The organism is Planotetraspora kaengkrachanensis (assembly GCF_016862895.1).
Taxonomy (GTDB): domain Bacteria; phylum Actinomycetota; class Actinomycetes; order Streptosporangiales; family Streptosporangiaceae; genus Planotetraspora; species Planotetraspora kaengkrachanensis.
On the sequence record NZ_BONV01000018.1, the window covers coordinates 167,498 to 214,752 of the forward strand.

43 protein-coding genes (1 of these 43 cut by a window edge) are annotated in these 47,255 nt (G+C 70.8%); 22 read left to right on the forward strand and 21 right to left on the reverse strand.

From position 1 onward, the window contains the following. From Pka01_RS21240 to Pka01_RS21260, 5 genes are all read left to right on the forward strand, one after another. Positions 1-811, forward strand: the 3' portion of a protein-coding gene (locus Pka01_RS21240; RefSeq protein WP_203884562.1) for an ABC transporter substrate-binding protein. 713 nt of this gene lie to the left of the window's left edge; only the last 811 of its 1,524 coding nucleotides appear in the window; the start codon falls outside the window, past its left edge; it ends in the stop codon at positions 809-811. A gap of 76 nt (positions 812-887) precedes the next feature. Next, positions 888-1,853 carry an ABC transporter permease gene (locus tag Pka01_RS21245; protein WP_203884563.1) on the forward strand — a complete coding sequence of 322 codons (966 nt, stop codon included), beginning with the start codon at positions 888-890 and terminating at the stop codon, positions 1,851-1,853. Continuing rightward, a complete protein-coding gene (locus Pka01_RS21250; protein WP_203884564.1) occupies positions 1,850-2,728 on the forward strand; it encodes an ABC transporter permease in 879 nt (292 codons plus the stop codon). The genes Pka01_RS21245 and Pka01_RS21250 overlap by 4 nt, the downstream gene beginning before the upstream one ends. Continuing rightward, complete coding sequence (locus tag Pka01_RS21255; protein WP_203884565.1) at positions 2,725-3,549, forward strand: ATP-binding cassette domain-containing protein; 825 nt, start codon at positions 2,725-2,727, stop codon at positions 3,547-3,549. The genes Pka01_RS21250 and Pka01_RS21255 overlap by 4 nt, the downstream gene beginning before the upstream one ends. Beyond that, complete coding sequence (locus Pka01_RS21260; RefSeq protein WP_203884566.1) at positions 3,546-4,340, forward strand: ABC transporter ATP-binding protein; 795 nt, start codon at positions 3,546-3,548, stop codon at positions 4,338-4,340. Before Pka01_RS21255 ends, Pka01_RS21260 begins: the two co-directional genes overlap by 4 nt. On the opposite strand, the gene Pka01_RS21265 is transcribed toward Pka01_RS21260, so the two are convergent. The 4 genes from Pka01_RS21265 to Pka01_RS21280 all read right to left on the reverse strand — a co-directional run bounded on the left by Pka01_RS21265 (position 4,337) and on the right by Pka01_RS21280 (position 7,396). Continuing rightward, positions 4,337-5,536, reverse strand: coding sequence for an amidohydrolase family protein (locus Pka01_RS21265; RefSeq protein WP_203884567.1), 1,200 nt, complete (start codon positions 5,534-5,536; stop codon positions 4,337-4,339). The genes Pka01_RS21260 and Pka01_RS21265 overlap by 4 nt on opposite strands. Positions 5,537-5,641: 105 nt before the next feature. Beyond that, positions 5,642-6,004, reverse strand: a complete 363-nt coding sequence (locus Pka01_RS21270) for a putative glycolipid-binding domain-containing protein (protein ID WP_239115172.1) — start codon at positions 6,002-6,004, stop codon at positions 5,642-5,644. Between the two features lie 41 nt (positions 6,005-6,045). Beyond that, positions 6,046-6,834: an SURF1 family cytochrome oxidase biogenesis protein gene (locus Pka01_RS21275; RefSeq protein ID WP_203884569.1), complete on the reverse strand. Its 789-nt coding sequence runs from the start codon at positions 6,832-6,834 to the stop codon at positions 6,046-6,048. A 97-nt stretch (positions 6,835-6,931) separates the two neighbouring features. Then, entirely contained in the window at positions 6,932-7,396 is a 465-nt protein-coding gene (locus tag Pka01_RS21280; RefSeq protein ID WP_203884570.1) for a winged helix-turn-helix transcriptional regulator, read from the reverse strand. A 222-nt stretch (positions 7,397-7,618) separates the two neighbouring features. Between Pka01_RS21280 and Pka01_RS21285 the strand changes: the two genes are divergently transcribed. Genes Pka01_RS21285 through Pka01_RS21295 form a run of 3 tightly spaced genes read left to right on the forward strand, consistent with a single transcriptional unit; the run spans position 7,619 to position 10,750 of the window. Next, the gene (locus Pka01_RS21285; RefSeq protein WP_203884571.1) at positions 7,619-8,209 is read left to right on the forward strand and encodes a TetR/AcrR family transcriptional regulator; all 591 of its coding nucleotides are present in this window, start codon (positions 7,619-7,621) and stop codon (positions 8,207-8,209) included. Between the two features lie 52 nt (positions 8,210-8,261). Beyond that, positions 8,262-9,248, forward strand: a complete 987-nt coding sequence (locus tag Pka01_RS21290; RefSeq protein ID WP_203884572.1) for an NAD(P)-dependent oxidoreductase — start codon at positions 8,262-8,264, stop codon at positions 9,246-9,248. A gap of 14 nt (positions 9,249-9,262) precedes the next feature. Beyond that, positions 9,263-10,750, forward strand: a complete 1,488-nt coding sequence (locus Pka01_RS21295; RefSeq protein ID WP_203884617.1) for a DUF7059 domain-containing protein — start codon at positions 9,263-9,265, stop codon at positions 10,748-10,750. Positions 10,751-11,023: 273 nt separating this feature from the next. Here the strand turns inward: Pka01_RS21295 and Pka01_RS21300 are convergent, their stop codons facing one another. From Pka01_RS21300 to Pka01_RS21310, 3 genes are all read right to left on the reverse strand, one after another. After that, the gene (locus tag Pka01_RS21300; protein WP_203884573.1) at positions 11,024-14,017 is read right to left on the reverse strand and encodes an AfsR/SARP family transcriptional regulator; all 2,994 of its coding nucleotides are present in this window, start codon (positions 14,015-14,017) and stop codon (positions 11,024-11,026) included. A 249-nt stretch (positions 14,018-14,266) separates the two neighbouring features. Beyond that, complete coding sequence (locus Pka01_RS21305) at positions 14,267-14,917, reverse strand: GNAT family N-acetyltransferase (RefSeq protein WP_203884574.1); 651 nt, start codon at positions 14,915-14,917, stop codon at positions 14,267-14,269. Positions 14,918-15,125: 208 nt separating this feature from the next. Beyond that, complete coding sequence (locus Pka01_RS21310) at positions 15,126-16,400, reverse strand: pyridoxal phosphate-dependent aminotransferase (protein ID WP_203884575.1); 1,275 nt, start codon at positions 16,398-16,400, stop codon at positions 15,126-15,128. Positions 16,401-16,494: 94 nt separating this feature from the next. On the opposite strand from Pka01_RS21310, the gene Pka01_RS21315 reads away from it, so the two are divergent. The 5 genes from Pka01_RS21315 (at position 16,495) to Pka01_RS40845 (ending at position 19,676) form a co-directional block, all read left to right on the forward strand. Continuing rightward, the gene (locus Pka01_RS21315; protein WP_203884576.1) at positions 16,495-17,481 is read left to right on the forward strand and encodes a LysR family transcriptional regulator; all 987 of its coding nucleotides are present in this window, start codon (positions 16,495-16,497) and stop codon (positions 17,479-17,481) included. A gap of 97 nt (positions 17,482-17,578) precedes the next feature. Next, on the forward strand, positions 17,579-18,337 hold the full coding sequence (locus tag Pka01_RS21320) for a beta-ketoacyl-ACP reductase (RefSeq protein WP_203884577.1): 759 nt from the start codon (positions 17,579-17,581) through the stop codon (positions 18,335-18,337). Continuing rightward, positions 18,334-19,344, forward strand: coding sequence for an LLM class flavin-dependent oxidoreductase (locus tag Pka01_RS21325; protein WP_275414486.1), 1,011 nt, complete (start codon positions 18,334-18,336; stop codon positions 19,342-19,344). Before Pka01_RS21320 ends, Pka01_RS21325 begins: the two co-directional genes overlap by 4 nt. A gap of 96 nt (positions 19,345-19,440) precedes the next feature. Beyond that, on the forward strand, positions 19,441-19,563 hold the full coding sequence (locus Pka01_RS41290) for a hypothetical protein (protein WP_275414487.1): 123 nt from the start codon (positions 19,441-19,443) through the stop codon (positions 19,561-19,563). A gap of 11 nt (positions 19,564-19,574) precedes the next feature. After that, the gene (locus Pka01_RS40845; RefSeq protein ID WP_308442261.1) at positions 19,575-19,676 is read left to right on the forward strand and encodes a helix-turn-helix domain-containing protein; all 102 of its coding nucleotides are present in this window, start codon (positions 19,575-19,577) and stop codon (positions 19,674-19,676) included. A 63-nt stretch (positions 19,677-19,739) separates the two neighbouring features. On the opposite strand, the gene Pka01_RS21335 is transcribed toward Pka01_RS40845, so the two are convergent. The 9 genes from Pka01_RS21335 to Pka01_RS21375 form a co-directional block, all read right to left on the reverse strand. Then, entirely contained in the window at positions 19,740-20,126 is a 387-nt protein-coding gene (locus Pka01_RS21335; protein ID WP_203884579.1) for an SCO5389 family protein, read from the reverse strand. A 123-nt stretch (positions 20,127-20,249) separates the two neighbouring features. Next, positions 20,250-21,182 carry an ATP-binding protein gene (locus Pka01_RS21340; RefSeq protein ID WP_203884580.1) on the reverse strand — a complete coding sequence of 311 codons (933 nt, stop codon included), beginning with the start codon at positions 21,180-21,182 and terminating at the stop codon, positions 20,250-20,252. A 92-nt stretch (positions 21,183-21,274) separates the two neighbouring features. Next, entirely contained in the window at positions 21,275-22,753 is a 1,479-nt protein-coding gene (locus tag Pka01_RS21345; RefSeq protein ID WP_203884581.1) for a serine/threonine-protein kinase, read from the reverse strand. 51 nt (positions 22,754-22,804) lie between these two features. After that, positions 22,805-23,197 (reverse strand): RrF2 family transcriptional regulator, encoded by a 393-nt coding sequence (locus Pka01_RS21350; RefSeq protein ID WP_203884582.1) that lies wholly within the window; start codon positions 23,195-23,197, stop codon positions 22,805-22,807. Positions 23,198-23,212: 15 nt separating this feature from the next. After that, on the reverse strand, positions 23,213-24,178 hold the full coding sequence (locus tag Pka01_RS21355; RefSeq protein WP_203884583.1) for a sulfate/molybdate ABC transporter ATP-binding protein: 966 nt from the start codon (positions 24,176-24,178) through the stop codon (positions 23,213-23,215). 2 nt (positions 24,179-24,180) lie between these two features. Continuing rightward, a complete protein-coding gene (locus Pka01_RS21360) occupies positions 24,181-24,963 on the reverse strand; it encodes a sulfate ABC transporter permease (protein WP_203884584.1) in 783 nt (260 codons plus the stop codon). Next, positions 24,956-25,816, reverse strand: a complete 861-nt coding sequence (cysT, locus tag Pka01_RS21365) for a sulfate ABC transporter permease subunit CysT (RefSeq protein WP_203884585.1) — start codon at positions 25,814-25,816, stop codon at positions 24,956-24,958. Before cysT ends, Pka01_RS21360 begins: the two co-directional genes overlap by 8 nt. 7 nt (positions 25,817-25,823) lie before the next feature. Further along, positions 25,824-26,831 (reverse strand): sulfate ABC transporter substrate-binding protein, encoded by a 1,008-nt coding sequence (locus Pka01_RS21370; RefSeq protein WP_203884586.1) that lies wholly within the window; start codon positions 26,829-26,831, stop codon positions 25,824-25,826. 134 nt (positions 26,832-26,965) lie between these two features. Then, the gene (locus tag Pka01_RS21375; RefSeq protein WP_203884587.1) at positions 26,966-28,315 is read right to left on the reverse strand and encodes an LCP family protein; all 1,350 of its coding nucleotides are present in this window, start codon (positions 28,313-28,315) and stop codon (positions 26,966-26,968) included. Positions 28,316-28,537: 222 nt separating this feature from the next. On the opposite strand from Pka01_RS21375, the gene Pka01_RS21380 reads away from it, so the two are divergent. Then, positions 28,538-29,542, forward strand: a complete 1,005-nt coding sequence (locus tag Pka01_RS21380) for a hypothetical protein (RefSeq protein ID WP_203884588.1) — start codon at positions 28,538-28,540, stop codon at positions 29,540-29,542. A 130-nt stretch (positions 29,543-29,672) separates the two neighbouring features. On the opposite strand, the gene Pka01_RS21385 is transcribed toward Pka01_RS21380, so the two are convergent. Beyond that, positions 29,673-31,079 carry an LCP family protein gene (locus tag Pka01_RS21385; RefSeq protein ID WP_203884589.1) on the reverse strand — a complete coding sequence of 469 codons (1,407 nt, stop codon included), beginning with the start codon at positions 31,077-31,079 and terminating at the stop codon, positions 29,673-29,675. Positions 31,080-31,780: 701 nt separating this feature from the next. On the opposite strand from Pka01_RS21385, the gene manA reads away from it, so the two are divergent. Then, positions 31,781-32,890, forward strand: a complete 1,110-nt coding sequence (gene manA / locus Pka01_RS21390) for a mannose-6-phosphate isomerase, class I (protein WP_203884590.1) — start codon at positions 31,781-31,783, stop codon at positions 32,888-32,890. A gap of 173 nt (positions 32,891-33,063) precedes the next feature. Further along, positions 33,064-34,119, forward strand: a complete 1,056-nt coding sequence (locus Pka01_RS21395) for a polysaccharide deacetylase family protein (RefSeq protein ID WP_203884591.1) — start codon at positions 33,064-33,066, stop codon at positions 34,117-34,119. A gap of 63 nt (positions 34,120-34,182) precedes the next feature. Here the strand turns inward: Pka01_RS21395 and Pka01_RS21400 are convergent, their stop codons facing one another. Then, complete coding sequence (locus Pka01_RS21400; RefSeq protein ID WP_203884592.1) at positions 34,183-34,863, reverse strand: hypothetical protein; 681 nt, start codon at positions 34,861-34,863, stop codon at positions 34,183-34,185. 187 nt (positions 34,864-35,050) lie between these two features. Here Pka01_RS21400 and Pka01_RS21405 point away from each other — a divergent pair, with 187 nt between their 5' ends. The 4 genes from Pka01_RS21405 (at position 35,051) to Pka01_RS21420 (ending at position 40,296) form a co-directional block, all read left to right on the forward strand. Continuing rightward, positions 35,051-35,860, forward strand: coding sequence for a CPBP family intramembrane glutamic endopeptidase (locus Pka01_RS21405; protein ID WP_239115174.1), 810 nt, complete (start codon positions 35,051-35,053; stop codon positions 35,858-35,860). Between the two features lie 64 nt (positions 35,861-35,924). After that, on the forward strand, positions 35,925-36,548 hold the full coding sequence (locus Pka01_RS21410) for an MFS transporter (protein ID WP_203884593.1): 624 nt from the start codon (positions 35,925-35,927) through the stop codon (positions 36,546-36,548). A 123-nt stretch (positions 36,549-36,671) separates the two neighbouring features. Next, entirely contained in the window at positions 36,672-37,406 is a 735-nt protein-coding gene (locus tag Pka01_RS21415; protein ID WP_203884594.1) for a YcnI family copper-binding membrane protein, read from the forward strand. Positions 37,407-37,713: 307 nt separating this feature from the next. Further along, entirely contained in the window at positions 37,714-40,296 is a 2,583-nt protein-coding gene (locus tag Pka01_RS21420; RefSeq protein WP_203884595.1) for a sensor histidine kinase, read from the forward strand. A gap of 1,151 nt (positions 40,297-41,447) precedes the next feature. On the opposite strand, the gene Pka01_RS21425 is transcribed toward Pka01_RS21420, so the two are convergent. Then, on the reverse strand, positions 41,448-42,161 hold the full coding sequence (locus tag Pka01_RS21425; protein WP_203884596.1) for a maleylpyruvate isomerase family mycothiol-dependent enzyme: 714 nt from the start codon (positions 42,159-42,161) through the stop codon (positions 41,448-41,450). A 55-nt stretch (positions 42,162-42,216) separates the two neighbouring features. Then, a complete protein-coding gene (locus Pka01_RS21430; RefSeq protein WP_203884597.1) occupies positions 42,217-43,236 on the reverse strand; it encodes a pirin family protein in 1,020 nt (339 codons plus the stop codon). 192 nt (positions 43,237-43,428) lie between these two features. Between Pka01_RS21430 and Pka01_RS21435 the strand changes: the two genes are divergently transcribed. Then, positions 43,429-44,853, forward strand: coding sequence for a dihydrolipoyl dehydrogenase family protein (locus Pka01_RS21435; protein ID WP_203884598.1), 1,425 nt, complete (start codon positions 43,429-43,431; stop codon positions 44,851-44,853). A 27-nt stretch (positions 44,854-44,880) separates the two neighbouring features. Here Pka01_RS21435 and Pka01_RS21440 read toward each other — a convergent pair whose 3' ends face one another. Continuing rightward, positions 44,881-45,510: a nucleoside/nucleotide kinase family protein gene (locus Pka01_RS21440; RefSeq protein WP_203884599.1), complete on the reverse strand. Its 630-nt coding sequence runs from the start codon at positions 45,508-45,510 to the stop codon at positions 44,881-44,883. 324 nt (positions 45,511-45,834) lie between these two features. Between Pka01_RS21440 and Pka01_RS21445 the strand changes: the two genes are divergently transcribed. Continuing rightward, a partial coding sequence (locus Pka01_RS21445) for a GAF domain-containing protein (protein ID WP_203884600.1) occupies positions 45,835-47,255 on the forward strand: 1,421 nt, incomplete at its 3' end.

Consider the following 47,255-nt stretch of genomic DNA (forward strand, 5'->3'; position numbering starts at 1 on the left):
CAACGCCCTGTTGACCGATGCCGTCGACGTCGTGACCAGCGAGCAGAGCCCCGACGCGCTGGCCCAGTTCGAAGGCGATCCGAAGTACAAGGTCAACAACGGTCACTCCACGACCAAGCTCCTGCTCGCGTTCAACGACCGCAAGGCGCCCTTCGACAAGCCGCTCGTGCGCAAGGCGATCACCTCGGCGATCGACGACAAGAAGCTGCTCAACTCCATCTGGGGCGACTACGGCACGCTGATCGGCTCGATGGTGCCTCCGACCGACCCGTGGTACGAGGACCTGACGAAGGTCAACCCGTACGACCCGGCGCTCGCGAAGCAGGAGCTGACCGAGGCGGGTTATCCCAACGGGTTCGAGTTCACCCTCGATACCCCCAACTACGACCCGCATCCCACGGCGGCGACCTTCATCAAGTCGGAGCTGGCCAAGGTCGGGATCACGGTGAAGATCAACATCATCACCGCGGACCAGTGGTACACGAAGGTCTACAAGAACCGCGATTTCGCCGCCACGATGCAGGAGCACGTGAACGACCGCGACGTCGTCTGGTACGGCGATCCCGACTTCTACTGGGGATACGACAACCCGCAGGTCACCCAGTGGGTGAAACAGGCGGAGGAGTCGGACACCGCCGAGGAGCAGACGGCGCTGCTCAAGAAGGTCAACGAGCAGATCGCGGCCGACGCGGCCAGCGACTGGCTCTACCTGTATCCCCAGATCGTCGTGGCGTCCTCGTCGCTGTCGGGCTACCCGCTCAACGGGCTCAACTCGCAGTTCTACGCCTACGGCATCAAGAAGAGCGCCTGATGGTCCCGCCCCGCCCGCCGTGCCGTACGGCGGGCCGGGGCCGGCCTTTCGCCACCCGCATCACGATCGGACCGACATGATCGCCTACCTGTTGCGCCGGACGGCGTTCCTCGTCGTCTCGTTGCTGCTGGCCGCGGTGGTGTTGTTCCTGCTGCTCAGGCTCCTTCCGGGGGATCCGGCGAACTCGCTGCTCTCCGTGGGCGCGACCCCGGACCAGATCGCCGCCGCCCGCCACCAGATCGGCACCGACCGCCCGCTGCCGGAGCAGTTCGTCTCCTGGGTGGGCCGGCTCGCGACCCTCGACCTGGGCGAGTCGTTCGTGAGCACGCTCCCGGTCGGCCCGGAGATCGCCGCACGGCTCGTCGTCACGGTTCCGCTCACCCTGCTGTCCTTCGTGCTCGCCGTCGTCGTGGCCGTGCCGGTGGGATTCGTCGCCGCGCACAAGGCGAACACGTGGTACGGCTCGGTCCTCAGCGGCGTGTCCCAGCTGGGGATCGCCGTCCCGGTCTTCTGGGTCGGCATGTTGCTGATCACCGTGTTCTCGATCTCGCTGCGGGTCATGCCCGCCGGGGGGTTCCCGCCGGACGACTGGGCCGACCCGGCGAAGGCGCTCACCTCGCTGACGTTGCCGGTCGTCACGATCGCCCTGGTCATGTCGGCCTCGCTGATCCGGTACGTGCGCTCGGCCACGCTGGACGTGCTCGGCAGCGACCATCTGCGGACGTCCCGGGCGCTCGGCTCCTCCTTCGCCCGCGCGATGTGGCGTCACGGACTGCGCAACGCGGTCGTGCCCGTCATCTCGATCCTGGGCATCGAGCTCGCGAGCACCTTCCTGGGCGCGGTCGTCGTGGAGAGCGTCTTCGCCCTCCCCGGGCTCGGCGGCATGCTGGTGAAGGGACTCGCCCAGCACGACTACCCGGTCATCCAGGGCATCCTGTTCGTCAGCACGCTCGTGGTGCTGGTCATCGGATTCGCCGCCGACCTCGTCCAGCGCCTCATCGACCCGAGGCTGCGCCACTCGCTCGCCAGGGACGTCCGATGAGCGCCGAGCAGGCCCTCATCGGCGCGCCGGACGAACAAGAGGCGCAGGCCGCGCCCCGCCACGTGTCCCGATCGGTGACGCTCACGATCGGCTGCGTGCTCGTCGGTGTGATCGTGCTCGTGGCGGTCGTCTCGCTGTTCTGGGTGCCGTTCGCTCCCGAGGACACCTCGGGACGGCGGCTCATGCCGCCCGGACTGCCGCACCTGCTCGGCACGGACAAGCTGGGACGCGACCTGCTGACCCAGCTCATGATCGGCGCACGGATCGCCCTCGCGGCGGGGGCGGGTTCGGTCGTGCTCGGCGGCGTGATCGGGGTCGCCGCCGGACTGGCGGCCGGGTTCGCCACCCGGTGGCTGGACGACGTCGTCTCCGCGCTCCTGGACATCCTCATCGCGTTTCCCACGCTGCTGCTGGCGATGCTCGTCGCCGCGACGCGGGCGGCATCCCTCACGTCGGCGATCGTCGCGATCGGGCTGGCCATGTCGGCGATCGTCGCCCGGCTCACGCGCGTGCTCGTCAAGCGCGTGCTCGCCCACGACTTCATCACGGCGGCGCGCACATCGGGGACGTCGTGGCCGCGCGTGGTCCTCGAACACGTGCTGCCGAACATCTGGCCAACGGTGTCGGTCAACCTCGCCCTCCAGTTCGGCCTGGCCGTACTGGCGGAGGCGAGCCTGTCGTATCTGGGGCTCGGTGCTCCGCCGCCCAACGCGTCCTGGGGCCGCATGCTGCAGGAGGCGCAGGCGAGCGTGTTCATCGCCCCGGTCGGGGTGATCGCCCCCGGCGTCCTCATCGTCGTGCTCGTGATCGGGGTGAACCTCGTCGCGGACGGCTTCCGGGACGTCGCCGATCCCACCAGGAGGAGGCGCCGATGAGCCTGCTCGAGGTCACCGGGCTGGGGGTGCGCTCGGCGGACGGCCGCGACCTGATCTCTGACCTGTCCTTCACGGTGGACGCGGGCAGCCGGTTCGGCCTGATCGGAGAGTCGGGGTCGGGCAAGTCGCTGACGGCGCTGGCGATCATGGGTCTCCTTCCGCCGGGGATGACCGCGTCGGGCAGCGTCGCCCTCGATGTCCCCGGCATGGGACGGACGGAGATCGTCGGCGCCCGGGAACGGCTGCTGAACCGTCTGCGAGGCCGGGCCGCGAGCGTGGTCTTCCAGGAGCCGCTCACGGCGCTCGATCCGCTGATGAGGATCGGCCACCAGGTCGCCGAGCCGCTCAGACGTGCTCAGGGGCTGCGCGGGCAGGCCCTGAGGGAGGCCGTCACGACCGCGCTCGAGGAGGTGCGGCTGGCCGAGCCGGACAGGATCGCGAGGGCGTACCCCCACGAGATCTCCGGCGGGCAGCGTCAGCGGGTGGCGATCGCCATGGCCCTCGCCTGCCGTCCTGCGCTGCTGATCGCCGACGAACCCACGACGGCGCTCGACGTGACCGTGCAGGCCGAGGTCCTCGCGCTGCTCGACGGCCTGGTCTCCGCCCGTTCGATGGCGCTGCTGTTCATCGGCCACGACCTGGCGGTCGTCTCGGGGATCACCGACCACGTCCTCATCCTCAAGGACGGCACCGCGGTGGAGTCCGGCGCCCTCCTCGACGTCGTCAACGCACCGCGGCACCCGTACGCCCGGGAACTCGTGAGCAGCGCCCGCGAACTGGACGCTGCGCTGAACGGGCTGGACGGGGGAGGGCGGTCATGAGCTCACCGATCATCGAGGCGCGCGAAGTGGGTTACGCCTACCGCCGTGCGGCGCCCGTCCTCACGGACGTGTCGATCGAGATCACGCAGGGCAGGGGCGTCGCCCTCGTGGGGGAGTCGGGCGCGGGCAAGACCACGCTGCTGCGCCTGCTGCTCGGGTTGGCGACGCCGACCACGGGGCGGATCCTCTTCGACGGCGACACGCTCGCCCTCGGCGACCGGCGGCGCATGCGGAGCTTCCGGCGCGACGTGCAGACGGTCTTCCAGGACCCCTACTCCTCGCTCGATCCGCGCCAGAGCGTCGCGAGGATCGTCTCCGAACCACTTCGCTCGCTCGGCCTGCTGCGGGATCTGCCGCGTCCCGGCAGGAGGGCGGCGGCCGGGGAGCGCGTCGCCGCGGCGCTGCGCGCGGTCGGGCTGCCGGAGGACGCGGCGGGCCGGTATCCCCATGAGTTCTCCGGCGGGCAGCGGCAGCGGGTCGCCATCGCCCGCGCCATCGTGAGCGAGCCGCGCGTCCTGCTGGCGGACGAGCCGGTGAGCGCGCTGGACGTGTCGACCCGGGTGCGCATCGTCGATCTGCTGGCCGAGTTGCGGGAGACCCGCGGCCTGACAGTCGTGATGGTCTCCCACGACCTCGCCGTGGTGGCGGCGTTGTGCCCGCAGGTGGCCGTGCTCGAGCGGGGACGTGTCGTGGAGCAGGGCGAGACCGCGGCCGTGCTCGGCTCACCCCGTCACGCCTATACGCGGCGGCTGGTCCGGAGCGTGCCCCGGCTTCCTCGCCCGCCCGCCTAGAGCTCCTCCATCCGCAGCCAGGCCCGGGACGGCAGAGGATGCCCGAACAGGCGCGCGGCGTTGCCGTACGCCACCCTGGCGACGTCGGCGGGCGGCAGCATGCCGAGGTTCTGCGCGACCGTCTGCTGGGTGTCCGGCCAGGTGGACTCGGCGCGGGGATAGCCGCTCTCCAGCAGGACGTGCTCCATGCCGACCGCGAGCCGCACGCCGCCGAGCGCGTTGTCGTCGAGGGTCCCGAAGAAGAAGTTGCGCCGGAGCACCTCGCTGGGCTTGAGGCCGCCCTCCCAGGTCGTCTCGGCCGCGACGGGGTGGTCGAGCGCGTAGTCGGCACGCTCGGACAACATCGGCAGCCAGCCGACGCCGCCCTCCGCGATCAGGATGCGCAGGTTGGGGAAGCGCAGCGGCACGCCGGACCACAGCCAGTCGGCGCAGGCGAACATCGCGCTCGCCGGGATCAGCGTCGTGATCGCCTCGATCGGGGTGTCCGGAGAGGGGACCGGCGCCCACGACGACCCGCCCGTGTGGAGGCAGACGACCGTCCCGGTCTCCTCACAGGCGGCGAAGAACGGGTCCCAGTGGCCGCTGTGGATCGACGGGAGCCTCAGCCGGGTGGGGAACTCGGGGAACACCACGGCCTTGAACCCGCGGGCGGCGTTGGCCTTGATCTCCTTGGCCGCGATCTCCGGGTCGGGCAGCCAGGGGAGCTGGAGCGCGATCATGCGCTCGGGATAGGTCCCGGCCCACACGTCCACGTGCCAGTCGTTCCACGCCTTGACCAGGGCCAGGCCGAGGTCCTTGTCGCGGGTCCTGGCGAACGGCATGCCCGCCTGGGTCGCCAGCATCCCGGGGAAGGACAAGGCCGCCCAGATACCGGCGCGGTCCATGTCGGCGATGCGCGCCTCGATGTCGTAGCAGCCAGGCCGCATGTCCTCGAAACGGACGGGGTCGAGGGTCCACTGCTCCTTGGGCAGGCCGGCGCCCACGTCGAGCCCCGCGCAGGGGTAGGTCGCCCCGCCGTACCGCCACACCTGGTGGCCGGCATCGGTCTCGACGACCTTGGGCGCGAGGTCCTTGTACTTGTCCGGCAGCCGGTCCTCGAACAAGTCGGCGGGCTCGATGAGATGATCATCAGCCGATATGATCACGTAACTCCGCCGCCTCGGCTCCGGGTCGGTGTCGGTTTGCGGCGTAGTCACAGTAGTAAACCGTAAGGCCATGGGATAACACCGAACAAGCTGCAAGGTCTCCGGTTGGTATCCGTTCGTTCACCCGGCGGCGTCTTCACGCCCGGGTCTCGTCTCTCACCGTACGGCACGGGCCGCCCCGGGGTAGTCGATCACCAGGCCGTCGGCGTCGTAGGGCAGGCCGGCGGCGAAACCGGCGCTCTCGTAGCGGACCGATCCCTGGTCGAGGTGGGTGTACCACCGGGGGTGGCGGATCACCTGGGGATGCGGCACCCGCACCCGGGCCATGATCGGCGCGACCCGGCCGCCCCCGTCCAGGAGGCCGCGCCGGAGCACCGGCGTCGGGTCGGTGAGAGGCGACCGGCCGAGATCGCAGTCAAGGGCCCCGTCAAGGTCGTCGTCGCAGCCCCGAGGCGGCCCGTCGAAGTCGACTTCCGCATGTTCGGCGCCTACGTCTTCCATCCAGACGAGGGAGCGCATCGGGCCTCCGAGGCTCGGGGAGATTGCTTCCGCGTCCAACCCTACGGAGTCGGGGCGCCCTCGCGCGCGGGATCCTCGGCGGCGGCGCGCAGGTCGTGCGCCTCGCGGCGCATCAGCAGCGCCCATCCGCCCACCGCCACGCCGATGAACAACCACCACTGGACGGCGTAGGCGAGGTTGAGCCCGCCGCCCTCGCTCACGTCGGGGCGAGGGACGGGGTCGGGCGCGGTCGCCGCCTGCGGCTGTTGCCCGGTCAGCTCGATGAACCCCCCGAACAGGGGATAAGGAAGAGTCTTGCCGATGTCGGCGGTGTTGATGAGCAGGACCTGGCCGGGCGGCAGGCCGCCGCGGTTCCTGATGCCGCTGGAGTCCTCGGTCTCGGTGGGCCTGAGCCGTCCCGTGACCGTGACGTCGCCGGTCGGGGGCGGCGGCACCTCCGGAGGCGCGTCGGCGGTCGCTCCCGCCTTGACCCAGCCGCGATTCACCAGGACGGTCCCCTGGGAGGTCACGAGAGGTGTGATCACGTAGAAGCCCAGGACGCTGTTCTGGGTGCGCCGTCTCACCACGAGCTCATGGGTGGCGTCGTAGCGCCCGTCGACGGTGACCGACCGGTACTTCACCGTGTTCGGCACGGTTCCGGCGCCCACGCGATCGAGGGTCGTCAGGGGCACCGAGGCGCTGCTCAGGTTGGCGGTGATCAGGTCGCCGGCTGCTGATTTCTCCTCGAATCGCCCGTACTGCCATCGGCCGAGGAAGACGAAGGCGGGGATGAGCACGAGCACGAGCAGGTGCAGCCCGAGCCATCGCGGCGTGAGGAGGAACCGGTACACGTGACCAGCGTAGGCAGCCCGCCGTGCGGTCCCGCCCTCAGCCCGGGCCGGGCCGCCGGGTAAAGCGCCTTTCCAGGCGGAGCGGAGCCGGTGATTACTAGGCCGAGCGGAGCCGGAGACCCGGGCCCGGCCGGGCGGTGGCCTCGCGGGCGCCGCCGACCTCGTGTCCGTCGGCGCACTCCAACTTGATCTCGATGGGTTCGCCGCAGTCGCGGTGGGTGATGACGACGGCCGGGCCTTCCGGATCGGCGACGTAACGGTCGCCCCACTGGGTCAGCGCGATCATGATCGGGTACAGGTCGAGCCCCTTCTGGGTGAGCCGGTACTCGTCGCGCTGCCGCTGACCGGGCTCCTGATAGGGCTCCTTGCGCAGCAGGCCCTCCGCCACGAGCCCGGCGAGCCGGGCGGAGAGCACCTGCCGGGGCGCGCCGGTGCCGGCCTGGAGGTCGGCGAACCGCCGTACACCGTTGAAGGCCTCGCGCAGGACCAGCAGCGTCCACTTCTCGCCGATGACGGCGAGCGTCCGCTCGATCGAGCAGTTGTCCACTCGAATGTGCCGCATGTCACGCATCGTAATTCCACTGCCTTCCCGACAGCCAAGTCTACTTTGGGGACTCAGATGACGGCCGTCTCATCCTGCGTCTCACAAGGCGGTTCGGGCGCGAACCGCGGGATGCCGGTGCGGTCCGACGGCTGCGACAATGACAGGGGCGTTGGCCGGGTGGAGATCCGGAACCTCTGCGACATTTGCAGAATAAGGTTCTGTTAGGTCACCATTGACCCTGTGAAGAGCGCGAAGCACGGCCGGGACGGCCGCACCAGGATCATCGAGGGTGCGCTGCGCAGGTTCAGCCAGGACGGTGTGTCCGCCACGACGCTCGCGAGCCTCCGCGAGGAGAGCGGCGTCAGCGTGGGAAGTTTCTACCACCACTTCGCGAGCAAGGAGCACGTCTTCGGAGTGCTGTACGCCGAGATCCTCCAGGCGTACCAGGAGGCCTTCATCGGTGAACTGACCCGTCACGACGACGCCCGGAGCGGGATCGAGGCCATTGTCGCGCTCCACATGTCGTGGTGCGGCGAGAATCCGGAACGGGCGCGGCTGCTGATCAGCGAGCGGCCGCCCCGGCGCGAGGAGCCGGGCGGCGCGGAGGTCAACGACGGGCGGCGGGCCTTCTTCCGCCAGGTCGCCGACTGGTGGCGGCCGCACATGAAGGAGGGGCTCCTCCAGCCGGTCCACCCGACGATGTGTTACGTCCTGTGGCTCGGGCCGGCCCAGGAGATGTGCCGTCTGTGGTTCGCGGGGGCCCACCAGCCCACGGAGGAGGAGATCCGCGGGCTCGGCGAGGCGGCCTGGAACAGCCTCCGGATGCCGTGAGGACCGGACCACCTCGACATAGTTCCTGGTGGGACCGGATATCGTCGCGATTGTGGCAGTAGGACATGATCTCGGACGGCCCAGGGCTCTCGTCCTGGCCGAACTTCCCGAGCGTGCCCGCGCCAGCCTGCGGGAGATCGCCCACATCGTCGAGGAGTCCGAGGGGGTCGCCCGGCCGGTGCGCGGGTTCTCCGGTGAGGACCTGGCCGACCTGATCGTGGCGTCGGAGTCGACGATCCTGGTCGTCTCGGGGGACGAGGTGACGGCGCCCGTCCTGGACCTTCCGCTGACCGTCGTCGCCTGTGTCGGGACCGCGGAGGGAGTGGATCTGCGCCTGGCCGAGCGGCGCGGCATCCCCGTGTTGTGGGCCCCGGAGCGCGACGCGGACGCGGTGGCCGAGCTCACCATCGGCCTGCTGTTCGCCGTGACCAGGAACATCGCCGCGGCCGACCGCGAGATCCGCAGCGGCGAGGTCTTCAGAGGCGGGGTGTCGCCCGGTCACCGCCTGCGCGGCCGGCGCATGGCGGGCTGCACGTTCGGCATCGTCGGCCTCGGCCGGGTCGGCCGGGCCGTGCGATGGCGGGCGGAGGGGCTGGGGATGCGCGTGATCGCGACCGATCCCTTCGTGCCCGAGGCGACCCATGATCTGCGGGACCTGCTGCGGGAGGCCGACGTGGTGTCCCTGCACGTGCCCGTCACCGAGGAGACGCGGACCTTCATCGGCCCCACGGAGTTCGCCCTGATGAAGGAGGGCGCCGTCTACCTGAACACCTCGACGGCGGCCGTGAACGACCTGACCGCGCTGGTCGACGCCCTTCGCTGGGGACACCTCGGCGGCGCTGGCCTCGACCACTTCGAGCGCGAGTGGTTGGAGCCGGGGCACCCGATCACCCACCTGCGCAACGTCGTGCTGACGCCGCATCTCGGCGAGGCCACCGACGAGACCGAGCTCAGCCAGGCCGAACTGCTGGTCGACGACATCGCCAGGCTGCTGCGCGGGGAGAGCCCGATGTACGCCCGCTGGCCGGCGATGGATTGATGCGGCCGCGATAGATTTCTTCCGTGCTTCCCCCATCTGACCTGGTCCTACGGCTTCGTGATGGTTTCGTCGAGGCCGGGTACACGATCGACGGTGTCCGCGAACGGCTGGGCGAGGTGGCCGCGACCGCGCTGGCGCGTGAGGAGACCGTTCCCGCCCTGCGGGCCACCAGGGACGGCGACCCGCTCGCCACCCTCATCCGGTTGTGGTGGCTCGGCGCGCGCGTCGACGCGTCCGACCTGGCGGCCGCGGGCCTGCCGGTCGACGGCCTCGCCGAGGCGGGCCTGATCGTACGGCGGGGCGACACCGTTCACGCCGGGGTCCACCTGCAGCCGTGGGACACGGGCGAGGGGGATCCCGCCTGGGTGGTCTCCGACAGGAAGGTCAGGCCGGGCGATCCGGCGCTGCGGCCCGATCACGTCGTCGGGGCGGGCGGCGCGTCGGCCAACCTCGCCCAGTTGGGCGCGGGCGGGCCGGTGGGCCGGGCGCTCGACCTCGGCACCGGATGCGGCGTGCAGGTGCTGCACCTCGCCGGCCGCGCCGAGGAGATCGTCGCGACCGACGTCAACGGCAGGGCGCTCGAACTGGCCCGGCTGAGCTGGATGTTGTCCGGGGTCTCCGGCGTCGACGCCCGTGAGGGGTCCCTGTTCGACCCTGTGCACGGGGAGACGTTCGACCTCGTCGTCTCTAACCCGCCCTTCGTGATCTCGCCGGCGGGCCGGTTCTCCTACCGGGAGTCGGGCTTCCAGGGCGACGACTTCTGCCGCGATCTGGTCCGGCGCACGCCCCGCCACCTCGACCAGGACGGACACGGCCGATTCCTGGCCAACTGGCTGCACGTCAAGGGGGAGGACTGGCGCGACAGGGTCGGCGGCTGGCTGACCGAGACCGGTTGCGACGGCTGGGCCGTACAGCGTGATGTGCAGGATCCGGCCGAATACGTCGAGCTGTGGCTGCGCGACTCGGCCGAGCAGGGGACCACGGCCTACCGGGAGCGTTACGACGAGTGGCTGGCCTGGTTCGAGTCGCTGGACGTGACCGGCATCGGCTTCGGCTGGATCGCCCTGCACAACTCGGGATCGACGGATCCCGTGGTGCGCGTGGAGGAGCTGACCCACCGCGTCGAACTGCCCGTGGGGGAGTACGTCGGCGACGTGCTCGGGGCGATCGGGGCGGCGCACCGGATCTCCGACGAGGACCTGCTCGACGCCTACCTCACGCTCGCCGAGGGCGTCGTCGAGGAGCGCTCGGGGGTGCCCGGGGCGGAGGATCCTTCGCGGATCGCCCTGCGGCAGACCCGGGGGCTGCGCCGTACGGCGGCGGTCGGGACGGTGGAGGCCGCGCTCGCCGGAGCCTGCGACGGCGACCTGCCCGTACGGCCGCTGCTCGCCGCCATCGCGGAACTCATCGACGCCGACGCCGGCGAACTGCTGGAACGTGCGCCGGGCACGCTCCGGACGCTCGTCGCCGAGGGCTTCCTCGCGGTTGCAAACACGCGTTGATCGGACGTTGACCACCTCGGCCGACTCTGGTGGTGGGCACGGGTCCGGGGGGGTGGAGGATCCGGGCCGAGTCCGGCCGGTCGTCATGCGAGGCGGCTAGCCGCCACCGGGCGCACCGGCGACAACCGGGCCCCTGCGGTCCGGTGGTGGTCAGACGACCGGCCGGGCGCTCCCTCGTTCGACGCGCGGGCCCGGCAACCGGCCCTCGCCCGATGCCGGAAGCGGAGAGTCACGGTGATCAACCACACCCGGATGACGCGCCTGGACGACGACCTACGTTTCGACCTGGTCGAACTCCCGCAGGAGGACGCGGACGTCCTCGGCCTCGGGGGATCCGAGCCTGCTGAAGATGTCGAGGGCCTTGGTTAGCGCGTCCCGGCCGCGCGGCAGCTCACCCGCTCCGCGCAGGGCCTTGCCCAGGGCGGTCAGCGACTGGGCCTCGCCGTACGGGTGAGTGATCTCACGGCTGACGACCAGCGCCTGCTCCGCGTGGCGGGCCGCTTCGGCGAACCGGCCCGCGGAGATGAAGGTCGCCGCGAGGCGGTAGCAGACCCGCTGCTCCCAGACGCGCTGGTTGCTGGCGCGGAAGAAGGACAGGCATTCGGCGTGGTGGACGACGGCCTCGTTGAGCCGGCCGACGTAGGACAGGACGATGCCGAGGTGGTAGCGCGCGCGGGCGATGCCGGCGCCGCTCCCGATCTCGGTGAACATGGCGAGGCCGCGTTCGGAGACCGCGATGGCGTCCTGCGGGCGTCCCAGGCCGAGGTGGTCGCGGGCCGAGTAGCTCAGGGCGAGGGCCTCGCCCGCCGGGTTGCCGACCTGCCGGTAGACCCTCGTCGCGTGTTCGAACCATTCGAGCGCCTCGACGTGGCGCCGCTGCCGTCCGGCCACGACGGCCAGGGCGTTGCAGGTCTCGCCGAGCACGATGTGGTCGCCGGTCTCCTCGCCGATCGTCCGCGCGCCGAGGAACCGGTCCTCGGCCTCGTCGAGCCGGTTCGCCCCGAACAGGACGCGGCCGAGCACGTACGCGCACCGCATCTCGCTGCGCCGGTCGCCGACCCGCTGGGCGGCGGCCAGCATCGCGGCCCCCCTCTGCTCGAACTCGCGCTGGTTGGTCCCCGACTCGAGCAGCGGCTCCATCGCGAGCAGCAGGTCGGCGGCGGGCACCAGGTCGTCCGCCGAGCCCGCGGACTCCGCGGCGTGGCCGATGGCGGCGAACAGGTCCTCGGCCTCCGCGGACAACCAGGCCACCGCCTCGTCGGCCGACGCGAACGTGTGCCCCCGCGCGCCGAGGTCGACCAGGCTGTCGGCGATCGCGCTGCCCTCGTAGGCGAGACGGTGCGCCGACCTGGAGGAGGCCAGGTAGAACCCGAGGAGGCGCCGCAGGGCGAGGGCACGCTCCGCCGGGGTGTCGGTCTCCTCGGCCTTGCGGCGCGCGAAGAGCCTGAGCAGGTCGTGGAAGCGATAACGCCCGGGGGCGGGAGCCTCGAGCAGGCTGGCGTCGACGAGCGACTCCAGCAGGTCCTCAGCCTCGGACGGGCTGAGATCGAGCACGGCCGCGGCGGCGAACACCGAGATGTCCGATCCGTTCGGCAGGGACAGCAGCCGGAACGCGCGGGCCTGCCGAGGATCGAGCTGCCCGTATCCCAGGGCGAAGGTGGCGGAGACGGCGAGATTGCCGATCTTCATCTCGTCGAGCCTTCTGCGCTCGTCCGCCAGCCGGGGGACCAGGGACGCCACCGTCCACGACGGGCGTGCCGCGAGCCGGGACGCCACGATGCGCACGGCCAGCGGCAGGAAGCCGCAGGCGGCGACCACGTCCATGGCGGGGGCCCGCTCCGCGGCCACCCGGTCGGGCCCGGCGACCGCCGACAGCAGCGAGAGCGCCTCGTCGGGCTCCATCACGTCGAGGTCGACGAGCCGGGCCCCGGGCAGGTCGGCGAGCTTGCCGCGGCCGGTGACGATCGCCGCGCACCCCGCCGAGCCGGGCAGCAGGTGCTCGACCTGCTCGGCGTCACGGGCGTTGTCGAGCAGCACGAGCATGCGGCGGTCGGCGAGCAGCGAGCGGAACAGCGCCGACCGCTCCGCCAGGCCGTCGGGGATGACGTCGACGGGGATGCCGAGGGCGCGCAGGAAGGCCACCAGCGCGGTCTCGGGAGGAGTGGGCTCGTTGCCGTATCCCCGCAGGTCCGCATAGAGCTGGCCGTCGGGGAAGAGGTCCTCGGCCAGGTGGGCGACATGGACGGCGAGCGTGGTCTTGCCCACGCCCCCGATGCCGGACACGGCGGCGATCGGCACGCCCTCGCCGCCCCCGAGCAGTATCAGCAGCCGGTCGACCAGGCTCGCGCGGCCCGTGAAGTCGGTGACGGCGGCCGGCAGCTGGGCGGGCTTGGGCATCTCGACGACCGGCTCCGCCTCGGCCTGGTCGTCGTCCCGCGGCTCGGGAGGGCTCGGCCGTACGGGCTCGGCGGGCCGCACGGGGGCCAGAGACGGATCGGCCGCCAGGATGCGGCGGTGGAGGTCCGTCAGCTCGGCGCCCGGCTCGATGCCGAGCTCGTCGATCAACGCGTTCCGGGTGTCGGTGAAGACGGACAACGCCTCCGCCTGCCGTCCGCACCGGTAGTAGGCGAGCATGAGCTGGGCCCGCAGGCGTTCACGGAGCGGGTGCTGCGCGGTGAGGGCGATCAGCTCGGCCACGACGTCGGTGTGCCTGCCGAGCTCCAGGTCGAGCTCCATCAACGCCTCGACGGTGCCGATGCGGCGCTCGATGAGCCGGTCGCGCTGCTGCTCGGCGTACGGTCCGACCGCTCCGGCGAGCGGCTCGCCCGACCACAACGCGAGGGCGCCGCGCAGCAGTTCGGCGGCGTGAGCGGTCTCGCCGGTACGGCGGGCGGTCTCGGCGGCCGAGGTCTCCCGCTGGAAGACGCCGAGGTCGAACCAGGTGGGCTCGACGCGCAGGGCGTAGCCGCGCCCGACGGAGGTGAGCAGCTCAGGGCGGGTGCGGCGGGACCGGTCGGGCTCGAGGACGGTGCGCAGGCGTGAGACGTAGGTGCGCAGGGCGCCGAGCGCCCGCGGGGGAGCGTCCTCTCCCCAGATGGCGTCGATCAGTTCGCCCGGTGTGGCCGCCCGGCCCTCCCTGAGGAGCAGCATCGCGAGGATGGAGCGTTGCAGGGGCGTCCCCAGATCGAGCTCGTCGCCGTCGCGCCAGGCGAGGACGGGTCCGAGCACGGCGAAGCGGAGGCCGCTCTCGGGGGCGTCACCTGGCATGCGCTCATGTCTCCCATTAGCAATTTTTCGACCAAATGATAGATCCCAGATCGCTGGTCCAATAGTGAGGAGGGCCCTCGTTAACCGAAGCGTTGATTCACCGTCAATCGGGCGTTGAGCTCCGATGGGGATGTTGTGACTGTGAGGTGGTGGCCCCTGCGGGGGCGGCCACCGCCTCACCCGGGCGGGCCCGGGGCCGGCGCGGCCCGCTCCTTTCCAGCGGAGCCGCGCCGATTAGCAGGGTCGGGATCAGGCCGCTTCCACTTCAACGAGGCCGAGCCTCGCGTGGAGACGTTCTCGGACGGCAGGCCATTCGAGATCGAGGATGGAGTAGTACGCCGTATCTCGGACCGTGTCGTCGGCGCCTCGGGTGTCCGCCCGTCGCACACCGTCGAGGTGTGCGCCGAGGGCCTCGATGGCGGCCCGAGATCGAGTGTTGCGTACGTCGGCCTTGAGGGTGATCCGGTGAACCTGCCAGGTCTCGAAGGCGTGCGAGAGCATCAGGTACTTGCTCTCCCTGTTGACGCCGGTTCCCTGGGCCGCGGCCGCGAGCCAGGTGTAACCGATGTCCGCCACGGACGGGACCTCGCCGATCATCCCCTTGGAGCCCGGAGGCCAGGGCATGGGGCCCTGCCAGTACTCCAGGTTCATCAGGCGGGTGGCACCGACGATGCGGTCGGTGTGCAGCCACCGGATGGCGAAGGGCAACGTGCGGCCCTCCGCCTGCTCAGCCAGAGCGGCCTCCACGTAGGAGACCATCTCGTCCCGGCCTGCGGGAACGCGAGTGAAGGCATAGGTCGAGCGGTCTTCACTCGCAGCGGCGACGAGTTCGTCGATCACCGCCAGGCTGAGCGGTTCCAGGCGCACGGAGCGCCCGGACAGGGTGACAAAAGCGGGCATGAGCACATGATGAGGGCTTGGAAAGATGCCTGGTGCTTAATGACACGAGACATCTTGTGGTGCCCCAGGTTAAGCAGTGGATTATGCGACAAAACCGCAGGTCAGAGGGGTGACAGCAGGCCGTTCGCGTAGGGGTTCCAGGTAAAGATTTCGGCAAAGATCGCGTACACCCCCGAAGTGCCTCATATAGGGGCTTCGACGACGCCCGTCAGAGGCGGGACGCGACGGCTGTCTCCGTGGCGGCGCCGCCTCTGGAGCGCCCGCCGCGGCACCGTCCGAGCCCCTCGAGCGCCTCGTCGAGATGCCTGAGGGAGGCGGCGATCCAGGGCAGCCGGGTCGGGTCGTCCGCGCAGAGGGCGGCGAGCCGCTGCTCGGCGGACTCCCCGTACAACAGGCTGGTGGCGACCCTGATCCGGGGCGCCCGCTGACGGTCCCCGAAGGCCGTGCCGGGCAGGACGGCGACGCCGTGCTTCTCGATCAGTTCGGTGGCGAGCTCGGTCGACGACCCGAAAGACGGTATTTCCGGGTACAGGTAGAAGCCGCCTTGCGGTGGCTCCACGTGCGCCCCCGACCTGGTGAAACGCTCGGCGACGGCACGGGCCACGATGCCGTGCAACCGCCGGCTGTCGGCCACCCGGCGCACCAGGTCACGCGGCTCACTGAACGCGTACGCGGCGGCGTGCTGCACCGGCGCGGGCGGCGTCGACCAGATCTCACTGGCCAGGGCGAGCAGCCGGTCACGGAGGCCGGCCGCGGGCAGCCGGGTGCATCCGGTGCGCCAGCCGCCGAGCGCCAGGCTCTTGCTGAGCCCGGTCGTGATGACCGTGCGCTCGGGGGCGAACTCGGCGGGGCTGGCGAACACGGCCGAGGGGTCGTGCACGAGGTCGCGGTAGATCTCGTCCGAGATGATGATCAGGTCGAGCTCGCGGGCCAGGACCGCCAACCGCCGTACGGTCTCCGGCCGGGCGAGCCTGCCTGTGGGGTTGTCGGGCAGGGTGACCAGCACCGAGTTGACGACGCGGCCGCGCGCCCTGGCCTCGGACACGGCCGGGGCGAGCAGGTCCGGGTCGGGAACGCCGCCCTCGCCGGGAGGCGGAGGCAGCAGGATCGGCCGCACGCCGACGATCTCGGCCTGGGCGGCGTAGCTCACCCAGCTCGGCATCGGGAGGACGACGTCGCCGCCGAGGGCGAGGAGCAGGCCGAACAGCAGGGCCTTGCTGCCGGGCCCGGACACCACCAGGCCGGGGTCCGTGGGCAGTCCGCGCCGTCCCCAGTATCCGGCGGCCGACTCCCTCAGCTCGGCTGAGCCGGCGACCTCGCCGTAACCGTTGTCGCCGCTCGCCTCGGAGAGCCTGTTCCGCAGTGCCGGGTGCACCGGCAGGCCCGCCTCCCCGAAGGCGAGGTTGAGGACGCGGATTCCCGCGCGGCGCCTTCGGACGATGTCCTCGTTCGCCGCCAATGTCGCAGACAGGATGACATTCACTATGCCTCCAGATATCGGCGGAACGTTCCCAGGGTCTCGGGGTATAGGCATCAGCACAAGCGAGGCTTTCAGGTGCCGGGAGTAAGGAAGACCGATGCTCGATCTGCGCCGATTGATCCTGATCTGCGAGTTCGCTCGGCGCGGGAGCATAGCGGCGACGGCCTCATCGCTCGGGTACAGCGCATCGGCGGTCTCCCAGCAACTCGCCGCGCTCGAACGGGAGGCGGGCGCGGCCCTGCTCGACCGGACGTCCAGAAGCGCCGAACTCACCGACGCGGGATGGCGTCTCGTCGACCACGCCCAGCGGATCCTCGCGATGGTCGAGACGGCCGAGTCGGACCTGTCCGCGCACACGGCGACGCCGTCCGGGCGGGTGGTGGTCACCGCGTTCCCCACCGCGGCCGTGGCCTTCGCACCCGCACTCGCACGCTCGCTGCGACGCCACCGGGAGCTGTCGTTGCGACTGCGCCAGAGCAGGTCCGGGCGCGGCATGCGCGAGGTGGAGTCGGGCGAGGTCGACATCGCCCTGATCGACGACTGGTGGGGCCGGGCGCGCCGAGACACCTCGGTGCGGACGTTTCCGCTGCTCGTGGATCCCCTGGTCCTCGTGGTGCCCAGGCGGCACCCCATGGCCGATCCCGGCGTGCCCATCGACCTGGCCGCCCTTCGCGAGGAGCCGTGGATGGCCACGCCGGACGGTGAGCCGTCCCGCACCGCCGTCGACCGCCTCCTGGGCACGGCCGGCGGGGCGGCCCCCGTCGCGTGGGAGTTCGAGGGGCTCGGGACCATCCTGAGCCTCGTGGCCCGGGGGATCGGGATCGCGGCCGTGCCCGCGCTGGCCCTCGCCGCGGGCGTCCGGGGGGTCGCCGTCCGGGATCTGCCCGGCGAGCCCGTCGAGCGGCACGTCTACGCGGTGGCGAGGGAGTCGAGCGTGCACCGGCCGTCCGTCGCCGCGACGCTGCGGGCGATCCACGTCGCCGCGCGCTTCCTGGTGACCGACCTCGGCCACCTGCGCGGGCACAGAGAGGACGGCGACCCGCGAAACGGGCCCCCGCACGGCTCCGGAGGATCACCCGTGTGATCGATCACCGGGCGGAGTACGTTGCAGTGACGGGTCCACCGTCCCGGCTCATCCGGCACCACCAGCACCCGACGTACCCCTGACGCAGAGGACGATGATGTCGAGATTCACCGGCAAGTACGCGATCGTGACGGGCGCCGCCCAGGGCATCGGAGCGGCCGTCGCGCGACGACTGGCGTCGGAGGGCGCCGCCGTGGCCTGCGTCGACTACACGGCCGACCGCTGCGCCCCGACGGCCGAGGAGATCATCAAGGCGGGCGGCAGGGCCGTCGCGTACGGCTGCGACGTGTCCGACGGCGGCCAGGTCGAGGCCCTCGTGCCCCAGGTGATCGGCGAGTTCGGCCGGGTCGACGTTCTCGTGAACAACGCGGGGATGACCAGGGACAACCTGCTCTTCCGCATGTCGGAGGACGACTGGGACCAGGTCGTCGACGTCAACCTCAAGAGCGTCTTCCTGCTCACGCGGGCCGTGCAGAAGCACATGGTCGACCAGCGGGCGGGGGCCGTGGTGAACCTGTCAAGCCGGTCGGCCCTGGGCAACCGCGGGCAGGCCAACTACGCCGCGGCCAAGGCCGGCGTCCAGGGCCTCACGGCCACGATGGCGCTGGAACTCGGGCCCTTCGGCATCCGGGTCAACGCCGTTGCGCCCGGCTACGTCGCGACCGCGATGACCGAGGCCACCGCCTACCGGGTGGGGTCCACGCCCGACGAGCACCAGGCCGCCGCCTCCTCGATGATCCCGTTGCGCCGGGTGGCCCAGCCGGAGGAGATCGCCTCCGTCGTGGCCTTCTTCGCCTCCGACGACGCGTCGTACGTCAGCGGCCAGACCCTCTACGTGAACGGCGGGAGCCGCTGACCGGGGACGAGCGCGGCGTCCGCGTCGGCGTCTTCCTCATCGCCGCGGGCTTTCCGGGCATGACGCCCGGCGAGGTCCTGCGGAACACGGTAGAGGCCGTCGTGGCGGCGGAGCGTGCCGGATTCGCCGACGCGTGGATCGCCGAACACCACTTCATGTCGTACGGCGTGTGCCCCTCGGCCACCACGCTCGCGGCCGTCGCGCTCGGCCGTACGACGCGGATCACGGTCGGGACGGCGGTGAGCGTCCTGTCGACGTGGCATCCCGTCGCTCTCGCGGAGCAGGCGGCGATCCTCGACCAGGTGTCCGGCGGCAGGTTCCGCCTGGGGGTCGGCAGGGGCGGGCCCTGGGTCGACCTCGAGGTCTTCGGGACGGGCCTGGACCGGTTCGAGTCCGGGTTCGGCGAGTCGCTCGACCTGCTGTGCGCGGCACTCGGCGGCGACGCGGTGTCGGCGGACGGGACCTTCTTCCGCTTCCGAGAGGTGCCCTTCGTCCCCGCCGTACGGATGTCGCCCGTCGTGGCGTGCACGTCCGCGGCGGGAATCCGGCTCGCCGCGGACCGGGGGCTGCCCATGCTCGTCGGCATGCACGTCGACGACGAGGAGAAGGCCGCGATGCTCGGCGACTACCGGGCCGCGGCTGGACGGCTGCGGGAGCCCGGCCATGTCGCGGCCGCCGTCGGTCACGTGGCCGACTCGACGGCCGGGGCCGTGAGGGAGTTGAAGGAGTCGCTGCCCCGGTGGCTCGGTCCCGGGCTCGCCGGATATCGGCCTGTGGACGGGCGGCCGCCTCCGCAGCGCGATATCCACAAGTATGTGGACAAGTTGTGCCGCATTCATCCGGTCGGATCGCCTGAGCATTGCGTGGACACGATCCGGGCCACGGTGGAGCGGACCGGGCTGCGTCATCTCATCCTCATGGTCGAGGGCGGCGGCGACCACGCCCGGACGCTGGAGAACATCGCCCGGCTCGGCTCCGAGGTGCTCCCCGCGCTGGCCGACGTCTGACACCTCGCCTGGTTTGCGCGCCCTCGCGGGCGACGACCCGCCCGGTCGTGGACGGGACACCGGGCGGATGCGGCCGGGACATGTCCCGCGGCGTACATGGTCGCGCAGAGCGGGAAGGTCGACGCCGCCGCGTTCAGCGCGGCCATCGGGGACGGACCGGCCGCCTCGTTGCCCGGAATCGTCTTCACGGTGATGTTCTTCGCCGGCGCCTGTTCCTGAGCGAGAAGACCGTGCGCAACCACGTGTCGAGCATCTTCGCGAAACTCCGGGTCGACGACCGGTCCCAGGCCATCGTCCGGGCCAGGCGCGTCGGTCTGGGGTCGGGGGAGTGACGGGCTCGGAGAGTGAGGGGCCCGGAGCGGCCGGAACCGGTCGGCCGCTCCGAGCTCTCGGGGTCAGCAGTCGACCAGTTCGGGCTTCTGGTTGAGGATCTGGGCGCGCGGGGTCACGAAGTCCGTGTACGCCTCCGTCGCCGCCGGGTGGAAGACGGCCACCCGATGGCAGTTCTGGAACGCGAGCCGGATGCCGAAGTGCCGTTCGAGGGCGCCGCGCATGGCGTCGCTCGCGAGGCACCGCAGGAGCTGGCCGCGCGCGGCCTCGTCGGGCGGGGGGACCTGGTTGTCGGCGAATTCGGCGCCCGACCTGTCCCGCTGCTCGGCCAGTTCACTGATCGTCGTCCAGGCGTAGGGCAGTGAGTCGCGGACGCACGCGATGAACGCCGCGTCGTCGACCTCCCCCGCGCGAGCCTGGTCGAGCAGATCGTTCGGAACGGTCAGCGACATGAGACTTTCTCCTCTCGGAAGGAACCTCTTGAAGGGAACTCGGACGGAACTCGGACAGAACTCGACAAACTGAGACGCTAGATCGGGCGGAGGGCGCCTCCATCTGGCCTGAAGGCGACAAGTTCATTGGGCAGCGACGGCCGGGCCGTACACGAAGCCGGGGTCGATCTGGGCCGCGAGGTCCTCGCCGGTCGCCCGGTTGGCCCACGCCAGGGCGTTGCGCAGGTGGAACTCCCCCGCCTGCCTCCCGAACTTCTCCCAGTCCTTGGGCTGCGCGTCGAGGCGGTCGGCCAGCGTGGCGAGGGACCGGCGGTTGGCCGGCTCGAGGTCCGCGAGGGTGAACGGCCGGCCCTGCTCCATGCCGCGGACGGCGCCGGAGTGCTCGAACCACGTCAGCAGGTCGTCGCCCACCTGGTCGCGCAGGAAGCGGACGTCGTCCGGAGACTGGACCTTGTTGCCGACGACGGCGACGGGGACGTCGAAGTCGGCGGCGTACTCCTGGTACTGCCGGTAGACGCTCACGCCCTGCCGGGTGGGCTCGGCGACCAGGAACGTGAGGTCGAACCGGGTGAACAGCCCGGAGGCGAACGAGTCGGCGCCCGCGGTCATGTCGACCACGACGTACTCGCCCGGTCCGTCGACCAGATGGTTGAGGTACAGCTCGACCGCGCCGACCTTGGAGTGGTAGCACGCCACGCCGAGATCGTCTTCGGCGAAGGGGCCGGTCACCATCAGTGACAGTCCTTCGACCGGCACCGAGGGGAAGAAGGGGTCGTCCAGGCGCACCAGCCGGGACCCGCGGCCGGGCGGCGTCGTCTTGACCATCGACGCGGCATCCCTGATCAGGGGGTTGTCGCCGCGGAGGTACTCCTTGATCTCGGTGACCATGCTCCCGAGCGGCTCCGGCGTCGCCGTCGCGCCCAGAACCAGGCCGAGATGCTGGTTGATGTCGGCGTCCACCGCGACGACCGGACCTCGTTGAGCCGCATACCTGGCGAACAGTGACGACAACGTCGTCTTGCCGCTGCCGCCCTTGCCGACGAACGCCACCCGCACGGGACCCCCACCATTCTGGCTATGAAAACCATTACCGTTGTCCGAGGCAATGATGACACAGAGTGACGGCGGCCGCCAGTCTGCGGGAGGGGTCAGCCCGTCGCGGGAGGCGTGAAGAGAGAGATCGACCTGACGATCGTGGGCCGCAGCCGCTCCCATTGGTCGGCCGTCGTGGTCCAGGTCAGCACGCTCGCGGTGGACTCGGTGGCGATGATCCTGCGGTACTGGTGGTAGGTCACGCCCTTGGCGAGGTAGGCCTGCGATTTCCGCTGTGTCCAGGTGAACTCCCAGTCGGCGGCCGTGCCGTACTCGCTGGAGGTCTCATTGAGCCTGATCTTCCGGTACGCCGTCATGGTCGGGCGCAGGCTCACCTGGCCGTCACGGAGCTCCTTCAGCGGATCGGTGCCCGGTTGCGCGATCACCTCGACGGTGAGCTGTGCGCCGCTCCGGGGGTCGTACCACCGTGTCCCGCCGTCGACGGCCCTGCGCGTCCACCCCTTGGGCGCCGACGCCCGCCAGCCCTCCGGCGACCGGTACGACGTGAGCTTGAGCGGCTTCACGGGCTTCGGCGACGGGGACGCGGCGGGAGGCCGGGACGCCGACGGGGAGGCGGTGGCCGCGAGGGGGGTCCGCGACCCGGCCTCGGAGCCGGGGCGCAGGACGGCCCAGCCGCCGACCGCACCCGCGACGAGCACCGCGGCGGCGATTCCCGCGATCAGCCGCGTACGGCTCCTGCCCTCGGCCGGGCGTGCCGGTGCGGGGGCCACGGCCTGGAGTTCCGCGAGCGCGTGCTCCGCGGCTTCGGGGGACAGCCGCTTGCGCGGTTCCCGCATGAGCAGTCCGCGGACGACCTCGCCGAGCGGGCCGGCGACGTCCTGCGGAGTCACGCCCGGCGGCCTGCCCGTGACCGCCAGATGGATGGTCGCCCCCAGTGACCACAGGTCGGAGGCCGCCGTCGGCGCGCCGCCGGCGGCCCGCTCGGGACCGATGAAGGCGGACACGCCGCGGGTCGCGCTGACCGGGTTGCCGTGTGCCGGCGACCGTTCGGGACCCGCCCGGACGAACGCGGGGTCGGCGGCCAGGGCGCCGGTGCCGAAGTCGGCGAGCAGGACCCGGCCGTCGTGGCCCAGCAGGACGTTCGCGGGCCGCACGTCGCCATGCCGTACGCCTGACGCGTGAGCGTAGGTGAGCGCGGACAGGACGTTCCGCGCGACGGCCGCGGCGTGCTCCGGCGTGAGCGGCCCCTCGCTCGCGACGATGCCGTCGAGCGATCGGGAGCGGACCAGCTCCATGACGACGTAGGTGGTGCCGTCCTCCTCGGCGACGTCATGGACGGCGGCGACGTGCGGATGGCGCAGCCGCTCGGCCTGGCGCGCTTCGCGGGCCAGGCGCTGGGTGAGCTCCGCCTTGCGGCTCTCGCGCAGGTCCGGCGGGAACAGCACCTGCCGTACGGCGACGGCACGGTCGAGGAGGGTGTCGTGACCCTCCCAGACGATCCCCATGCTGCCTTGGCCGAGGGCGCGTACCAGCCGATAGCGCTTGACGATCAGTTGCCCCGCAGCACCCATCATGCCTGCCTCTACACCCGGGCAAATATCACAGCATGCGGGAGTCTTCCATAATTAAAGGGGCGGAAGTGAACCACTCGCGATATGCGCCAGAGTGATCTCGGACAGGGTCGACTGCTCGTACTCGCGCAGGGCGACCCACACATCCGCGAGGGGCTCCGCGACCCCGGGAAAATGCTCGCTGTCCTGCGAGACCCCCTCCACGACGACGATGACGTCGGCGAGGCTGATGTCCGTCGCCGGCCGGGCCAGCCAGTAGCCGCCGTCGGGGCCGCGCTGGCTGTTGATCAGCCCGGCGCGGCGCAGCTGGAGAAGGATGTTGTCCAGGAACCTGCGGGGGATGTCCTGCGCCGCCGCGATCTTCTCCGCGGGCACGGGCCCCGGAGGCGCCGCCGCGAGTTCGGCGGCGGCGCGCAGGGCGTACTGCGTTCGGGCGGAAAGCCGCATCTTAGGCGCGTCGTGTCACACGGCGGCCAGGGTCAGCGAGCGGGCTCCGGGGGCGGGCCGGACGTTGACGACGTCGCCCGGCGTGAGGGCCAGCTGCTCGGCGAAGCCCCGCGTCACCTGGACCCACGCGTCCCTGCCCTCGACGGTCAGCTCGACCCGCACCTCGAAGCCGAGGCGAACGACCCGCGAGACCGTGGCGGCGGTGCCGCCCTCCACCGGCCCGGCACTGATCTCGATGTCGTGCGGGCGCACCAGGTTGCCGCCGATCTCCGTGACCGGCCCGAGGAAGCGCATCACGAACGGGTCGGCGGGGTTGTCGTACACCTCGGCCGGGCTGCCGACCTGCTTCACCTCGCCGTCGGCCAGCACCACGATGGTGTCGGCGACCTCGATCGCCTCCTCCTGGTCGTGGGTGACGAAGACCGTGGTCACGTGGACCTCGTCGTGCAGGCGGCGCAGCCAGGTGCGCAGCTCCTTGCGCACCTGCGCGTCCAGCGCGCCGAACGGCTCGTCGAGCAGCAGGACCTCGGGCTCGACGGCGAGCGCCCGCGCCAGTGCCATGCGCTGGCGCTGCCCGCCGGACAGCTGCGACGGGTAGCGGTCGGCCATCTGCTCCAGGTGGACGAGCTCGAGCAACTCCATGACCCGCTTGCGGATCTCGTCCTTGGGACGCTTGCGGATCTCCAGGCCGAAGGCCACGTTGCGGAACACCGTCAGGTGCTTGAAGGCCGCGTAGTGCTGGAAGACGAACCCCACGTTGCGCCGCTGGGGGGACAGGCGGGTGGCGTCGACGCCGGAGATCCGCACGGTGCCGGTGTCGGGCTGCTCGAGCCCGGCGATGACACGCAGCAGCGTCGACTTGCCGCCGCCGCTCGGGCCGAGCAGCGCGGTGAGCGACCCGGACTTGACGTCGATCGAGACGTCGCGAAGGACGGGCGTCGTGCCGAACGACTTGTTCACGTCGCGTACTTCGATGGCCATGGTCAACCCTTCGGGCGCAGGAACTTGGTGAGAAGCAGGGTGATCACCGCGATCAGCGCGAGCGCAGTGGCCGCCGCGAAGGCGGCCGGCTGGTCGAAGTTCTGGAAGCGCTCTTCGACGAACAGCGTGAGCGTCTGGGTCTGGTCGACCAGCCGCCCGGAGACGACGGCGACGGCGCCGTACTCGCCGAGGGAGCGCGCGAGGCACAACACGACGCCGTACGCGAGCGCCCACCGGATGCCGGGAAGGGTGATCCGGAGGAAGGTCTGCAGGCGGCTCGCCCCGAGCGTGTGCGCCGCCTGCTCCTGTTCGTCGCCGAGCTCCTCGAGGACGGGCACCACGGCACGCACCACCAGGGGCAGCGCCACGAACACCGTGGCGAGCACCATGCCGGGAGTGGAGAAGATGACCTGGACGCCCCAGCTCTCCAGCAGGCCGCCGACGGGGGCGAACTTGCCGTAGACGAGGATCAGCGCCAGGCCGACCACGACGGGGGACACGGCCATCGGCAGGTCGATCAGCGCGTTGAGCAGCCGTTTACCGGGGAAGTTGTGCCGTACGAGCAGGATGGCCGTGCCGATGCCGAAGACCGTGTTGGCCGCCACCGCCCACAGCGCGACGGTGAGCGTGACCTGGAAGGCGTGGACGGCCGACGCCGAGGTGAGCGCCTCGACGAAGGGGCCGAGGCCGTCCCCGAAGGTCCGCCAGACGATCAGGCCGACCGGCAGCACCAGCAGGAAGAACAGGTACGCGATGGCGATCACGCGCAGGCCGTGCTTAGCCACGACGGCTCCCCCAGCGTTGTAAGAGGTCCAGCGAGACCAGGGCGACCAGCGCGACGACGAGCAGGACGGTCGAGATCGCCGCCGCCCCCGTGGTGTTGTCGCCTTCGATCTGGCTGAAGATGTTGACGGCCGCGACCTGCGTCTTGAACGGGAGGTTGCCGGAGATCAGCACGGTCGACCCGAACTCCGCGATCGACCGGGTGAACGCCAGCGCGGTGCCGGACAACATCGCGGGCACGAGGTTGGGCAGGATGATCCGCCGGAAGGTCTGGAACGGGCTCGCCCCGAGGGAGGCCGCGGCCTGCTCCATCTCCTTGTCGAGCTCCAGCAGCACCGGTTGCACCGTGCGGACGACGAACGGGAGTGTGACGAACAACAGCGCGAGCACGACGCCGGCCCTGCTGTAGGCCAGGTTGAGCCCGAGCGGGCTCTCCGGGCCGTAGAGCGCGAGGAGCACGAGGCCGGCGACGATCGTCGGAAGGGCGAACGGGAGGTCGATGAGCGTGTCGACCACCGCCTTGCCGGGGAACCTGTCGCGGACCAGCACCCACGCGATGATCGTGCCCATGACGAGGTTGATCAGCGCAACGAGGAACGAGGCGCCCACCGTGAGCGTGAGGGCGGCCCACGCGTCGGGGGTGGTGACCGCCCGCCAGAAGTACCCGGGACCCTGGTCGAGCGACCGCCAGGCGACCACGGCCAGCGGGATCAGCACGATCAGGCTCAGGTAGAGGACCGCGGAGCCCACGCCGAGCGCGGTGCCTCCGGTTACCGACCAGCGCGAACGCGGCCGCGCCCCTCCGCCCGGAGATCCGGGCGGAGGGGCGGCGGCGACGGCGACGTCGGTGGTCACCGGCGGGTCACTTCTCCGTCGCCACGCCGAGCTTGCGCTCGATGTCGGCGACGAGACCGGTCTTGGCGTCGAAGAAGTCCTTGGTGACCTTCGGCCAGCCGCCGAGGTCGTTGATGGTGAACAGCTGCGGCGGCGTGGGGAAGTCGAACCCGGTCACCCCGTCGATCACCGGGCGGTAGCCGTTCTTCGCGAAGATCGTCTGCGCCTCGGAGGAGTAGAGGTACTTCAGGAAGGCGGCCGCCTCCTTGGGGTGGGCCGAGTTCTTGGTCACGGCGACCGGGTTCTCGATCAGGATCGTCGAGTCGGGCACGGTGTAGTCGATCGGCTGGTTGTTCTGCTGGGCGAAGATCGCCTCGTTCTCGTAGGTGATGATCGCGTCGCCCTTGCCGCCCGTGAAGGTCTGCAGCGACTTGCGGCCGCTGTCGTCCTGGACGGGCACGTTCGCGAGGAGCTTGCCGACGTAGTCGAGCCCGGCCGCCTGGTCGGCGCCCTTGTTCGACTTGGCGCCGTAGCCCGCGAGCAGGTTCCAGCGGGCGCCGCCCGAGGTGAAGGGGTTGGGCGTGATGACCTCGGTGCCGGGCTTGATGAGGTCGTCCCAGGTCTTGATGCCCTTCGGGTTGCCCTTGCGGGTCCCGATGACGGCGATCGACTTGGTCAGGAACCCCTTGGTGGCGTTCTGGTTCCAGTCGGGGGCGACGAGGCCGGCGTCGACGAGACGGGTGACGTCGGTCTCGAGCGAGAACTCGACGATGTCCGCCTTGAGGCCGGATGCGACCGCGCGGCTCTGGTCGCCGGAGGCGCCGTACGACTGGGTGAAGGTGATGTTCTTGCCCTCGGGCGTCTTCTGGTACGCCTTGATGATGTCCTCGAACGCCGCCTGCGGGGTTGAGTAGGCGACCAGCGCCAGCTGGATCTTGCCGTCCCCTCCGGCGGTGCCCCCTCCCCCGCAGGCGGTGACCAGGGTTGTGGTCGCCACGACGGCCGCCGCGATGCCCCCGAGCCTGCGCACTCTCATGCCCATCTCCCTTATTCCTACTTAATAAGTCGGCTTCGTCGTCATTAAAGGGCCGAAGGTAGATTCCCGTCAAGTCAAGTAGGTTTTTGGGTATCGTGCCGTCTCCCGGAAGCCGTGGTGCCGGGAGCGGGCGGCTAGCAGATCGCGTCGAGCGACTGCGGCGTGTTCGCGGGTGTCGCCGCAGGTGACGGGCTCATCGTGGGTGTACGGGTGGCGTGGGGGTGCGCGGTCAGCGCCTGGGCGACCCGCTTCTTGATGAGCCACCAGTCGGGGTCGGCCGTGTTGATCAGGGGGGGCACGAACGACAGGCTCCGGATCTGTGTGCCGCGCACCTTCCCCGCCAACTGGACCAGAGCGGGCAGCAGGCGCCCGGGAAGGTCGGTCCTGACGTACTGCTTGGCCGCGTCCGCGATCCGTTCGAACCCCCGGAGCACGGTCATCGCGTCGGCCTGCTGGGCCATGTCGTTGAGCAGGCACTTCTGGCGGGCCATGCGCGTGTAGTCGTCGCTGCCGGTGCGCGAGCGCCCGAACCACAGCGCCTGCTCGCCGTCGAGCAGGCGCGTCCCCGCGGGGAGCACCCCGCCCTCCAGTCCGTACGGAATGTCCTGCCTGATGGTGACCCTGACGCCGCCCATGGCATCGACGACCTGGCGGAACCCCCGCATGTCCACCATGGCGTAGTAGTGGACCGGGATGCCGAGGATCTCGCCGACCGTGCCCTTGAGCAGGGCGATCCCTCTGGTGTGCGGCTCCAGGCCCGGGCCGGTCTCCGGGTGGTCGACGCCCCATTCGTAGACCTCGTTGAGCAGGCCGGGCGTGGTGGTGCCCGCGCCCGGGAACCCCCAGGGAAACAGGTCGCGCGCGGGGCCCGGCGGCAACGGTACGTGCTGCAGGTTGCGGGGCAGCCCGAACAGCACGGTCTGCCCGGTGCCGGTGTCGACGCTCGCCACGGTCAGGCTGTCGGTCCGTGCGCCGGGGCGGTTCTTGGCCGCGTCCGCGCCGACGAGCAGCACGTTCAGCCTGGTCTTCGCGCCCCAGGGGCCGTCGGCCGAGCCTGACGCGAAGAGGGCGGTCAGCACGTCACGCGAGACGTACGCGATCCTGCTCGCGACCGCGAGCGGAGCGACCAGCACGACGCAGACCAGCGTGACGACGCCCGTGCTGACACGACGGCCGCGGGCGCTCAGTTCGGCCGGCCGTACGAGGAGGTAGGAGCGCACGACGACGGCCGACCAGAGCACCGCCACGGTCAACGCCGCGATGATCAGCCGGCCCAGCCACTCGGGCTGCACGAGCAACCGGAACAGGGCCGGGCGCAGCGCGGTGACCGCGGTCATGACCGTCCCGAGCAGCATCACGTACAGGGTCGCCAGGGCGAGGCCGGCCCGGGTCCGGCCGGCGATCAGATGGGCGAGGCCCCACAGGACCGCCGATCCCAGGGTGAGCGCCAGCACCCGGCAGACGGCCGCCCGTTCGCCCCGCATTCGCACCCCTTGACCTGATCGTTTGTCCGACAGGCCGGGTGTGCCCAGCCCCCGGCCTTTACAGAGGCACGTGACGAGATCTTGGGCTCTACCTTGGGAAATCAGCGTTGTGGCAGGTGTCAATCACTGTGTTTACAGCGATTGTTGTGAAATTTCCGTACAACTGGTGTCGGATGATGCTAAGAAGTTGCGCGAGCAAGCCTGGCTATAGGAAGGACCGTCATGGTCGACCCTGGCTCTGACGACTCCATGGATCAGAACGGATCTTTCGTCCGGCCGTACGTATCGCGCAGCGGACCGCACGGAGCAGACGGCGAGCAGTTCTGGTCGGAGGATCTCGAAGACGCGGCGGACCGCCGCTCCCCGGAGGACGGCGGCGGTGATCTCCTCTCGAACGAATGGAGACGGAAGGCCGATCGTGAACGCGTAGGCGGTGAGGACGCGGCCGCCCACGACGCGCTCGGCTCAGGTGAACTCCACGACGAGTGGGGCGAACGCGGGCGGGGCGAGGCCGGCGGCGACTGGGACGGCCGTGATCACTCGCGTGATGGCGACTGGGACGGCCGCGACGACTCCCGCGGCGACTGGGACGCCCGGCGCGACGCCACCGACGAGTGGGAGGCCACCGGCGAATGGGACGCCGCCGACATGCGCGGCGACGACCCCGAAGGCCGGCGCCGCTATGACGACGGCGGCGCCGAGCCGAGCGGGTTCCTCGGGTCGGGATGGCGCGACGGAGCGCGTCCCGGCGAGGTTCCCGAGAGCGGGCGCAAGAGCGTGCTGCTGCGGGCCGGCGTGGTCGCGGCGGTCGTGGTGGGTGCGATCTGGGCGCTGGCCGCCTGGGTCGGGCAGCCGTCCGCCACCCCCTGCCCGTCCGGCGGGTGCGAGGCGAAACCGGCGGCCACCGCGAAGGCCACGGTCGTGCCGGTCGACGATCCCGCCACGACCGAGGAGGCGGATCCGGGCGACGTCCTGACGCCGGTCTCGACGGCGACGCCGAAGTCGACTCCGCGGACAACGGCCTCCCCGAGCGCCACGGTCACCAAGGCGCCGGCCTCGCACACGCCCACGGCCACTCCCACGGCCACCCATGCCGCCACGCCGGCGGCGCCCAAGCCGACGCCCACCCCGAAACCGACGCGGACGACGGCGACCCCGACGCCGACCCCGCCCGGCGATGACGATGACGACGACGATGACGGCGGCCTTTTCGGCTGGCTGTTCTGAGCCGGCGTTGGTGAGCCGGCTGTTCTGAGCCGGCCGTGGTGAGGGACGCGTGTGCTCCTCGGCGAGAGGCTCCGCGCGTCCCTCGCCGGCCGGGGCGCGCGTGGGCCCCGGCTCAGGTGTCCGTCGGGCCTCAGGAGGCCGTGCAGGTGTCCTGGGTGGCGTCGAAGCCGTCCACGTCGTCCAGCGACTTGGGCGACTTGAGTCCCGCCCAGTCCGCCCCGACGACCAGGACGAGCGACTTGGTGTCGGTGTCGTGCACGGCCTGGGTCTTCGACTTCTTCAGTTCGCCGACGAGGCGCGGCACCCGGCTCTCGCCGTCGGGTCCGTACTTGACCAGCGTCTTCGCCGACGGCTTCTTCGCGGACGCGACCTTCACGACGTGGTAGCCGCGCTGCTCGAGCTGCGCCGCGACCTGTGTGCCGAGCCCCTGCCTGCTTGAGCCGTTCTGGACGATGATCTGGACCTGCGACTTGGGGATCTTCTGCTCGCCGCTCTTGACGTTGTCGGCGATCTGGTCGGCCGCGACCATCTTGAACAGGTTCTCCGCCTGGGGCTGGACCCATTCCACGCGGCCGGGGTTCGAGACCGAGTAGCGCCAGGGCGTGGTCACGAAGCGGATCTGGCCCGCGGTGAGGCCCTGCGCGCTCATCGCGAGGTCCTTCAGGACGCCCACGGTGAGTTCCGGGTCCGTGGTGATCGACTTCGTCATCGCGTCGAGGAAGCCGAACAGGGCCTGCGGATTGGTCAGCGTCTCGCCGCTCATCGCCTTCTTCGCCATGGAGGCGAGGAACATCTGCTGGCGCTGGATGCGGCCGATGTCCGAACCGTCGCCGATGCTGTATCGGGCTCTGACGTAGCCGAGCGCCTGCTCACCCTGGAGCGTGTGCTTGCCCGCGGTCAGGTGGAGCAGCGCCTTGGTGTCGTTGATCGGCTGCGGAAGACAGACAGGGACGCCGCCGAGCGCGTCCACCATGGACTTGAAGCCGGTGAAGTCGACCTTGACGAAATGGTCGATGTGGATGCCTGTCAGGGTCTCGATCGTCTTCCAGGTGCAGGCGATGCCGCCGGAGTTGAACGACTCGTTGATCATCCCGACATGGGTGTGCTGGCCGGTGAGGCCCTTCTTGGCCGGGCAGGACGGCAGATGAACGAGGGAGTCGCGAGGGAAGCTGATCAGGACGGCGCCGTCCCTGTCCGGGGAGATGTGGGCGAGGATGATGGTGTCGGTCCGCTCGCCGACGAACTTGCCGTATTTGGCGTTCGAGCCGTTGCGCTGGTCGGACCCGACGATCAGGACGTTGAGCGCCTCACTGATCTTCGCCGGTCGCGGGCCGAGCTCCTGCGGGGTCACCTGCTCGTGCCGGACGTTGCCGCTCAGCTTGAAGTATCCCGAGACCACGAAGGTCGACGCGCCGACGAGCACCCCCAGCACCGCCGCGAGCACCGTCCACAGCCATGCGCGCCACTTCGGCACGATGCGAGGCGCCGCCGGAGGATCTTCTACTGGTGGCGCGGGCCGGACGTCGACGAGACCCACTCTTCATGACTCCTGAGGTTCGGACCTGGGCTTACGCCCAAATCGAGAGCCAGCGCGGCAAACCGGGGCAAGTGTAGCGACGGATTCTGAACGTTCGCTTCCAGCCGCCGAGACGTGGACCGCGAGCGGTGTTCGCGCCCCCGCTTTCCTCTTTGTAGATGCGAGTGCGGGGCGAAAAGTTGTGAAGAATGCGGAGAAATCCGGTGATCATTGTTGCGGGGACCGGGTGATCCAGGTCGCTTCCGGAGGGTCGTCCCATGCGCCGCGGGCACGGGACCGGGTGCCGGTGTCGCGGATGCTCGACCATCTTGCCCGCACTCCTCCCTGCCGCCTGTAGGACCGTCGCGGTGGGGAGGGCCGGGCCCGGTGCGGGCCCGCCGGTTCCGGAGGGCGGGGAGCCATCCCTGACTCGCATGCGAAACGGATGAGTCGGCGCTGACGCTAGCCGTCCCCGATCTCGTGATCGGCGACTTTTCGCTGCTTTGGCGAGCGGCGTGTCGTTCTCTTAACCACAGGCTCGCCACCACAGGCCCGTGACCACAGGCTCGTGACCACGCGCTCCTGATCACGGGCGGGCGCGGTGCCGTCTCGTCTTCCACAGTTCACCCACCGCCCGACTCGCGTGCACCGGGCCGTTGTTAGGCTCGGACCTCACTGTGTCCGCCCCGGGACACATCCGCCCAGCATGAGGACAGACGTACGTGGATCCGCTCTCCAACCCGATCAAGGACTATGCGTGGGGCTCCCGGACGGCCATCGCCGGCCTGACCGGCAGGGCGGCCACCGGCCCCGAGGCCGAGATGTGGCTGGGCGCGCACCCGTCCGGCCCGTCGCGCCTGGTGCGGGACGGCGCCGAGACGACCCTCGACCAGGTGATCGCCGCGGACCCCGAGGGCAGCCTGGGCGAGCCCTCCATCGAGCGGTTCGGGCGGCGCCTGCCGTACCTGATGAAGCTGATCGCGGTCGACCAGCCGCTGTCGCTCCAGGTGCACCCCACCTCCGAGCAGGCGGCCGAGGCGTTCGCGCGGGGAGACTCCAACTACTCCGACCCGTGGCACAAGCCCGAGATGATCTGCGCTCTGACGCCGTTCTCCGGTCTGGCCGGATTCCGGCCCTCCGCCCAGTCGGCGATGCTGGTCGAGCGGCTGCAGGTGGAGGCTCTTCAGCCGGTCGTGTCGCGCCTGGCGGCCGACGACGTGCTCGGCGCCCTGCGCCTGCTGCTGGAGTGGCCCGGCTCCAAGCGTGAGCTGGTCGACGCGATCGTGTGGGCGGCGGCCTCGGTCCACCAGGCCGACTACGAACTGGTCTGCCGGCTGGCCCGGCAGTATCCCGAGGATCCCGCCGTGCTGGCGCCGTTGCTGATGCACCGGCACGAGCTGGCTCCCGGCGAGGCGCTCTACCTCGGGGCCGGCGTGCTCCACTGTTATCTCGACGGCTTCGGCGTGGAGATCATGGCCGGGTCGGACAACGTCCTCAGAGCGGGTCTCACCGGCAAGCGGATCGACGTCGAGGAACTGCTGCGGATCACCGAGGCCGGGGCCCAGCCGCTCGCGGTCGTCCAGGAGGGCGACGCCTACGTGCCGCCCGCGGCCGAGTTCCTGCTGCGCAGGATCACGCCGGGAGACGGTCACGTCCTCGAGCGGGCGGTGCCCCGGATCGTGGTGTGCACCGAGGGGACCGTCGGCCTGTCCGCGCCGGACGGCACGCAGGTGAAGCTGCACCCGGGGGAGTCGGTGTTCGTCCCGGCCTCGGATGGTCCGGTCGAGTTGTCCGGCGAAGGGACAGCGTTCAGCGCCGAACCCCAGGTGTGAGGCGGCCGGCCGAGCCCCCCACCCGCCCCCTCGGTACCGGCGTCAAGCGTCGCGGACGGTAAGCATCGCGAAGATTCACGCAGGGTGATGTTTGTCCCACTCTCCGTGAGTCTGACCATGGTCCGGGGTAGGAAGTCACTCATCGTCATCCGGTGCCCGTTGGAAGGGGAGCCATGGGACGCTTGAGGGCCTTCGGCGTGGGGGTAGCGTCGCTGAGCGTCGCCGCGCTGTCCGCCGCGTGCATGTCCGGGGGGGAACAGGACGACAAGGCCGCCGCTGCTCGCGCCAAGGCGAGCAACATGGCCGCGGCGGCCTCGGAGAAGAAGGCCGAGACCGAGATCGCGGCCAAGGCGAAGGCCAACGAGCTGGGTCAGATACCCGTGATCATGTATCACCGGATCATCAAGAACCCGCCGCCCGGCGACGACCGCACGCCCGAGCAGTTCCGGGCCGAGTTGGAGCGGCTGGCCAAGGAGAACTACGTCCCGATCACCGCGGCCGAGTACGTCACCGGCAAGATCGGCATTCCGGCGGGGAAGCATCCCGTCGTGCTTACCTTCGACGACTCCTCACCGTCGCAGCTCAGCCTGGACGGCATGGGCAATCCGAAGCCCGACACCGCCGTCGGCATCCTGATGGACGTGGCGAAGAAGCATCCGGGTTTCCGGCCGGTCGCCACCTTCTACGTGATCCGTGACCTGTTCGGCATGGCGAAGCCGGAGGAGCAGACCCAGGTCCTCGAGTGGCTCAAGGACCACGGCTTCGACATCGGCAACCACACCCGCGACCACCTCAACCTGCTCGGCAAGTCCGAGAAGGAGGTCGAGGAGCAGATCGGCGCGGGGCAGAAGCTGGTCACCTCGCTGATCAAGTTCTCGCCCGTCACGCTCGCCCTGCCGTACGGCAACCAGCCGCGGGACAAGAAGTGGGCGCTGAAGGGATCGGGGGCGGGCGCGAGCTACGACTTCGGTGGTGTGTTCCTGGCCGGCTACACCCCGGCGCCCTCTCCGTACACGAAGGACTTCGACCCGGTGGGCATCCCGCGCATCCGGTCCAAGGAGAAGGTCGGCGACTGCGTGAAGTTCTGCTCCACCGCCTGGCTGGACTGGCTGAACGCCAACGCCAGCGACCGCTTCACCTCCGACGGCAACGCGAGCACCGTCGCCTTCCCGAAGTTCAAGGCGCCCTTCGTGGCGGCGCCCTTCACCAGCCGGGCCCTGCCGTACTGACCCTGCCGTACAGGCTCAGGTACTGACAGGCCGACCCGTTCCCGCCGGCACGGCGGGGGCGGGTCAGCTCGCGTGACCCGCCCTGCGGCGCCCCTCCTGGAGGAACGCCGCCAGGGCCCCGGGCTCGCCGAGGCCGGCCAGCGGGCGGGCGGCGCCGAACGGCATGTTCCAGAAGTCGCCCTCGCGGGGACGCCAGGGCCCGACGTAGGCGTAGGGCTCGTCGATCGCCGAGTCGCCGAGGGAGACGCCGTAGTTGACCTCGTCGAGGGTGATGGCGAGATCGAAGTGCTCCGGCCAGAGCACGGGTGCCATCTCCTGACCTGCCGCGGAGGCCAGACGGCGAAGCTCGATGTCTCCCTTGGCGAGGCAGTGGGCCAGGTAGGCCGCGGCGTCCGCGCTGACGTCCACGCTCTGGTCAGGACCGGCGCCCGAACCGTCGTGGTAGAGCCCCTCGGGCGCGCCGGCCTCGACGCCCGCCGCCCCCGCCAGTTCGGCGTAGGTGACCCCGTGGAGCGGCAGAACGTCGCCGGTCTCCGTGACCAGCACGTCGCCGTCGACGCGCAGGTCGGGTGTGGAGACGGTGGCGAACCCTCCGGCGACGACCCGCAGCCGGATCGTGCCGCTCGTCCGGTACTGGGGGCCGGCCATGATCAGCTCGGCGACGCCGTGCAACGCCCGCCTCGTCTGCGCGAGCCCGGCCGGCGCGCCTGTGAAACGGGTCGCGGATGGATCGTCGTCTCGCACTGTCTTCTCCCTCAGGCTCGGGCCGGACCGCGTCGTCGCGGGTCGCGACCGGGTGTTCCGATGCCCCCGGGGCCGACCGAGCACCGGAGCCCTTCTACGACTAGCCTGCGGGCATGGACGACGACGCCTCAACCCGCCACAGGGTAGCCGCCGCGGCGGAAGGCCGGATCTCGGGCGGCGCGGGCCGGTGACCACGACACCACAGTCCGGGTCCGAGCCCGGCTCCCAGGTCACGGCCGACCTGCGCGGGCTGACCCCCAGGCTCATCGGCCCGGAGATCGTCGCCGTCTTCTCGGTGTCGCTCGGCGCCAGTGCCCTGTTCGCGCTCATTCGCCTGATCGGCGCGCTGACCGCGCCCAAGGCGCTCAGCGGGCAGCAGGCCGTACTCGTCGGGTCGCTCGCGCCGGGCAGGCCGTGGCTGGACCTCACCCTCCAGGTGGCTGAGATCGCGGTCAACGTCGCCCCCGTCGGGCTGGTCGCCTATCTGCTCGCCCGGTCGGGCGAGTCCATGCGGACGATCGGCGTCGACCTGCGCGAACCTGGTCGTGACCTGCTCAGGGGTGCCGCGCTCGCGGCGGCCATCGGCGGCACCGGCCTGGCCTTCTATCTGGTGGCGTTCAATTCCGGGATCAACCTGAACGTCGTCCCCGAGTCGCTGCCCCCGCAATGGTGGCGGGTGCCGATCCTGCTCCTCGGCGCCGCCCAGAACGGCGTGCTCGAAGAGGTGCTGGTCGCCGGATACCTCCTGCACCGGCTCGACCAGCGCGGCTGGTCGCCCTGGCGCTCGGTGGCCGTCGCGTCGCTGCTGCGCGGCTCGTACCACCTCTACCAGGGCTTCGGCGGGTTCATCGGAAACGTGGCGATGGGTCTGATCTTCGGGCGGCTCTACCAGCGATGGGGACGCGCGATGCCCCTGATCGTCGCCCACACGTTGATCGACTCCGTGGCGTTCGTTGGATACGGTCTGCTCCGCGGCAAGGTCTCCTGGCTTCCCTGACGACCGGCCTGACCGGCCGGAAAACTCATGAAGTCGGCTTGCGCCAATAGGCCGACGTGAGACCATGTGGGACGTTATGCGCGCCCGGTTACCCCTTCGTCTCGCGCGATCGGCGTTCTTCGCCATCGTGTGCGTGACGCTGGCCGTCGGCGCGCACCGGCTGGGCGGCGGATCGGCCCCCTCGTTCACGACGGCGCTGGCGGCGGGAGCCGTCGTGCTGGCCGTCGCGGCGGGCCTGGCCGGACGTGAGCGGAGCGCCGCCACGATCAGCGTCCTGCTGGTCGTCGCGCAGGTCTCCCTCCACGAACTGTTCGACCGCACGGCCCCTGCGGCCGCGAGCGCGCTCCCCGCGGTCCACGCGCACGGAGGCCTCGGCGTCGACCTCGGCATGATCATCGCGCACCTCACGGCCACGCTGATCACCGGTTGGTGGCTGGCCCGCGGTGAGGTCGCGTTGTGGTCGTTGCTGCGCCGGGCGGGCGCGCGGGCCACGGGGTCGTTGCGCGTCCTGCTCGCACTCCTGACCCGGGAGCCGGCGCCGGTGCCTGCCCGGTCCTTCGGCTTTCCCTCCACCGTCTCGCGTGTCCGTCCCGGCCGGGTGCTGCTCCACGCCGTCACCCGGCGCGGACCGCCCCGTCCCGCCGTACCGCGCCTTCTCGCGCGCGCCGCCGGGACGTCGTCCGTGTGATCTCCGCGATCTCCTTGATCTGCTCCTGATCTCCGCTCAGGACGCTTCCGGTACGGCTCGCGCTGTCGCCGTTCTCGTGAACGGGTCATCGTCCTTCCCCCGTATCCAGAAGTGGAGATTCCCATGGCGTTCAACGCCGCGCTTCGCCGTGCCGGCGCCGTCACCGCCGGTGTCCTGGCCCTCACCGTCGGCCTGGCCGTACCGGCCCTCGCCCACGTCACGATCAACCCCGGCAGCGCCGTGAAGGGCAGCTGGACCAAGGTCGCCTTCCGGGTGCCGAACGAGCGTGACAACGCGTCCACCACCAAGGTGGAGGTCGACTTCCCGACCGACCACCCGCTGCCCTTCGTCTCGGTCCGGCCCGTTCCCGGGTGGGACGTCAAGGTGACCCAGGGCAAGCTGCCCAAGCCGGTCGTCAACGATGACGGGGACACGGTCACCGAGTCGGTCCTGAAGATCACCTGGAGCGGCGGTGAGATCAGCGCCGGGCAGTTCCAGGAGTTCGAGGTGTCGGTCGGCCCGCTGCCCAAGACCGTCGACGAGTTGGACTTCCCGGCCACTCAGACCTACTCCAACGGAGAGGTCGTGAAGTGGGCGGACCAGCCCAAGGCGGACGGGTCGGAGGCCGAGCACCCGGTGCCCGCGCTCAAGCTGGTCGCCGGAACCGACGACGACGCCCACGGCGCCGCGCCGTCGCCGGCGCCCACGGCCACCGTGCTCGGGGACGCCGGGCACGCGGCCGCACCGGAGGTCGCGGATTCCGACTCCACCGCCCGGGCGATCGGCGCCGTCGGCATCGCCGTCGGCCTGATCGGCACCGCTGTGGGCATCCTCGGCATGCGCCGCTCGCGTAGCTGACGCATGGCGATCGTGGCCGGTCCCGCGCCTGTACGGCCGGGGCCGGCCACGTGTGTCTCCGGGTCCGGGTGCACCACGCCAAGAACGGGACGTAGCGTATAAAATCCGTCAATATCGGACTCGATGGTGTATCTGGGGCGTCAATATCGCCGAGCCCGGGTGCGTTTCGCGGTTTGCTGACGCGAGGCGGCTCGTCGCGGCATGCACGGCCAGCCGTACCTTTGGGTTTCAGCCGGGGGATTCATGGGCGAGCCCGCGGCCGGCGTACGTGCCCGACCTCGCCCTCGACAGACTCGGGAGGGTCTGGATGCCACGCGGGCGATTACGGATCTATCTGGGGGCCGCTCCGGGCGTCGGCAAGACGTTCGCCATGCTCAGCGAGGGCCGCCGGGCGATGCAGCGCGGCCGGGACGTGGTCGTCGGCTTCGTCGAGACCCATGACCGTCCGCGTACGGCGGAGCTTCTCGTGGGGATGGAGATCATCCCGCGGCGGACCGTCCTGTATCGAGGCGGCACCTTCACCGAGCTCGACGTGGACGCGGTGATCGCCCGGCGCCCGAAGGTGGCGCTGCTCGACGAGCTCGCGCACACGAACGTCCCCGGCTCGCGCAACGCCAAGCGCTGGGAGGACATCGAGGCGATCCTCGAGGCGGGCATCGACGTCGTCTCGACGGTGAACATCCAGCACCTCGAGTCGGTCAACGACGTCGCCAGGCAGATCACCGGAGTTCCGCAGCGCGAGACCGTGCCGGACGAGGTGGTGCGGCGCGCCGACCAGGTGGAAGTCGTCGACATGTCGCCGGAGGCGCTGCGCCGCCGGATGGCGCACGGCAACATCTATCTCCCGGAGAAGGTCGACGCGGCGTTGTCGAACTACTTCCGGGTGGGCAACCTGACGGCGCTGCGCGAACTGGCCCTGCTGTGGGTCGCGGGGAAGGTCGACGAACAGCTCGATCGCTACCGGACCGAGCACGGGATCGCGGGCACGTGGGAGACGCGCGAGCGGGTGGTGGTCGCCCTGACGGGAGGCCCCGAGGGCGACACTCTGATCAGGCGAGCGGCGCGGATAGCGGCCAGGACCAAGGGCGCCGATCTGCTCGCCGTCCACGTCACGCAGGCCGACGGGCTGAGCGGCACCGACCCCGTCGGCCTCACCACGCAACGCGCGCTCGTGGAAAGCCTGGGCGGGTCCTACCATCAGGTGGTCGGAAGCGATGTCCCGCGCGCGTTGCTCGACTTCGCCCGGGGGGTCAACGCCACCCAGCTCGTGATGGGGGTCTCCCGCCGCGGCCGCCTGGCCCAGCTGGTCTCCCGGGGTGTCGGTTTCACCGTGACCACGCTGTCCGGGGCCATCGACGTGCACATGATCACGCATGACGAGGTCAGCAAGGGACGGCGTCCCGCGCCGTCGAGGGACGCGCTGACCAGAAGCAGACGGCTGGCCGGTTGGCTCCTCGCCCTGCTGGGCGTGCCCGCCCTGACCGCGGCGCTGCTTCCGCTGCGCGGTGAGCTCACCCTGCCGAGCCAGATCCTGCTCTTCCTGGTCGCCGTGGTCGGAGTGGCCCTCGTGGGCGGCATGTGGCCGGCCGTCACGGCGGCCGTCGGCGGCTTTCTGCTGCTCAACTGGTATTTCACGCCGCCACTGCACACCTGGACGGTCGCCAATCCAGAGAACCTGCTGGCCCTGATCGTGTTCGTCCTCGTGGCGGGCTCGGTGAGCTGGATCGTCGACCTCGCGGCCCGCCGTACCCGCGAGGCCGCCAGGGCGGGCGCCGACGCCGAGGTCCTGTCCGCGCTCGCCGGACACGTGCTGCGCGGTGAGGCGGCACTGCCGTCGCTGCTCGCCCGGCTCAGAGAGATCTTCGGCCTCGCCTCGGTCACGCTGCTCGAACGGCGGCCGGAGGTGGAGCCGAGCCACGGCGACAAGTCCGAGCCGAAGGCGTGGCGCATCGTCGCCACCACCGGCGGGGTGCCCTGCACCTGTCCCGGGATCGCCGACACCGAGATGCCGATCGCCGACGATCTCGTGCTGGCCCTGCGCGGCCGGCTGCTTGACGCGTCCGACCGCAGGGTCGTGGAGGCGTTCGCCGCCGAGGCGGCCGTGGTCCTGCGCCAGGAACGGCTGGAGCGGCAGGCCGAACAGGTCAGGCCGCTCGCGGAGGCCGACAAGATGCGCACCGCGCTGCTCGCGGCGGTCAGTCACGACCTCAGGACGCCGCTGGCCTCGGCGAAGGCCGCGGTGGAGAGCCTGCGCAACACCGACATCCAATGGTCGGCGCACGACCGTGCAGAACTGCTCGCCACGGCCGAGGAGTCCCTGGTCAAGCTCAACCGGCTCGTGGTGAACCTGCTCGACATGAGCCGCCTGCAGGCCGGAGTGCTGGGCGTTTCGTCGGAACTGGTGGCGCTCGAGGAGGTCGTCCCCCGGGCCGTCGACGATCTCGGCCACCTGAGCGGACGGGTCAAGGCCGAGATCCCGCCGGACTTCCCTGAGGTGATCGCCGACCCCGCGCTGCTCGAGCGGATCCTCGTCAACGTCGTCTCCAACGCGGTCCGCTACAGCCCCGAGGGCGAGCGGACCCTGGTCACCGCGAGCTGGCACGGCGAGCAGGTCCAGGTCCGGGTCATGGACCGGGGGCCCGGTATCCCGCCCGAGGACCACGATCGGGTGTTCATGCCGTTCCAGCGGCTCGGCGATCGGGACAATCACACCGGCGTCGGGCTCGGGCTGGCGCTGTCACGCGGTCTGGCGGAGGCCATGGGGGGCACCCTGCTGCCCGAGGAGACTCCCGGAGGCGGCACCACCATGATCCTCACGCTGCCGATCTGGTCGGGGGCGAAAGCCGTACAGAAGACGGTCGAGGCTGCGCCGGCCATCGAGGAAAGCTGAATTGATTTATCCCTAATTATGCTCTTGCTGCCAAATATTTAGGGGTAAGTCGTTTGCAGGGTGCTAAATGAATGGGTCTGGCGCGCCTGGTTGCGATTGCGGTCGATCTCGGTGCATGGTTGACGTGCCGCCGCCAATCGCCTGCACGATTGGATGAGCGACACGTCCGGATCCCCCCGGCAAACCGCCTCCGCGGGATGACTTGCGTGGGGCTCCACATTGAGGCATTTATCAGTGCGCGCGTCGTATCAACAGGCGTTCATACTCAGAGTCATGGACCCCGTCTTATCGGGTGTGAATCTCGCACCCGCCATTTCCGATCCGGCGCTGCGCCGGCTCGCCGTTCCACCGAGAAGATCGTGGCCGGAGGACCGCCGCAGGCGGCCTGCCGCCCGTCGGCGGGCGCGACGTCCATCCGCCGCCCGGCCCGGTGCGTCCGGGCCCACGTGGCGGGGCACCCGACCGGCGTACGGAACCGGTTCGAGCGGAGCCGGGGGTGTCCGGCCCGGGGGTGAGTGGGGGACCCCGCCCGCGTCCCCGGTCCTGAGGATCCCGCCCACGCCGATCGGCTCCCGGCCGTCGGCGCCGGTCGACCCGATGACCGTGCCGCCGACGCCAGTCCAGGCCGTCCAGGCTATCCAGCCTGCCCGGACCGTCCAGGCTGTCCAGGCTGTCCGGACCGTCCAGGTTGTCCGGCCCATGCGGTCCGTACGATCCGAGCGGCCCGGCCGGCCCGTGTGGCCCGTGCAGTACATGCGGTTCCTGGCCGTGGCGGCGATCCTGCTGCTGCCGCCGGTGTGGCTGCTGATCCTGCGGCGGGCCGCACGACGACCCCCGCCGCCACACCGGTCCCTGCGTCGGCCACCGCACTGGCCCCCGCATCGGCCGGTGTGCGCGTGGCCGCGACGGGAGCCATGCCGCTCTCAGCGGACCTCGGCGGCGGTCACGCCCCGGCGTCCGGCGAGGGCGGTGGGCGAGGGCGGTGGCACGACCGTCGTCGAGTGCCCCCTGGCGGTCTTATTACCAGGGTCTCCGCGCCCGGTGGCCGGCTCTCCGGCCACGGTGCACCGCACACCCGGGCGCCTACGCGGCCGGAGCGGGCGCGGAGACCTCTTTCCCGCTCTCCCTGCGGCCCTCCGGACCTCGGCGCGTCACGCCAGGCAGCGCAGCGCGCTGCGCACCCGCGGATCGAGCGGGTGATCGTCCGGCAGCCTGCCCACGGTGGCCTCGACGAACTCCTCCGGCTCCAGCCGGGTGCTCATGCTGTCGATCCGGACCGAGACCCGTCCCGGTCCGGTCTCGACGCGGGCGCCGGACCCGGCCTCGTCGAGCACGAACCCGGCGAACCGCGTCCGCCAGTCCAGCCGGGGTCCGGCCTCCGCGCCGGTGACGGGCACGCCGATGTCGTCGGCGTGCGTCGCGTACTCCGAGGCGTAGTGGAAGGTCTGCAGGCCGACGGGGTAGGGGCCGACGGAGGTCGCGATCATGGCGTCGCGACCGAGGGCACGCATCCGGCGGCGGGTCTCACCGTTCTTGGTGCGCCACTCCCGCAGCACCTCCGCCACCGGCACCTCGTGCCGCCGCCGCACGCACCACTCGTTGAAGGCGTCGAAGCCCCGCCCCACCTGTTCCCGGCCGAGCATCTCGAAGAATCCGGCGATGTCCTCGTCGAGGCAGGCCTGGTTGTAGAGCTCCTCGCCCGCGAGGTGACCGAGAACGTCGCGGACGTTCCACCCCGCACACCGCGACGCCCGCTCCCAGCCCTGCTCGTCGAGGGACGAGAAGAACCGGTCCAGCCGTCGCGCCTCATCATCGAAGATCTCGAACGGGTCGAGATCCGCGAGCTGATCCGATTCTGTGGTCATGCCTCAGCGTTACCCCCGTACGACGAGGTCTCACCAGGCACGGCCCGCGCGAACGCTATCTGTGGCGGCCGCGCGGCCGCATCGGCGTCACGGGCAGGGCGGGGGCGGGCAGCGAAGCGCCGTCGAAGCCGTCGACCGTGCCGAAGGCGGTGCCCGTCGTCCACTCCTCGCGGTAGCCGGCGATCTCCTCGTGAGTCCGGCCGACGAAGTTCCACCACATGATGATCTCCTCCTCGAACGGCTCGCCTCCGAGGAGCAGCAGGCGTGACGGACGGCGGGCGCGCAGCGTGAGATGGTCCCGGCCGGAGCCGAGATAGAGCAGGGGGCCGGGTTCGAGCACGACGCCCTCGCCGCCGTCCGTCTCCGCCGCCGCACCCTTCTCCTTGTCCGTTTCCGTCTCCTGTTCCGTTTCCGCGTCCAGGACGTCGACGGCCCCGGTCAGCCCCAGCAGCGCGTGCTCGAAGTCGGGGCGCAGTGGAACAGTGATCTCGGCTCCGCCGTCCAGGCTGATCTCGGCGCCGACCAGCGGGGTGTAGATCCGGGCCGGAGACGTCGCGCCGCCCAGCTCACCGAGGATGACCGTCACGCTCGCGCCGGGGACGCCGAGCTCGGGAAGGGCCTGATGGTGCTCGAAGTGAGGGGCGACCTTCCGCTGGGATTCGGGAAGGGCGATCCACAGCTGGATCCCGTGCAGAACCGTCTCACTCAGCGACTCCTCCGAGTGGGAGATCGCCCTGCCCGCCGTCATGAGGTTGAGCTGGCCGGGCTTGATGAGTTGCTCGCTGCCGACGCTGTCCCGGTGCAGGATCTCGCCCTGGACCAGCCAGCTGACGGTCTGCAGTCCGGTGTGCGGATGCGGGGGAAGGCGCATGACGGCCGTCTCCGGCCCGTAGTAGTCGATGAAGCACCAGGCCCCGACCATCCGGCGATCGCGGTTCGGCAGGGTCCTTGTCACCTTCATGCCCCGCGGGCCGCCGAGCACGACGTCGCGTCCGGTGAGGAACTCCGCGGCCGGGCCCTCCGGCGCCGTCCCGACGGAAACCGTCGCCTGCGGGTCCTGTTCCAGGTTGCTCATGCCCAAAATGTACGACCTTGGCTGCGCCACCGCCCGAGCGGACCGGCTCGTACCCCGGCTGTTCATGAACATCTCGCGAGGGGGCCGCGGGGGTGGGAAGGAACCGGCATGCGGGTGGCGTCAGACTGGCACCCTACGACTGCACTGATACGACGGCCCTGATACGACGGCACTGAGAGTGGAGAGACGACCATGCCCGATGTCTTCGATGTGATCGTGATCGGCGCGGGACCGGCGGGAGAGGTCGCGGCGGGGCGGATCGCCGCCGCCGGGTTGAGCGTCGCGGTCATCGAGAAGGAGCTGGCCGGAGGAGAGTGCTCGTACTGGGCCTGCATCCCCAGCAAGGCGCTGCTCCGCCCGCTGGACCTCGCGGGAGAGGTCACGAGGGTACCCGGGCTCGCGCTCGGCGAACTCGCCGTCGACAAGGTGCTGGCCAGGCGTGACGAGATGGTCTCCGGCTACGACGACGCCGGCCAGGTCGGGTGGATCGAGTCCGCGGGGGCGGTGCTTCTCCGCGGGAAGGGGCGCCTCAAGGGACCTCGCGAGGTGGAGGTGCTGCCGGGCGACGGATCCCCTCCCGGGACCTCTCAGACGCTGACCGCACGCCACGCCGTCGTGCTGGCCACCGGCAGCGGCCCGGTGATCCCGCCGATCCCCGGGCTGGCCGAGGCGGAGCCGTGGACCAACCGGGAGGCCACCGGGGTGCGTGCCGTACCCCGGAGACTGCTGGTCATCGGTGGTGGCGTGGTGGCGTGCGAGATGGCCCAGGCCCTGCACGGGCTGGGGGCGGAGGAGACCACCCTCGTCGTGCGGGGCGACGGTCTCCTGGAGCGGGTCGAGCCCTACGCGGGCGAGATGGTGGCGCGATCCCTGGCCGACCAGGGCGTCCGGATTCTGCCGCGGGAGACCGTCGAGCGGGTGGAGCGGCCGGTTCCCGGAGGGGAGATCACCGCGTATTTGGGGGGCGGCGAGACCCTGCAAGTGGATGAGATCCTCGTGGCCACCGGCCGCCGCGCCGCCACGGCGGATGTCGGCCTGTCCGCGGTCGGCCTGGACGATCATCACCCGGTGGGCGTCGACGACAGCATGCGGGCGACAGGAGTCGAAGAGGGCTGGCTGTACGCGATCGGCGACGTGAACGGCATCAGCCTGCTCACCCATATGGGGAAATATCAGGCACGAGTGTGTGCCGACGTGATCGTCGCCCGCGCCAAGGGCGCCCCGGACGATCTCCCCGGCATGCGTGACCGGGCCGACTCGATCGGCTCGCCTCAGGTCATCTTCACCGACCCGCAGGTGTGCGCGGTGGGCCGCAGCGAGGCCCAGGCGCGCGCCGAGGGGTTCGACGTCCGTACGGTCGAATACGAGATGGGCAACGTGGCGGGCGGCTCCCTGATGGGCGTCGGCTACCGCGGGAGGGCCAAGGCCGTGGTGGACGAGCGCCGCCGCGTGTTGCTCGGGGTGACGTTCGTGGCCCCCGGGGCGTCCGAGTTGCTGCACTCGGCGACGGTCGCCGTCACCGTCGGCGTCTCCCTGGACGACCTCTGGCACGCGGTCCCGGCGTTCCCCACCGTGAGCGAGGTGTGGCTGCGCCTGCTGGAGACGTACGGCATGTGACCGCCTCCTGTCTCCCTGACTCCCCGTTCACGGTTGGGTGATCACGGCGGGGTGGCGCGGGTCCTCCATCCGGATCACCACGTCGGCCGTCCGTGAGGGCTCGATCTCCCGCTCGTACCGGTCGTAGGCGGGCAACGTCCACTGCTCCTCCACGGCCGTGCGGCGGGTGAGGGCCGCCGGAGACAACGACAGGTGAACGGTCAGGTCGAAGGGCAGCCCGTGGGCGAGCAGGAGCGGGCCGTCCACCAGGGCGACGCCGCCCGGCGGCAGCGTCACGTAGGGGGCGCGGGTGGCCCGATCCCTGGCGCTGTCCCACAACGCCGGAAGGACCTTGCCCGTACGGCCGGGCTCGAGCGGCCCGAGGACCTCCCGGGTCAGTCCCGTGGTGTCCAGCCATTCGGCGTAGAAGACGTCGGGATCCGTACGGCCGAACTCGAACCGGAGGGAGGCCGGGCGCAGGAAGTCGGCGGCGGACACCCGAAGGACCTCGCGCCCCCGCACGCGCAGCGGAGTGACGAGTTCGTCGGCCAGCCGTCCCGGCGCGGTGGGCGGCGCGCCGTCGACGGCTACCCGCAGCCACGAGTCCCGGGGCTCGGACGCGATGCGGTCGGCGAGTTCCTCCACGAGGAGCGACGGGGAGACGGGGCGGGCGCGCACAGGTCCATCATCCCGGTCCCCGCCGGGAAGCCGGATCCGGACAGGCCTCCCGAAGCGGAAACCCGGGTGTGGAGCGGGCACGGCGGTGCCGTGATCTTTGGTGTCGCGACGTGCGCGGGCCGTGTGGCGCCGTGACCAGCGTGGACCTTGGGTGCCGTGACCCGTGGGCTGTCGAGTGTCGTGACCCGCGGGTTGTGGGATGCCGTGGGCCGCGGGCCTTGGGGTGTGGTGACCTGCGGGCCTTGGGGTGTGGTGACCCGCGCGGCCGCGCCATTACCCCCCTTGGGATGGGCGCTGACCTGCGAGGGTGGGACAATTCACGATATGGGCGAGAGGGAGCGTCGCCCGGTGCGGCTGGGCGAACCGGTGACGGAGCCACGGACGCGCTTCGACACCGTGCGGGTCTCCCGCGACCGTGTGAACGCGCTGCTTGAGGCTCTCCTCGCCGTCGGCGGCGATCTCGATCCCGAGACGGTGACCTGCCGGATCGTGCGAGCAGCCACCTCCCTGGTCGACGCGCGCCGCGGAGCTCTGATCAAGGCCCACGGCGCCCAATTCGATGTCGCCGAGGTCGGCGGCGTCGAGCCGCCGCGTGTCCTCACCGAGGACCACAGGCCGGTACGGCTGCCGCGCAGCGGTTCTGATCAGGCATTTCTGGGTGTGCCCGTCCTGGTCCGTGGTGAGGCCGTCGGCCATCTGTGTCTGGTCGAGAAGCTCGACGGCGGCGACTTCGACGAGCAGGACGAGGCCATGGTGACCACCTTGGCCGGGGCCGCGGGGGCCGCGATCGAGAACGCCCGGCTGTACGAGGAGAGCCGACGCAGGGAGCTCTGGCTTGAGGCGTCGTCGCAGGTCACGACCGATCTGCTGTGTGGGGTCTCCTCCGACGACGTGCTCGCCCTCATGGCCCGCCGGGCCAGGGAGATGACGGGCGGCGACGTGTCGGCCGTCCTCCTGCCGGGAGAGGATCGCACCACGTTGCGGGTCGTCGTCGCGGACGGCCCGGAGGCCCTGCGCATCGCGCGGTCGGAGGTCCCGGTGGCGGGGTCGCTCGGCGGGAGGGCGTTCACGCTCGGCAGGCCCGTCATGGTGGACGACTTCGCCGAGGCGGGCATGCCGGCCGTGGTCGCGGGGCGGATGCCCGCGGGACCGGTCGTCGCGGTTCCGATCGGTAAGGCCGAAGCCGTCCGCGGGGTTCTCTCGGTGTGCAAGCGGAGGGGCGCCGCCTCGTTCACCGCGGCGGAATCACGGATGCTGCACGCCTTCGCGGGGCATGCGGCGATCGCGCTCGAATTGGCGGAGTCCCGGCGGGACGCGGAGCGGTTGCGGCTGCTCGAGGACCGCGACCGGATCGCCAAGGACCTTCATGACGTGGTGATCCAGCGGCTGTTCGCCGTCGCCATGATGTTGACGAGCACTGTGCGGATGATGGAGCGGCCGGAAGGGGCCGGCCGCATCCGCCACGCCATCGACGAGCTGGACGAGACGATCCGGCACATCCGCTCGACGGTCTTCGCGTTGCAGGCGCCGAGCGAATCGGGGGAGATCGGGTTCCGAGGCCAGATCGTCGGTCTCGTGGCCGACGCCGGGACGCGGCTCGGCTTCATGCCGGGTCTGCGGATGGACGGCCCACTGGACAACCAGGTATCCGCTGAGCTGGCGGAACAGGCGGCGGCTGTGTTGCGGGAGGCGCTGTCCAACATCGTCCGACATGCCAAGGCGTCCCGCGCCGACGTGTGTGTCGA

Coding starts and splice junctions, on each gene's coding strand:
- Pka01_RS21370 (WP_203884586.1), bottom strand. CDS start 26,831: ATGAGAGTGCGCAGGCTCGGGGGCATCGCGGCGGCCGTCGTGGCGACC.
- Pka01_RS21420 (WP_203884595.1), top strand. CDS start 37,714: ATGCCACGCGGGCGATTACGGATCTATCTGGGGGCCGCTCCGGGCGTC.
- Pka01_RS41290 (WP_275414487.1), top strand. CDS start 19,441: ATGGTCGCGCAGAGCGGGAAGGTCGACGCCGCCGCGTTCAGCGCGGCC.
- Pka01_RS21410 (WP_203884593.1), top strand. CDS start 35,925: ATGTGGGACGTTATGCGCGCCCGGTTACCCCTTCGTCTCGCGCGATCG.
- Pka01_RS21320 (WP_203884577.1), top strand. CDS start 17,579: ATGTCGAGATTCACCGGCAAGTACGCGATCGTGACGGGCGCCGCCCAG.
- Pka01_RS21280 (WP_203884570.1), bottom strand. CDS start 7,396: ATGCGGCACATTCGAGTGGACAACTGCTCGATCGAGCGGACGCTCGCC.
- Pka01_RS21350 (WP_203884582.1), bottom strand. CDS start 23,197: ATGCGGCTTTCCGCCCGAACGCAGTACGCCCTGCGCGCCGCCGCCGAA.
- Pka01_RS21380 (WP_203884588.1), top strand. CDS start 28,538: ATGGTCGACCCTGGCTCTGACGACTCCATGGATCAGAACGGATCTTTC.
- Pka01_RS21425 (WP_203884596.1), bottom strand. CDS start 42,161: ATGACCACAGAATCGGATCAGCTCGCGGATCTCGACCCGTTCGAGATC.
- Pka01_RS21250 (WP_203884564.1), top strand. CDS start 1,850: ATGAGCGCCGAGCAGGCCCTCATCGGCGCGCCGGACGAACAAGAGGCG.
- Pka01_RS21270 (WP_239115172.1), bottom strand. CDS start 6,004: ATGCGCTCCCTCGTCTGGATGGAAGACGTAGGCGCCGAACATGCGGAA.
- Pka01_RS21345 (WP_203884581.1), bottom strand. CDS start 22,753: ATGATGGGTGCTGCGGGGCAACTGATCGTCAAGCGCTATCGGCTGGTA.
- Pka01_RS21355 (WP_203884583.1), bottom strand. CDS start 24,178: ATGGCCATCGAAGTACGCGACGTGAACAAGTCGTTCGGCACGACGCCC.
- Pka01_RS21260 (WP_203884566.1), top strand. CDS start 3,546: ATGAGCTCACCGATCATCGAGGCGCGCGAAGTGGGTTACGCCTACCGC.
- Pka01_RS21305 (WP_203884574.1), bottom strand. CDS start 14,917: ATGCCCGCTTTTGTCACCCTGTCCGGGCGCTCCGTGCGCCTGGAACCG.
- Pka01_RS21245 (WP_203884563.1), top strand. CDS start 888: ATGATCGCCTACCTGTTGCGCCGGACGGCGTTCCTCGTCGTCTCGTTG.
- Pka01_RS21255 (WP_203884565.1), top strand. CDS start 2,725: ATGAGCCTGCTCGAGGTCACCGGGCTGGGGGTGCGCTCGGCGGACGGC.
- Pka01_RS21430 (WP_203884597.1), bottom strand. CDS start 43,236: ATGAGCAACCTGGAACAGGACCCGCAGGCGACGGTTTCCGTCGGGACG.
- Pka01_RS21415 (WP_203884594.1), top strand. CDS start 36,672: ATGGCGTTCAACGCCGCGCTTCGCCGTGCCGGCGCCGTCACCGCCGGT.
- Pka01_RS21375 (WP_203884587.1), bottom strand. CDS start 28,315: ATGCGGGGCGAACGGGCGGCCGTCTGCCGGGTGCTGGCGCTCACCCTG.
- Pka01_RS21315 (WP_203884576.1), top strand. CDS start 16,495: ATGCTCGATCTGCGCCGATTGATCCTGATCTGCGAGTTCGCTCGGCGC.
- Pka01_RS21300 (WP_203884573.1), bottom strand. CDS start 14,017: ATGCCAGGTGACGCCCCCGAGAGCGGCCTCCGCTTCGCCGTGCTCGGA.
- Pka01_RS21395 (WP_203884591.1), top strand. CDS start 33,064: ATGGGACGCTTGAGGGCCTTCGGCGTGGGGGTAGCGTCGCTGAGCGTC.
- Pka01_RS21335 (WP_203884579.1), bottom strand. CDS start 20,126: ATGTCGCTGACCGTTCCGAACGATCTGCTCGACCAGGCTCGCGCGGGG.
- Pka01_RS21435 (WP_203884598.1), top strand. CDS start 43,429: ATGCCCGATGTCTTCGATGTGATCGTGATCGGCGCGGGACCGGCGGGA.